This window comes from Dactylosporangium sp. NPDC000521 (assembly GCF_042898305.1).
In the GTDB taxonomy this organism is placed as follows: domain Bacteria; phylum Actinomycetota; class Actinomycetes; order Mycobacteriales; family Micromonosporaceae; genus Dactylosporangium.
On sequence record NZ_JBIAYW010000010.1, the window covers coordinates 413,612 to 465,683 of the forward strand.

Here is a 52,072-nt window from a genome sequence, read left to right on the forward strand (position 1 = left end):
CGGCCAGTTCGGCATCGGCCTGCTCTCCTGCTTCCTCGTCGCCGACGAGATCCGCGTCCTGACCAGGGCGGAAGGCAGCCCGACGGTGCTGTGGCGCGGCTTCGCCGACGGCCGTTACAGCGTCGCGCCCGCCGGCGAGGACCGGCTGCACGTCGGCACGACCGTGACGCTGGTGCCCCGGCGCGACGCCGACCAGTGGCTGCTGCGGCGGACCGTGACCGAGCTCGCCACCCTCTACGGGTCGCTGCTGCCGGTGACCGTCGAGGTCGGCGACGTCCAGGTCACCGGCGACGGCTTGCCGTGGCGGGCGGGCGGTGACAACCGGCGCGAGCGGCTCGTCGCGCACTGCCGTGAGGTCTTCGGGTTCACCCCGTTCGACGTCGTGGAGCTGTCGGTGGCCGAGGCGGGGCTGACCGGGGTCGCGTTCGTGCTGCCCACCCCGGCCAACCCGGCGGCCCGCGCCGGCCACCGCGTCTATCTCAAGCGGATGCTGCTCGCCGAGGGCGCCGAGGGCGTCCTGCCCGAGTGGGCGTTCTTCGCGCGGTGCGTGTTCGACGCCGGCGAGCTGCGCCCGACCGCGAGCCGCGAGGCGCTCTATGAGGACCAGCTGCTCGAGTCGACCCGCGAGGCGCTCGGTGACCAGCTGCGCGGCTGGCTGGTCCGGCTCGCCACCCGCGACCCGCGGCGGCTGACGGAGTTCCTGGAGATCCACCACCTCGGCGTCAAGGCGCTCGCCGTGCACGACGACGAGATGCTGCGCCTGGTCGAGCGCTGGTGGCCGATGGAGACCAACGCGGGCCGGATGACGCTCGCCGACTTCCGTGCCCAGCACGGCCTCGTGCGATACACGGTGCAGGTCGACGAGTTCCGCCAGATCGGGGCGGTCGCGGCGGCGCAGGGCATGCCGGTGGTCAACGCCGGCTATGTGTATGACGCGCAGCTCATCGAGCGGCTGCCGCTGATCGAGCCGGGCGCGCTGATCGAGCGGGTCGAGCCCAGCGACCTGACCACGCACTTCGACGCGCTGGAGCCGGGGCTGGAGCTGGCCCGGCGGCCGTTCGTGGCCCGCGCGCAGCGTGCCATGGACCGGCTCGGCTGCGAGGTCGTCCTGCGCGCGTTCGACCCGGCGGGCATGCCGGCCATGTATCTGGTGAACCGGTCGGCCGCGTTCGCCGCCGAGCTGCGGGCCACCCGGGAGCGGGTCGACGAGGTGTGGGCCGACGTGCTGGACGCCCTCGCCCGCACCGACGACCAGGACCGGCCCCAGCTGGTGCTGAACCATCGCAACCCGCTGGTCCGCCGGGTCAGCGAGCTCGCCGACGAGGACCTGGTGCGCCTCGCCGTCGAGGGGCTGTACGGTCAGGCGCTGCTGCTCGGCCACCATCCGCTGCGGCCGGCGGACGCCGCGCTGCTCAACAGCTCATTCCTGGGCCTGCTCAACAAGGCGGTCGCGCATGAAGACTGAAGACGAGCTCTGGGCCCTGCTGCGCGAGGCCGACCACATGCCCTACGGCAGTGGCCAGATCGCGCTGGTCGAGCAGATCGTGCAGCACGCCGACGCCGGCGGCTTCGACGAGCTGCGCTTCGCGGCGCGGATGCAGGCCACGACGGCGTATGTGCACGGCGGGGAGACGGCGAAGTCGTTCGTGACGTTCTCGTGGTGCCGCGCGGAGTACGACGCACACCCGGAGCGCTTCGACCGGCACGCCGAGAGCCTGCTGCTGTGGCAGTTCAAGTACATGGTGTCGGGCCTGCTGAAGTTTCCGGAGGTGCCGCTCGGCCGCACGCAGGACGTGCTCGACGACATGGAGCGCCGCTTCCGCGCCGGCGGGCACAGCCTGCAGGCCGTCTACTCCTACCGGCACGCCGTGGCCGCGCACGTCGGCGACCCGGCCGCCGACGAGTGGTATGAGCAGTGGTGCGCGACGCCCCGCGACGACAACTCCGACTGTGTCGGCTGCGACCCGACGTCGAAGGTGTATCACCTGGTGTCGGCCGGCGACGACGAGGCCGCGGTCGCGCTCGCCCAGCCGGTGCTCGCCGGCCACCTCACCTGCGCCGAGCAGCCGCAGTCGATCCTGACGTCGCTGCTGGTGCCGTATCTGCGCACGGGTCGGCTCACGGAGGCCGCCGACGCGCACCGCCGCGCCTACCGCAGCCTGCGGGGCAACCTGGCCGACCTGCAGCGCATCGGCGAGCACGTGGTGTTCTGCGCGCGGACCGGCAACGAGACCCGGGGCCTGGAGATCGTCGAGCGGCACCTGAGCTGGCTCGACAAGGCCCCGCACCCGCAGGCCGACATGTGGTTCTCCGCCGCGGCGGCGCTGCTGCTCAGCCGCCTCGACGCCACGGTCGTGATCACCGAGGTGCCGGCGTCGGAGCGGGCCGCCGGAGGCGCGCCGGCAGGCGGAGGCGCCGGGGCCGCGGCGTCCAGGGAAGGCGACGAGGGCCTGCCGGTCTCGGGGCGCGCCGCCGGGGGCTTGCCGGCGCCGGTGCTCGCCGAGCGGCTCGCCGCGCGGGCACGGGCCCTGGCGGCGCGCTTCGACGCCCGCAACGGCACGTCCAACATCGGCGACCTCATCGAGGCCCGGCTGCACGCCGAGCCGCTCGTGGACCACCTGCCGCTCAGCGCCGTGGCCCGCACGCTGCGGACCGCCGCCGTGCCCGCCCCCGCGAGCGCTTCCAGCCCGCCGCGCCCGCTGCCGACCGACCCGGCGGGGCTGCTCGACCGGGCGGAGGAGCTGTTCGAGGAGTACCGCTTCACCGAGGCACGGGCCGCGTGGCAGCGCTTCGACGAACTCGCCGACGACCCGGAGCCCGCGCTGGCGGTCCGGCGGGTGGAGGGCCGTGGGCGGATGGCGGGCGTCGACGAGGAGCCGGAGGTGGCCGAGGCGGCATTCCTGGAGGCCGCCGCCGGCTACCGGAAGCTCGGCGACGAGCGGAGCGCGCTGATCGCCGAGGCCCGCGCGCTGCTCGCCCCCGACGCCGAGGACCGGCAGGAGGAGGTCCTGGCCCGGCTGACCGAGGTCACCGAGCGGATCGTCGCGATCGGCGACGCCGACACCCGGGCCGAGGCGCGGCTGCGACTCGAGTATCCGCTGCTGGCGCTCGACCGGCTCGACGACGCTCTCGCCGCGGTCGAGGCCGCGGTCGCCGAGGGGCCGGCCCGCCCGGCGCTGCGGGCCGAGCTGGCCGGGCGGCGCGCCAGGTGCCTGCTGGTGCTGGAGCGCTTCGAGGAGGCGGTGACGGCCGCCGCCGACTGCCGGGAGCAGTATGGCCGGCTCGGCGATCCGCCGCCGGTCGCGCTCGCGGCGCTGATCCAGGGGCACGCGCTGGCCAACCTCGAGCGGTTCGACGACGCGGTGGCGGCGTTCGAGGCCGCGCTCGCCGCCGCGGTCGAGCGCGACCCGCGGCTGTCGGCGCTGGTCGGCCGGGGGCGGGCCAGGCTGGCCGGCGGGCACCCGGCCGAGGCGGTCGACGATCTCGTCGAGGCGATCGCCGACCACGTCGCGCACGGCGAGGACGGGCCCGCCGCGATCCTGCGCTTCGACCTGGCCAACGCCTACGACCAGGCCGGGCAGCCGCTCGACGCGGCCGAGGCGGCGGAGAGCGCGATCGACGTGCTCGACCGGATCGGCGCCCAGGAGTACGCCGACCGCACCCGCTACCTGCTGTCGCGCATCTACCGGGAGCTCGACGAGCCCGACCAGGCGCTCGCGCTGCTGGAGACGCTTGCCGGCAACCTCGACGGGTTCGACAATCTGCAGTCCCGGGGCCGGATGCTGCAGGAGGCGGCCCAGCTGCTCTACCGGGCCGACCGCGACGCGCAGGCCGCCGAGCGGTTCGGCGCGGCCGCGGACGCGTTCGGGGCGGCCGGAGTGGTCCAGGCCGAGCTGTACAACCGCCGGATGCGGGCCCTCGCGCTGCGCTGGGCCGGCAGCGGCGAGGAGTCACTTGCCGCGCTCGCCGAGGCCGATGCGCTCGCCGGCTCGTTGAGCCAGACGGTCGATCCGTCCGAGCCGTGGCTGGTCTGGCAGCGGGCGATGCTGGACTGCGACGCCGCGCGGGTGCTGCTCGGCGCCGGCCAGGGCGACGAGGCCCTGACCCGGGTCCGCGGCGCCGCGGACGTGCTGCGCGGCATCGGCGCGCTCGGCGAGGCCCTCGAGGCCGACCTGCTGCACGCCGAGCTGCTGCTGCGCTCCGGCGACCCGGCACCCGCCGAACCGCTGCTGCGCTCGGTGCTCGGCACGGCCCCCGCGGGCTCGCAGGCCGGGCAGAACGCGGCCTGGATGCTGGCCGAGGCGCTGGAGGCGATGGATCGCTCGGAGGAGGCCGCCGAGATCCGCCAGCTCCACCTCGGGCAGTGACAAACTTAACGACCGTTCAGCAATTGTCTTCACACGAGGTTAGGCTTTCCCCATGACGCTGGAGCAATCGGCTCCCATGACGCCGGAGCGATCAGCTCCCGTGACACCGGAGCACTCGGCTCCCATGACGCTGGAGCAATCGGCCGTGCGCCCACCTGCACAGACCCGCGGTGCCGGGCCTGCCGGACAACGCCGCCGTTCACGGCGGGAGGAGATCCTCGAGATCGCCGTCGGGCTCTTCGCGACCCGCGGCTATCACGGCGTGTCGATGGACGACATCGGCGCGGCGGCCGGCGTGACCGGCCCGGCCCTCTACCACCACTTCGCCGGCAAGGAGGCGATGCTGGCGGCCGCGCTCATCCCGGTCAGCGAGCAGCTGCTCGACGGCGGGCAGAAGCGCATCACCGAGGCGTCCGACGACCCGGCCGCCGCGCTCGCCGCGCTGGTCGACTTCCACGTCGAGTTCGCCCTCGCCAACCCGGCGGTCATCGCCCTGCACCTGCACGAGCTCGACCGGCTGCCCGAGGAGCCCCGCCGGCAGATCCGGCGCCTGCAGCGGCTCTATGTCGAGGAGTGGGTCAGCACGCTCACCGCGCTGCGCGGCGAGCTCAACGCCGGTGAGGCCCGCGTCCTCGCCCACGCCGCCTTCGGTCTGATGAACTCCACGCCGTTCCTCGGCGGCGAGGTCGACCGGGCGCGCCGCGCCGAGCTGCTGCGCGCCGCGACACTCTCCGCGCTGCAAGGGTGACCCTCTGAGGGTTATCCACAGGCCAGTCACGTGTTAACCCACAGAGTTATCCACAGGAGACGGTTCGGATGCTGAGTTCGCTGCTCGTCGCCAACCGCGGAGAGATCGCCCGCAGGATCATCCGCACCGCGCGCAGGCTGCGGATCCACACCGTCGCCGTGCACTCTGAGGCCGACGCCGGGCTGCCCTTCGTCAGCGAGGCCGACGAGGCGGTGCTGATCGGCCCGGCCAACCCGGCCCAGTCGTACCGCAACACCGAAGCGATCCTGGCCGCGGCGAAGTCGACCGGCGTGGAGGCGATCCACCCCGGCTACGGCTTCCTGTCGGAGAACGCGGCCTTCGCCGCCACCGTCACCGAGCACGGCCTGATCTGGGTCGGCCCCGGGCCCGACGCGATCGCCGCCATGGGCGACAAGATCAACGCCAGGAACCTGATGGCCGCCGCCGGCGTGCCGGTCGCGCCGGGCAGCACCGACCCCGCCGCCACCGTCGAGGACGCCGTCGCCGCCGCGGCCTCGATCGGCTTCCCCGTGATGGTGAAGGCCGCCGCGGGTGGCGGTGGCATGGGCATGGCGGTCGCCGCCGACGAGGCCGCCCTGGTCGTGGAGTACGAGAAGGTCCGCGGCTTCGCCGAGCGCATGTTCGGCGACGGCTCGGTGCTCATCGAGCGCTACTTCCCCCGCGTCCGCCACGTCGAGGTGCAGATCCTCGGCCTCGCCGACGGCCGGGTCGTCGCGCTCGGCGAGCGCGAGTGCTCGGTGCAGCGGCGCAACCAGAAGCTCGTCGAGGAGACGCCGTCGCCGGCCCTCGACCCGCGGCAGCGCGCCGACCTGCTCGCCGCCGCCGTCCGGGCGGGAGAGGCGGTCGGCTACCGCAACGCCGGCACCGTCGAGTGCCTGTTCGACCCGACCTCCGGGCAGTTCTTCTTCCTGGAGATGAACACGCGCCTGCAGGTCGAGCACCCGGTCACCGAGGCCGTGTTCGGCGTCGACCTGGTCGAGGAGCAGCTGCGGGTCGCGTCCGGCCTCGCGCCGACCTTCGACCCCGCGGCGCTGCGCGTCACCGGCCACGCCGTCGAGGTCAGGGTCAACGCCGAGGACCCGAAGCGCTTCCTGCCCGGCCCCGGCGCGATCACGACCTGGGTCGAGCCGACCGGCGACGGGGTGCGCGTGGACGCCGGGTACGGGCCGGGCAACGTCGTCACGCCCAACTACGACTCGCTGATGGCGAAGCTCGTCGTGCACGGCACCGACCGCGCCGACGCGCTGGCGAAGCTGCGGGCCGCCGTCGCCGGGTTCGAGGTCGTGGGGCCGAAGGTCAACCTGCCGTTCTTCGCCGAGCTGCTCGACAACGCCGAGTTCCTCTCCGGCGACTACGACACCGGCATCGTGAGCCGGATGCGCCCAGGAGGTGCGCGGTGAGCTTCATCTCCATCCGTGAGGTCGGGCCCCGCGACGGCCTGCAGAACGAGGAGCCCGTTCCCGCCGCCGCCAAGGTACGGCTGCTCGACGCGCTGTCCGCGACCGGTGTCGGCCGGATCGAGGCGGTGTCGTTCGTCCACCCGAGGGCGATCCCGCAGATGGCCGACGCCGACGAGGTGTGGGCCGCCGCGGTCAAGAACCCCGCGGTGCACTACTCGGCGCTCGTGCCCAACTCGCGGGGCGCCGAGCGGGCGCTCAAGGCCGGCTTCGGCGAGATCGAGGTCGTCGTGTCGGCGTCCGAGACGCACAACCAGCGCAATGTGAACCGGTCGACGGGCGAGTCGCTGGACGACATCGCCGCGCTGATCGCGCTGCTGCACGGCGCCGGCGCCACCGCCGAGGTGATCATCTCCACCAGCTTCGGCTGCCCGTTCGAGGGCGACATCGACCCGGCGCGGGTGGCCGGCATCGTCGACCGGGTGGTCGCCGACGGCGCGGACCGGGTCGCGTTCGGCGACACGACCGGCATGGCCACCCCGCGCCGCGTGCAGGAGGTCGTCGGCCTCGTCCGCGACCGCCACCCCGACCTGCCGCTGCTGCTGCACTTCCACAACACCCGCGGCGCCGCCCTCGCCAACATCCTCACCGCGATGCAGCTGGGGATCACCGAGTTCGACGCGAGCGTCGGCGGGCTCGGCGGCTGCCCATACGCGCCGGGAGCCACCGGCAACGTCGCGACCGAGGAGGTCGTGCACCTGCTGCACGACATGGGCCACGACACCGGCATCGACCTCAAGGCGATGATCGAGGCGGCGGCGATGGCGCAGGAGATCGTCGGGCGGGAGCTGCCATCGGGCGTGCTCAAGGCCGGTCCGCGAATCCCTTTCTGACGCCCACTGTCCCACTTGTGCCCGATTCGCCGGGATAGTGGCGTGTCCCCGGCCGGGACGATTCGTTGCTCAGTACGGAAACAGTCAGATGTCGGGCGACCCGCCCGGCAATGAGCCCGTACTGAGAGGCAGCCATGGCCCGGTCGAGGAGCGAGCGCAACCCGCGCACGGCCCCCTGTGCCCGGTCTGCTGCCCGTCTCGCCGTCAAGGGTCTGGTCGTCGCCGGTTTCGCCGGCGTGGCCTGGCTGCTGTCGGCGTCGGCGGCGCACGCCTCGGAGTCGTCGGGCTCGGACGGTTTCGCGTCCGGGGCCTCTCTGATCGCGCCGGTGACCAACCTGGTCACCGGGGGCGGCGGGACAGGACTCGACCTGCTCGACCTCCGCGCCGGCGGCAGCCGTCACGGCGCTGGTGGTCACGCCCCTGCCGGTGAGCGCACCTTCGGTCACATCGGGTCCACCGGTGTGGTTTCCGGGGTGTCACCGCACGAGTCGAGGGGTGACCTGCTCACCGGGACGGTGCTGACCGTCCTGCGACCGGTGACGGGCACCGTCCTGGCCGCGACCGACGGGGTCACGGACACGGCGGCCGGCAAAGCCGCCACTCCGGTCTCCACCAAGATGCCCCGCTTGACGACGGTGAACGCGTCGAGCGCCACGAACTCACGCACCAAGAGGCCGGCAAAGGCCGGCATCACGATCACCCGCAAGACGCAGACGCAGGAGCCGGCCGTCCAGGCCGAGCCGGTCGGCGTCGGGTCACCCGGCGACGTCGTAGCCGCGGCGACCGGCACCTCCCGTGCCGGCGTCGACTCGACACGCGTCGTCGTCTCCCGTGCCATGGGTCAGCTCGACCGGCTCGACGCCGGCGACGCCACGCACGAGAATCCGGTCGCGGACCGGACCGAAGCGCAGGGTACGCACCACGTGCCGCTGCTGCCCCGCCCGGCGCCCGTTCCGGCACCGGCGGTCGGCATCACCTCGGGAGCCCCGGGCACCGGCTCGGGCCTCAACCACGACGGTGGCGCCGCCGCCACGCTGCCCGCCGCTCCGGCCGGCACGAAGGTGGTCACCTTCAGGCTGGATGCGGTCGACGACGCCGAGCTGCGGCTGCTCGCAGCCGAGGAGCCGACAGTCTCACCCGACTGAGGCCGGCCGGCCAGCCGACGCGAAGCGAAGCGGGCCGAGCCGGAGCCAGCCGGGGTCCGTAGACCCGCATCGACCACATCGCGGCATCTCGCAACACCGAACACGCACCATCCGGGCGCACGTCGACAGGGCGGAGCCGGGCAGAGCCTGCCCGCACGCAGCTTTGCGGCTCCGATCCGCGCCCACGCAAGCAGCACTGAACAGAAACACCTACCGAAGGGTCTCACTTTCACCATGAAGACGTGGGTTCGTAAGTCGCTCAACGTGGGCGTGCTTTCCGCGGGCTTCCTGCTCATCTCGGGCGGGGCCGCGCACGCCGACTGGACGACTGGCTACAACGCCGGCCTGCTCAACGGCAATCAGTTCGACACCACCCTCCAGCTGCCGGTCAACGTCTGCGGCAACTCGATCGCGGTGCTCGGCTTCGCCGACGCGTCCTGCGGCGGCGGCGCCGCGGCGGTCGACACCGAGAGCGCCACCACCGAGGACTGGACGACCGGCTACAACGCGGGCGTCGCCAACGGCAACCAGCTCGACACCACCCTGCAGGTGCCGGTCAACGTCAGCGGCAACGCCGTCAGCGTCCTGGGCTTCTCGAGCGCGTCGAGCCAGGGTGGCGCGTACGCCGTCAAGGGCGGCGTGGCCTCCGACAAGGGCCGGGGCAACGGGCACGGCCACGGCCACGGCCGGGGTCACGGGCACGGCGGCAACGGCGGCAACAACGGTGGCTACGCCGGGAACAACAACGGTGGCTACGCCGCCGACGACGACTACACCGAGAGCGTCGGCAACCGCACCGAGGACTGGACCTCGGGCTACAACGCGGGTCTGCTCAACGGCAACCAGTTCGACACCACGCTGCAGCTGCCGGTCAACCTGAGCGGCAACGCGATCAGCGTGTTCGGCTTCTCCAGCGCGCAGAGCGCCGGCGGTGCCTGGGCGGTCAAGGGTGAGAGCGCCTCCACCGAGAGCGCGACCACCGAGGACTGGACCACGGGCTACAACGCGGGCCTGCTCAACGGCAACCAGTTCGACACCACGGTCCAGGCGCCGATCAACGTCTGCGGCAACGCGATCGCGGTGCTCGGCTTCTCCAGCGCCTCCTGCGGCGGCGGCGCGGTCGCCGTCGACGGCGACGGTGCCGGCTGGGGCGGCGGCAACGGGCACGGTCACGGCCACCACGGCAACGGCGGCGGCAACGGCGGCTACGGTGACGACGACTGGGACGACAACGGCAACGGTGGCGGCAACGGCGGCTACGGTGACGACGACGCCGACGGTGGCTACGGCAACAGCAACCACCAGGGCAACCCGGGCGCGTACAACAACGCCTCGGGCAACGCCAGCAACATGGGCGCGCACGGCGCCTCCGCGTCGCACGGCAAGGTGAAGACCAAGAAGGTCTCCTCCGAGCACAGCCGTGGCAACGGCGCCGGCACCGGCACCGCGAACGACGGCGGCTACGGCAACGGCGGCGGCAACAACAACGGTGGCTACGGCAACGGCAACAACAACGGCGGCTACGGCAACGGCAACGGCAGCGACAACGGCGGCTACGGCAACGGCGCCGGCAACGGTGGCCACGGCCGTGGCCACGGCCACCACGGGCGCGGCAACGGCGGCGGCTCGAGCAACGGCGGCGGCGCCGTCGCCGTCAAGGGCTCCTGCAGCGACTGGACCACGGGCTACAACGCCGGTCTGCTGAACGGGAACCAGTTCGACACCACGCTGCAGGTCCCGATCAACATCAGCGGCAACGCGATCAGCCTGTTCGGCTTCTCGCAGGCCTCCAGCCAGGGCGGCGCGGTCGCGTACTCCTGCTGACACCGGTGCCGGGGTCCCTCTGATCCGCAGGGGGACCCGGGGCCACGCCGGGCGCACACCGACCCGTGCCCGACGAGCCATTGGTACTTGACCTCCGCTTCGGCTAACCTGAACGATCGTTAGGCATAACGATCGTTCAGGTTGCTGACGCGGAGGTCGCGCCATGGTGGAGGGTCTTCGGAAACGCGTCGAGGCCGGCGGTGCCGAGAAGTACCACGCGGCCAACGCCGCCCGGGGCAAGCTCTTCGCCCGTGAGCGGGTTGCCCTGCTCGTCGACGAAGGAACCTTCGTCGAGGACGGGATTTTCGCCAACGTGCTGGCCGAAGGCCTCCCGGCCGACGGCGTCATCACCGGCACCGCGACCGTCGACGGCCGGCCCGTCTGCCTGATGGCCAACGACTCCACGGTCAAGGCCGGCTCCTGGGGGGCCCGCACCGTCGAGAAGATCATCCGGATCATCGAGAAGGCCTACGACACCGGCGTCCCCATGGTGTACCTGGTGGACTCCGCCGGCGCCCGCATCACCGACCAGGTCGAGCTCTTCCCCGGCCGGCGGGGCGCCGGGCGCATCTTCCACACGCAGGTCCGCGCCAGCGGCAGCATCCCGCAGGCCTGCGCCCTGTTCGGCCCGTCGGCCGCCGGCGGCGCCTACATCCCCGCCTTCTGCGACGTCGTCGCGATGGTCGAGGGCAACGCGTCGATGTACCTGGGCTCCGACCGGATGGTCGAGATGGTCACCGGCGAGAAGACCACCCTCGAGGCGATGGGCGGCGCACGGGTGCACTGCGCGGAGTCCGGCGTCGGGCACTTCCTGTGCAAGACCGAGGCCGAGGCGATCGGGACGGTCCGGCGCTACCTGTCCTACCTGCCGTCCAACTGGACGCAGCCCGCGCCGGTCGCCGAGGCGGCCGACGCCACCGGCCTGCCCGAGATCCCCGCCAGCGAGCGCCAGGCCTTCGACATGCGCCGGTTCGTGAAGGGCCTGGTCGACGAGGGCTCGTTCTTCGAGATCCAGGCGCTGTGGGCGCGGGAGCTCACCGTCGGCTTCGCCCGCATCGACGGCAGGCCCGTCGGTGTCGTCGCCAACAACTCGATGTTCAAGGGTGGCGTGCTCTTCGTCGACTCCGCCGACAAGGCGACCCGATTCGTGCAGCTCTGCGACGCGTTCAACGTGCCGCTGCTCTTCCTGGCCGACGTCCCCGGCTTCATGGTCGGCTCGGCCGTGGAGAAGCAGGGCATCATCCGGCACGGCGCCAAGATGATCACCGCGATCTCCGAGGCGACCGTGCCCAAGCTCTGCGTCGTGGTCCGCAAGGCGTATGGGGCCGGCCTCTACGCCATGGCCGGCCCGGGGTTCGAGCCCGACGCCACCATCGCCCTGCCCACCGCCAAGATCGCCGTGATGGGCGCGGAGGCGGCCGTCAACGCGGTCTACGCCAACAAGATCGCCGCGCTGCCCGACGACGAGGCGCGCGCCGCGTTCGTCGCCACGGCCCGGGCCGAGTACGAGCGCGACATCGACATCATGCGCCTGGCCAGCGAGCTGGTCGTCGACACGGTCGTCGAGCCGGACGCGCTGCGCGACGAGGTGGCCCGCCGGTTCGCCGCCGCCACCGGGAAAGACCGCCAATTCTCCCGCCGACGTCACGGCGTCACGCCTGTCTGAGAGGCAATTGTCATGGTCGACTTCACCCTCGGCGAGGAGCTCGAGGCCCTCCGCCACAGCGTCCGCGAGTTCGCCAACGACGTCGTGGCACCGGTCATCGGCGACTACTACGAGCGGCACGCGTTCCCGTACGACATCGTGCGCCAGATGGGCAAGATGGGCCTCTTCGGCCTGCCCTTCCCGGAGGAGCACGGCGGCATGGGCGGCGACTACTTCGCCCTCTGTGTCGCCCTGGAGGAGCTGGCCCGCGTCGACTCCTCCGTCGCGGTCACCCTTGAGGCCGGCATCTCCCTCGGCGCTATGCCGATCTACCGCTTCGGCACCGACGAGCAGCGGGCCCATTGGCTGCCGCGGCTCGTCACCGGCGAGGCGCTGGCCGCCTTCGGCCTCACCGAGCCGGGTGCCGGCTCCGACGCGGGCGGCACCCAGACCCGCGCGGTGCTGGACGAGGCCACCGGCGAGTGGGTGATCAACGGCTCGAAGGCATTCATCACCAACTCCGGCACCGACATCACCGCCCTGGTCACCGTCACGGCCGTCACCGGGGTCAACCCGGACGGCTCGAAGGAGCTCTCCTCGATCATCGTGCCGAGCGGCACGCCCGGCTTCACGGTGCAGCCCGGCTACTCCAAGGTCGGCTGGTGCGCCTCCGACACGCACGAGCTGAGCTTCTCCGACTGCCGGGTGCCGGCCGCCAACCTACTCGGGCAGCGTGGCCGCGGGTATGCGCAGTTCCTGCAGATCCTCGACGAGGGGCGGGTCGCGTTCGCGGCGCTCGGCGTCGGGCTCGCCCAGGGCTGCGTCGACGAGTCGGTGGCCTACGCCAAGCAGCGCCGGGCGTTCGGCAAGGCGATCGGTGAGTACCAGGCGATCCAGTTCAAGCTCGCCGACATGGAGGCCCGCGCGCACACCGCCCGGCTGGCCTACTACGACGCGGCGTCCCGGCTGGTGAACGGCCGGGAGTTCAAGCGCCAGGCCGCCATCGCGAAGCTGCAGGCCAGCGACGCCGCGGTCACCAACGCCCGCGAGGCGACCCAGGTGCACGGCGGCTACGGCTTCATGAACGAGACGCCCGTGGCCCGCATGTGGCGCGACGCGAAGATCCTGGAGATCGGTGAGGGCACGTCCGAGGTACAGCGGATGATCATCTCCCGGTCGTTGGGTCTCTGACCGCCCTCCCGTGATCCGGTAAACCTGTCGCCGCCATGGCGGCAAAAAAGTCTTCCGGATCACGGGAGCGGTGGCGGGACGGGGGATTTCGTCGAGTTGCGCGGGCGTGCTTGCATACTGCGATGTTCGCGAAACTGGGCACGCTCATGGACCGCTACCGGTGGCCTGTCATCGGGGTGTGGCTGGCTGTGACCGTGGCCGGTGCGGTCTTCGGTGGCGCGCTGTTCGACCGGCTCGCCACCACGACCACCAACCGGGCCGACAGCGAATCGGCGATCGCGCAGCACCGCATCGACGAGCTGGCGCCCGAAGGGTCGATGGTCATCGCCGTCATCGAGGGCAAGGACGTCTACGACCCGGGGCTCAACGCGAGCGTCACCAAGGCCAGCCAGGAGATCAAGGCGATGGCCGGGGTGAAGGAGGTCAAGGACCTCTACAACGGCCCCGGCGGGCAGATCGGCGCCGACAACATGAGCTCGACGGTGCGGGTCGAGCTCGACCCGAAGCTCGGTGAGGCGGCCCGCGAGCAGCTCGAGGACAAGGTCAAGGCGCGCCTGAAGCTGATCGAGGCGCCGAAGGTGACGGTCGGCGGGACGAAGATCGCGGAGCGGGCGTTCGGCGAGCAGTCGGTGCGGGACCTCGCGATCGGGGAGAGCATCGCGCTGGTCGCGCTGCTCGTCGTGCTGGTGCTGATCTTCGGCGGGGTGGTCGCCGCGGGGCTGCCGCTCGCGGTCGCGGTCGTCGGGGTCACGGGGTCGCTGCTGCTGCTGTTGGTGCTCAGCTTCGCGACGAAGGTGAGCGAGTACTCCCTGAACGTCGTGACGCTGCTCGGGATCGGGCTCGCCGTCGACTACTCGCTGCTCATCGTCGCCCGCTTCCGGGAGGAGCGGCTCACGCACGAGCCGGCCGAGGCGATCGTCGAGGCGGTCGCCCGCTCGGGCCGGGCGGTCGCGATCTCCGGCATCGCGGTCGCGGCGACCCTCGCGGGGCTGACCGTGTTCGCCGAGCCGCTGCTCGCCGCGGTCGCGCTCGGCGGGGCCGCCGTCGTCGTGCTGGCGACGGTCGCGGCGCTCACGCTGGTGCCGGCGCTGCTCTCACTCGCGAAGGACAAGATCCCCGCGGCGGGCGAGGGCCGGTTCACCTTCAAGACCGACCTGCTCGCGAAGCTGGCCACCAAGGCGCAGCAGTCGCCGGCGACGGTCGCGCTCGCTGTGACGGCGGGCCTGCTGGTGCTGGCGGCGCCGCTGCTCGGGGCGAACTTCGCCAACTCCGACGCGCGGGCGCTGCCGCACAGCAACGAGGCGCGGCAGGCCTACGACGCGCTGCAGAAGAAGTTCAACGACGAGCATCCGGAAGACGTGGTCGTGCTGCTGGAGGCCGGCCCCGAGCGCGCCGACGTCCGCTTGTTCATGAACCAGGTCAACAAGGACCTCACCCGCCAGGTGTTCCGCCAGGAGGTGCGGCCCGACGTGCCCAAGGGCTGGACGGTCCTCGACCTGACCCCGAAGGGTGAGGTCGGCGGGCAGGAGGGCCTTGACCTGGTGCGCAAGGTGCGGGCCATGCCCACGCCGTTTCCGAAGTGGGTCACCGGCCCGAGCGCCGAGGTCGTCGACTACCAGGACTCCCTCGCGCGCCGGCTGCCGATCGCGGCGCTCATCGTGCTGGTCGTGACCGTCGTGGTGCTGTTCATGCTCACCGGCTCGGTCGTCATCCCGCTCAAGGCCGTCCTGATGAACCTGCTGACCCTGATCGCCACGCTCGGCGTCCTGGTTGTGGTGTTCCAGTGGGGCTGGGGGCAGATCCCGCTCTTCTTCGACTCCTGGGGCGGCATCGACCTGACGACGCCGGTGCTGCTGTTCGTGTTCATCTTCGGCCTGTCGATGGACTACGAGGTCTTCCTCCTGGCGCGGATCAAGGAGGAGTACGACCAGCGCCCGGACACCAACCGGGCGGTCCTGCGCGGCATCACGAAGTCCGGCCCGGTCGTGACGGCGGCCGCGATCTGCATCGTCATCGTGTTCCTCGGCTTCGCCGTCGGCGGCCTGGTCGCGGTGAAGGAGATCGGCGTCGGCATGACGGTCGCCGTGGTCATCGACGTCACGGTGGTGCGCGGGCTGCTGCTGCCGGCGCTCATGACGATGCTCGACAGCTGGAACTGGTGGGCGCCGAGGTTCCTCGGACCGCTGGGCGCGAACCCGCTGGGCGCGGGCGGGCGGCCGGGGGCCAGGGCCACGAAGCCGGTGGGCACGGGCGGGCGGCGGAGGGCGAAGGCCACGAAGCCGGCAGCACCGGACCGCACGTCTGGGGGCACGGCCGCGGCAGCACGGACAGAAGCAGAGCCGATCAATGTGCCGGGGCATGGTCGTACAACAGCGGCAAACGCCGATGCGGGATCGGACGACCTCACGGTCGAGATGCCCTCGCTCACGGACGGCCCAACGCATAGACAATCGTCGTAGTTCCGACGCCTGGCTACTTCCAGGCGGCTCCGATTAGTACCCTTCCACAACATGTCTCCAGTTGCGGATCATGATCCGCGGGGCGCCGGGGCAGGGTTCGCCGCCGCGTTGCGGACCCGCCGCCTGGCCCGGGGACTGACCCAGGAGGAGCTGGCCGGACGGGCCGGCCTCGGCGTGCGCACTTTGCGTGAGCTGGAGCGGGGCCGGGTCGCGCGGCCGCAGCGGGGCACCCTCGCGCTGCTCGCCGATGCCCTCGACCTCGTCGGCGCCGACCGCGAGGACTTCCTCACCGGCACCGTCACCGCCGTCCCGGCGACCCTGCCGCTGCCGACCGCGCCCGCGCTGATCGGCCGCGACGCCGACGTCGCCGAGCTGATCGACCTGCTGGCGCACGCCGACCTGGTCGCGCTCGTCGGCCTCGCGGGCGTCGGCAAGACCGGCCTCGCCCACGCCGTCGCGCACGCGACCAGCGGCACCGCGGTCTCCGTGACGATCACCGACGTGTCCCAGCCGACCGACGTGTTCGCCGCGGTCGCCGCCGTCTTCGGGGTCGCCCGCGCCGAGGAGCTGCCCGACCGGCCGGCGCTGCTGGTCCTCGACGGGATCGACCGCTCGCACCGCAGCGCGGTCAAGGCGATCGGCTGGCTGCGGGCCCGCGTGCCGTCGGTGAAGATCCTCGCGACCAGCCGGCGCCCGCTCGCGGGCGTGGTCCCCGGCGCCGTCGACTGGCGGGTCGAGCCGCTGGAGCTGCCGTCGCCCGCCTCAGGCACCTCGGCCTCCTCGGCCGAAGTGCGCCGCGTGCCGGCGGTCGCGCTGTTCCTCGACCGGCTCCGGCAGGTGCGGCGCGAGCCGGTGACCGACGCGGAGATCCCGGCGGTCGCCGAGCTGGTCCGGCGCCTCGACGGGCTGCCGCTCGCGATCGAGCTCGCCGCCGCCCGCGGGCGGGTCCTCGAGCTGCCGGAGCTGCTGTCCCGGTACGGCAACCGCGTCCTCGACCTCGCCGCCACCGACCCCGCCGGGCAGCGGCTCCGCGACGCCGTCGCCGCGAGCTACCACCTGCTGGACGAGCCGGAGCAGGCCGCGCTCCGCCGGTTGGCGATGTTCCGCGGGCGGTGGTCGCTGGAGCTGGCCGAGGCGCTGCTCGGGTTCGACGCCGAGGCGGTGCTCGACCGGCTCGTCGGGCTCGGCCTCGTGAGCGTCCGCGGCCCCGGCGACCTGCGCTTCCGCCTTCTCGACGTGGTCCGCGACTTCGCCACCGAGCGCAGCGTCGAGCACCTTGAGCTGCGCGCCCTGCGGATCCGGCACGCCGAGGTCATCACCCGGCTCGCCGTCCGGCTGGCGACCGACCTCGTCGGGCCGGCCAGCGGCGCCGCCGTGTCGCGCCTGGACTATCTCAACAGCGACATCCGGACGGCGCTGCGGTACGCCGCCGTCCGCGAACCCGTGATCGCGCTGCGCCTCGCTGGGGCGATCCCGCGCTGGTGCCGGCTGCGGGGCCGGGACGTCGAGGGGCACAAGCTGCTGCGGCGGCTGCTCGACGACCCGCGCACCGCCGGATGCGACCCGTTGATCCGGGCGACCGCGCAGGTCGCGGCGGGGATGCTCGCGATGGCGCACGGGCGGGGGTTCGCCGAGCTCTGGCCGACCGAGTCGGCGCTCGAGGTGCTTGTCGGGCACGGGGACGTCGCGGGGGAGCTCACCGCGCGCGCGGTCCTCTCCGGGATCTGGCAGGCGGTCGGCGGCGCCGACGATTCCCGCCGGCACGCCGAGGCGATGCTCGGGCTGGCGATCCGGACCGGCCGGATCCGCGAGATCGCCGTCTCGCAGAACAACCTGGCTTGGCACGACATCCGCGCCGGCGACCTGGCCACCGCGGCCCGCCGGCTGGCCGGCGCCGGGCGTCGCGCCGCCGAGGCCGGTGACGCCCGCGTTCAGGCCCTCACGCAGGCGAACCTGGCGGAGGTCGCGCGCCTGGACCGCCGCTTCGACGAGGCCGTCGAGCTTGCCCGCCGGGCGGCGTTCGCGTCCGCGGAGGTCGGCGACCCCACCCACCACGTCCGGGCGCTCGGCACGCTCGGGCAGGCGCTCGCCGAGTCGGGGCATCCGCAGGAGGCGGCCGACGTCCTGGCCGAGCTGGCCGAGCTGCCGGGGAGCGCCGGGTTCACGGCGATGATCAGCGGCTATCTCGCACTGGCGCGAGAAGACCGGCCGGCGGCGGCGGTCGCGTTCGAATCCGCGGCGAACCTGCTCGCCGGTCGCGATGACATCCGCGATGTACTGGAGGCGCTCGCCGCACTGGCCGCCTGTGCCCCGCCGGACGACCGGAAGCGGGTGCTGGGCGAGCTGGCCGGGATCTGCGCGCGGGGCGGGCTGGTGCTGCTGCCGCGGGAGCGCGCGCTGCTGGGGCCGTCCGAGCTCTGAGGTCTGAGGTCTTGGGCGCTTCGGGGTTTGGGCGCTTCGAAGGCTTGGGTGTTTCGAGGGCTTCGGCTTTGAGGCACGGACGAAGACCCCCCGGGCGCGTGTTGCCTTCCCACCTGCTTCGTCCGTGCCGGTCCCCTGTGGGGCCTCCCCGAGGCGGACACTAACGAAGTCGAAGGCCCGGAATGCGGCTTTGCGGGGGTTTCACGACCTCGGACCGGCAGAAGCTGCCGGTGATCCTGCCGGTCGCTTTCGCTCCGTTCACGCGGCGTGGTGCGCCTCGGCCGCGCGGGTCGGGTCCGCCACGCCGGAGGTGGCGCCGGGGCGGACGGCGTCGCGGATCGTGCGGAGCCCATCCAGTAGCGTCGCCAGGTGCTCCGGCGACAGCCGGCCGGTGAACCACGTGTCGATCAGCGCGAGGTGATCCGGCAGGACCTCGTGCATCTTGGCCACGCCGGCGGGCGTCACGACGGTGAACGAGCCGCGCCGGTCGGTCGGGCAGGCGCGGCGGGTCGCCAGGCCGTCGCGCTCCAGGCGGTCGACGACCCGGGTCACGCCGCTGGTCGACAGGCCGGTCTGCGCCGCGAGGTCGGTCATCCGCAGCTCGCCACCCGGCGACCGGGCCAGCCTGACCAGCACCTCGAAGTCGACGTTGCCGAGGCCGTGCTCGGCCAGCTGGACGTTGAGACGCGCGGTCACACCGGTGAAGGCCTCGACGAACAGGCCCATGGCGGTGATTCGCGGATCTTCGAGCATCTCATCGGTCACAGTGGCAGTCTATAACAGAAGAGCTTGACAAACGAGACTCTGCCGTGAGTATATTTGCTTCAGCAAACTTCTCCGCCACAGCTCATCTGGAGGGCATCATGACCGCACCGGTCGGCACCCGCGAGTACAACGGCGTCGCGATCCCGACGCCGGGCAAGTTCGACATCGACCCGGCGCACACGCGGGTCAGCTTCGTCGCGAAGCACCTCATGGTGAGCAAGGTCCGCGGCGGCTTCACCAGGGCGACCGGCACCATCGTCATCGCCGAGGACCCGCTGCAGTCGCACGTCGAGGTCGAGATCGACGCCGCCAGCATCGACACCGGCGTGGCCGACCGCGACGGTCACCTGCGCAGTGCCGACTTCCTCGACGCCGAGAAGTGGCCGGCGCTGACCTTCAAGAGCACCCGCGTGACCGGCTTCTCCGGCGGCGAGTTCAAGCTGGTCGGAGACCTGACCATCCGCGACGTCACGCGCGAGGTCGAGCTCGACGTCGAGTTCGAGGGTCACGCGAAGAGCCCGTGGGGCCAGGAGGTCATCGGGTTCAGCGCGACCGCCGAGATCGACCGCGAGGACTTCGGCATCACCTGGAACCAGGCGCTGGAGACCGGCGGCGTGCTCGTCGGCAAGAAGGTCAAGATCGAGATCGGTGCCGAGGCCGTGCGCCAGGCCTGAGCCTGAATTGCGGTTTTGCTCCTTACGCCGGAGTTTGACCATGGTGCGGAGGGTGGGCAAAATCTCCCACCCTCCGCAAGGTTTTGATCACCCTAGGCTGAGGTTGTGCCCGTTTTGTCCCTAGCGGTACATCCCGACCACTCCTAACGTGGAGGGTCCACGGGGCCGGCCGGGGATTTGGGGAACGAATGGGGCAAGACGTCATACGGGGTGCGTTCACGCGGGAAGACCGTGCCCGATATCGGTATAAGGTCCGCCGATGTCTTGATGTCTTCGCACTCATGCTCAACGACTTCCGGTTCGATTCAGACCGGCCGATGACAGGGCTCGAGATCGAGCTCAACCTCATCGATCCCGAGGCGCAGCCCGCCATGCGCAACGCCGAGGTGCTCGCCGACCTGGCGGATCCGTCGTTCCAGACGGAGCTCGGCCAGTTCAACCTCGAGATCAACGTGGCGCCCAGGGTCATCGAGGGCGACGGCCTCGACGTGTACGAGCGGGAGGTCCTCGCCAGCCTCGTCCACGCCGACGAGCGTGCCCGCAAGTCGGACGCCCAGCTGGTGCTCATCGGGATCCTGCCGACCCTGCGCCCCGAGCACACGGTGCTGGCCAACCTGTCCAACAACCCGCGCTACCAGCTGCTCAACGAGCAGATCATCAACGCGCGCGGCGAGGACATCGCCCTGGACATCCGCGGGCAGGAGCGGCTGGAGGCGGAGTCGGACTCGATCGCCGCCGAGTCCGCGTGCACCAGCGTCCAGTTTCACCTGCAGGTCGCCCCCGAAGACTTCGCCATGCACTGGAACGCGTCCCAGGCGATCGCCGGCATTCAGGTCGCGGTCGGCGCCAACTCGCCGTACCTCTTCGGCAAGCGCCTCTGGGCGGAGACCCGTATCGCGCTGTTCGAGCAGGCCACCGACACCCGTCCAGAAGAGCTGAAGGCCCAGGGCGTGCGGCCGCGGGTCTGGTTCGGCGAGCGCTGGATCACGTCGATCTTCGACCTGTTCGAGGAGAACGTCCGCTACTTCCCGCCGCTGCTGCCCATCACCGACGACGAGGACCCCGTCGCCGTCCTCGAGGCCGGCGGCGTGCCTCACCTGGGCGAGCTGCGCCTGCACAACGGCACGATCTACCGCTGGAACCGGCCGGTCTACGACGTCATGAACGGCCGCCCGCACCTGCGCGTCGAGAACCGCGTCCTGCCCGCCGGCCCCACCGTCGTCGACCAGGTCGCCAACGCCGCGTTCTACTTCGGACTGGTCGGCGAGCTCGTCCAGCAGGACCGCCCGATCTGGACCCAGATGACGTTCTCTGCCGCCGAGGAGAACTTCCACACCGCCGCCCGCGAAGGCCTCGACGCCCGTCTCTGGTGGCCCGACCGCGGCGAGGTGCAGGTCGCCGAGCTGGTCCTGGACGAGCTGCTGCCGCTGGCCTCGGCGGGCCTGGACCGCTTCGGCGTCCGCCCGGCCACCCGCGACCGCCTGCTCGGCGTGATCGAGGGCCGCTGCCGCACCGGCCGCAACGGCGCCGCCTGGCAGACCGAGACCGTCAACGACCTGCAGTCCAGGCACCACCTCGACCGCTATGCCGCGCTTCGCGCCATGCTCCAGCGCTACAGCGTCGGCCTGCACGCCAACGAGCCCGTCCACACCTGGCCCATCTGACCCACCCCGCCGTTTCGCACGCTCCGCTCAGGGGCGCTGAGCGGAGGCCGAGGCGGCGGTGGGGCCGGACCGTTGCGGCTACTCGGCGGACTTGCCGCGGCCGCGGCCTCGGGGGCGGCCCGGGGCGGGCTTGGCGGGCTCCGGGGTCGAGGGTGCGGTGTCGGTCGGCCACAAGGGTTCGACGGAGCCGCGCGCCGGGGCCGGCTTCTTCGGCGCGGGGTCGGGGTCGTCGCTGACGGTGTCCTCGGCGTACGCGCGGTTGGCGGACTCGGAGGCATAGGTACGGCCCGAGGACTCGCCGCCGTAGGCGCGGGACGGGGCGTAGGCGTCGGACTCGAGGTCCTTGGCCGAGTCCAGATCGGCGGCCTTGGTGGCCGTGGACTTGGTGACGGCGGCGTTGCCCGTGGACGCCGGGGGCTTGGCGGCGGCCGGAGACTTGCCGGTCGCGCCGATCGTGACCGGCTCGGGGGTGCGGTCAGGGGCGGCGGACCAGGGGTCGTCGGCGTCCTGGGGCTCGCCCTTGTCGGCGCGGCGGCGAACTTCCGCGGCGTCGGCGTCGGCCAGGGCCTGGGTCCAGTCGGCGATGTCGGAGGCGGCTCGGGCCTCGCGCTCCGCGGCGGCGGCCTGGCGGGCGGCGCGGGCCTGGGCACGGGAGCCGCGGGGGCCGATGGCCGAGACGATGACGGAGCCCGCGAGGCCGGCGAGGACCGCATACGGGGCGATGACGAACGCCGACAGCTGCGGGTCGCGCTCGCCGACGGCGGGAGCGGCGAGGAAGTAGGCGAGAGCGATCAGGAGCGGGCCGGCCGCGCCGGAGACCGCGACGCCCACGCGGTTGTCGCCGCGGCGGCTGGCGGGCCACGCGGCGAGGGCGCCGATGACCAGCGCGATGAAGAGCATGAGGAGCGCGCCCGGCAGGTTCACCATGTTGTGGATCCAGGTGACGTCGGTGAACTGCCAGGTGCCGAGCTGGGCGGCGGTGGCGAGGTTGCCGTCGGCGCGGACCACGTCGACGACCGCGACGACCGCGAGGATCCACACCCAGGCCGAGGAGGCGATGACGTTGGCCGCGATCGCGCGGGCGGCCAGGGCACCGACCGCGATCAGCAGGCCGACGATGATGCCGGCGATCGCATAGCCGCCGGCGGTGAAGTAGGGCGCGACGTTGTCGGGGCGGGGCGTGCGCGACGGCACGGCGACCAGCGGCACGACGATGAGGGCGCCGACCGCGGCGGACAGCGCGATCACGATCCGCCAGGCGGCGGTCAGAGCGTGTGCCCCGGGGGTCGAGGCGTTGCCCGCGACCGGGGTGTCGGCGGGGCTGAGCCGGTCGGCGCACAGCGCGCCGATGACCGTCGAGGACGCCGCGAGCCAGGCCACCCAGGCCAGGCTGCTGACCCAGATGGTCGCGCTGTTGCCGGTCGGCTGCCAGGAGATGATGCCCAGGCCGTAGCCAAGACCGAGCTGCGCGGCACCGGCGCCCGCCGCGACACCGATCGCGGTGAATATTGAGGTTGCCCAGCTACGTGCGGCCATGCCGCGCAGCGTACGCCCAGCCGTCCACCCGGGCGAGTCGATGTCAACGGAACGTCAGGCCGTGCAGGCGGCCGTCGCGCAGGGTGGACCTGAGGTGGGCAACCTGTCCACTGACAGGCGATTTGTCGGACAAGGTGGTGAACTGATACCCATGCCAGACGAGCCGGACGACACCGCCCCGTTCGATCGACCGCCACGGCCAGGACCGGACCCGACGCGGCCCGAAGCGGCGGACCCCGACGCGACCAGGATCGGCCCGGCCGGCCAGGACCCCGACGCGACCAGGATCGGGGACGGCACGTCGCCGCTGCGGCCCGACGACAGCGGCGCCACCAGGATCGGCGGCCCACTCGGCGGCGACGAGCCACCGCGGTGGTCTGGCCGCGCCAACGTCCCCCAGCCGGGTGACCCGTCGCTCCGCCCGGCAGCCGCGCCGGAGGAGTGGATCGAGGAGGACCCGTACCAGGGACGCTCCTGGTTCACCCCGGTGATCATCGGCGTCGTCGCGCTGGTCCTCGTCGGCGCGTTGAGCTACGGCCTGTACCTCATCTATCAGGCCACCGCGGACGGCGAGAACGCACCCTCCGGCCAGCTGCCGGTGCCGACAGAGGCCGGCAGTACAGTCGTGCCGTCGCCGACACCGCAGCCGGCGACCGCCGCCCCGACGTCGGCGGCGCCCACCGGGACCACCGCGGCCCAGCCGACCAGCGTCACGATCCCGACGCTGAAGGGCAACAGCCTCGCCCAGGCGACGATCAAGCTGCAGCAGCTCGGGCTCGAGGTGAAGGTCGTCCGCCGTGCCGACGCCTCAGTGGAGCCCGGCGAGGTCGCGGGGACGGACCCGGGCGCGGGCGAGATCGTCGCGCCGGGCGAGACCATCACCCTCTACGTGGCGACCGAGCCGTCGAAGGCGCCGTCGAGCGGGTCCCCGTCAGCTGCGCCCAGTTAGGAGCCAGCTCTTCGCGATCGCCTGCTACGCGGATGCGGACACTGGCACCCGGCTCGCGGTCCGGGCGGCAGGACGGGTGACGAAGCCCGGCTGCAGGCCTTGGAGCTGCACGAAGATGGACCGGCGCTCGACGGCGTCCCCGGTGCCGTTGAGCTGGTAGCCGTCCAGCCACGCCCACCCGTCATAGGTCTGCCAGTCGTGCACCCGGATCACCCGGAACAGCATCGGCTGCACGAACTGCACGCTTGCGGCCTTGGTCACGCGCAGCACGTCACCGGTCTTCGGTAACACAGGTAGGGCTCCTGTCATCCGTCGGCAGGGGGAGATCGGTCACGGGCATCCCGTAACCGCCGATGGGGTCGATCGTTTGTCGCTGCGTCCGCAGTGGTGCCGTGGTCGTCTTGTGTCTCGTTGGCGCGAAGATGAACAGACCGTGACCGCCGCCACACCCACAGATTGCACCAGGGCGATGATCAATGCAACTTGCAGTGAGAAATTTCCATCTCACGCATGAGGGTGCCGCTCCCGAGTGGCGGGACCCCCGCGAGGTGACGAAAATGTCGTGCCGGACCGGGTTGCGGACCTTCGTGAGGTTGCGCTGATCTGTAGGCATCGGAAATTCCGTGGTCCGGCGCGGAGGTACAAGCGTGGCAAGTCGACGAGGCAGCCCGACGCTGCGACGCAGGCAACTCGGCATGGAGTTGCGCCGTCTCCGTGAGGCGGCACACGTCACCATTGATCATGTCGCCGAGAGGCTGGAATGTTCCGGGTCCAAGATCTCGCGGATCGAAACGGGACAGACCGGTGTCACCCCGCGCGACGTAAGGGACATGCTGGACATCTATGGTGTCGAGCCGCAATACGCCGAGCAGTTGCTGAAGATCGCCAGGGAGGCACGGCAGAAGGGTTGGTGGCAGCTCTACGGTGACGTGCTCACCGGAGCTTACGTAGGCCTCGAGGCGGCCGCCGACCACATTCGTTCATATGAGGCGCTCGTCGTCCCCGGCCTGCTGCAGACCGAGGAATACGCACAGGCCATGATCCACGCGGCCCGTCCGGACATCAGTGTCACGGAGATCGAGAAACGCGTGCGTGTCCGAATGAGCCGCCAATCGTTGGTCACCCAGGATGACCCGATAGATCTCTGGGTGGTGCTGGACGAGGCCGTGCTGCGCCGCCCGGTCGGCGGAAGAGCGGTCATGCGCCGTCAGCTCGAGCACCTGAGCACGGCGGCGGGATGGCCGAACGTGACCCTCCAGGTCCTGCCCTTCTCCGCCGGTGCCCATGCCGGGATGGACGGGACATTCACGATGTTGCTGTACGACGAGTCCGCTGGGCAAAACTTCGTGTTCGCCTCGAACGCGGCCGGCGGCCTCTTTCTCGAGAAGGACGACGAGCTGCAGCGCTACGGATTCATCTTTGACTACTTGCGCGCGAACGCACTCCGTCCGGACGAGTCGATGTCAATGATCGTGAAGCTGGCAAAGGAGTTGTAGTGGAGATTGAGGCCAAGGGCTTCAGCGTGAACCTTCAAGGTGCCAGCTGGCGCAAGAGCACTCGCAGCGGTCCGTACTCGGACAACTGCGTCGAGGTGGCGTTCGTCGGCGGGGCCGTCGCGCTGCGGGACTCGAAGGACAAGGCCGGCGCGGTGCTGCTGTTCACCCCTGAGGAGTGGCTGGCCTTCGTCGGGGGGACGAAGGACGGCGAATTCGATCTCGCGTAGGTGAAACGCCAGGTCAAAATCGACCGGCCCGGCCCGCGACGGTGGTATCGCCGTTGCGGACCGGGCCGGTCATCGTTGTATTCGATGAGCGCTCAGGAACTTCACGCCAGCTCCGAACACCCGAGTCAGATAAGGCTTGTATCCGATGAACAATGGCCCCGACAACTTCGGCAACGGATCGGCGAAGACCGACGACCGTTTCTCCGGGCAGCTCGGTAGCTACCGCCCGGGCGGCCGCCGGGACGTCATCGGCGACGGGCCGATCGACGAACTGTCGCCGCGCAACGGCTCGCCGCTGGACCGTGGCTCGTCGCCGCTGGACCGTGCCTCATCGCCGTTGGATCGTGCGTCACTGCCGCTGGACAACTCACCGATCGCCGCGTCGCTGACGCCGCCGAAGCTGCCCGAGTCGTCCCTGGTGGCGGACCTCAGCCCGCTGACCGAGCCGATGTTCGGCCGCGGCGGCGTGCTGCAGGACTCCTGGCTGGACGGCCCCAGCCAGTCGATGGCCGACCACCCGCTGCTGCGGGGGCTCCTGCTGGAGCTGCCGCCGAAGGGCACGATGCCGCAGCAGGAGTGGCTGGACCGCTGGTTCGAGGCGGCCCGCTCGATCCTGGAGCTCATCTACTCGCAAGAGGCCCGTGGCTTGAAGTGATTCGCCGTGCTCGCCGGTCGACAGGTCGAATCCCATGCCGTAGAAAGCAGGGGAGGCTCGACCTGGGGAGGTCGGACGGGCTCCGGTGCGCGCGAGCGCGCCGGGCCCGTCGATAAGTTGAACCCATGAGCTATCCCAAGATCGAGCTGCACGTGCACCTCGAAGGGGCGATCCCGCCCGCGACGCTGCTGGAGATCGCCCGGCGCAACGACCTGCCGCTGCCGGTCGACACCGTCGAGGGCGTGCTGGGGCTCTACGAGTTCACCGACTTCAAGAAGTTCGTCGAGGTCTGGATCCTCACCACGAACTGCCTGCGCACCGCGGACGACTTCCGCCAGATCGTGGTCGACTACGCCGGCGTGGCGGCGTCACACGGTGCGGTGTACCTGGAGGCGATCTTCTCTCCGGGGGAGCGGGCCCAGCGCGGTGTGGCCTGGGAGGACCTGTACGAGGGGTACACCGACGGCATCGTCGAGGCGCAGGAGCGGCACGGCGTGATCGTCCGGCTGACCCCGGACCTCTACCGCGGCATGCCGGTCGACGTGGCGGAGGACGTCGCCCGGTGGAGTGTGCGCTACGCGGACCGGGGCATCGTCGGCCTCGGGCTCGGCGGCAACGAGCAGGCGGGTCCCGCGGCGCCCTATGCGAAGGCGTTCGAGCTGGCCCGCGACGGCGGACTGGCGGTCGTGCCGCACGCCGGCGAGTCGGCCGGCGCGGAGTCGGTCCGCGAGATCCTGACCCTCGCACCCGACCGGCTGCGGCACGGCATCCGTGCCGTCGAGGATGCCGGTGTACTGGCTGAGATCGTCGATCGAGGTCTGGTGCTGGACGTCTGCCCGACCTCGAACGTGCGTACCCGGTCGGTGCCGTCGCTCGCGGCGCACCCGCTGCCGGCACTCCTGGCGGCAGGAGTGCCCTGCACGGTCAACACCGACGACCCGGCGATGTTCAACACCGATCTGGCTCAAGAGCACCGCGTCGCTGCCGATCTCGGTCTCAGTGCGAGGGACGCCTTCCTGGCCGGCGTCGCGGGCGCCGCCTGCGACGACGACACTCGCACACTGCTGAAGAGCAAGATCAGTGATATCGGCTGAATGTCCGATTGGCGGGCTACGTTCGTCCTGGGGCGGTGTCGCAAAGTTGATGGTCGATCTTGAAATGTCCGCTTAGCTTTGGGCGGGTTCGCTGGTGGGAACGGGGGAGGCAAGGGTGAGTGACGTGTCTGATCTGATGTTCGCATTGATGAGTGGCGGCGGCCTCCTGGCCCTCAGCATCGGTGCATTCGGCGTGCTGGACGCCTACCACAAGCGCGGGATCGGCGAGAAGCGCGTCGACTGGCTGATCGGCCTCTACGCGTTCGGCGTCGTCATGAACATCGTCGCCTACGTGCTGCTCGACCGCTGGTACATCGCGGCGCCGCTGGCGCTCATGCTGGTGCCGGCCGAGCGCGCGCTGGAGAAGCGCGGCACGTTCAAGCGCCGGGCCGTCAAGGTCGACGCGATCACCGGTCGCTGAGCACAGACGACACTGACGCCGGTCCCGCGGGGACCGGCGTCACGCTGTGCTTCCAGCCGTGCTTCAGACCGGACTTCCGGCCGTGCGTCAGGCGTCGCGCGCGGCGGGCGTCAGGCGTCGCGCGCGGCGGGCGTCAGGCCAAGCCTTCGGCTGAGCTTCCGGCCGGGCTCAGACCGCGAACGTGTTCAGCGGCTCCGTGGCAGGCGCCGGCGGCGTGGCCCGCCACAGGCGGGTCTTCTGCGCGCCGAGCCGGGCCAGGTAGGCCGGGTTGAGCAGCACGTAGCGGCGCCAGAGCCGCTTGGGCTCCAGGCCGAGCCGCCACAGCCACTCCAGGGCGTACTTCTGCATCCACGCGGGCGGGTTCTTCAGCCCACCGGCGTGATAGTCGAACGCCGCGCCCACCGCCAGCATCGGCGCGTCCACCAGGTGGCGCATGCCGTAGACGAAGATCTCCTGGCGGGGGCAGCCGAGGCCGACCATCACCACGCGTGCGCCGGACGCCTTGATCCGCGCCGCGATCTGCTCGGGCTCACCCGGCTGCGCCGAGCGGAACTTCGACGCCTCCATGCCGGCGATCCTGAGCGCCGGGAACCGCTCGTGCAGCTTGCTGACCAGCAGTTCGAGCGTCTGCTCGGTCGAGCCGTACAGGTACACCGGCAGGCCCTGCTCCGCGCTGGCCCGCAGGACCCGCAGCGTGAGCTCCGGGCCGTAGACCCGGTCGGCGAGCCGCGCCCGGTGCAGCAGGTTGAGCGCCCAGCGCACCGGCTGCCCGTCGGGCGTCACGAGGTCGAACGCGTTGAGCCTGGCACCGTGCGCCTTGTCCTGCACGCCGGTCATCACGCCGTGCACGGCGAGCGCCGTCACCGCGAGCGGCCGGCCCTCCCGGGCGGCGCTCATGACCTTCTCGACGGCGCTGTCGTAGTCGACGGCGCTGACCTGCACGCCGAGAACGTTTCGCTTGCCCTGGTCGATCAAGTCAGGCCGCCGGGGTCCACTTGCCGACGTTGGCCTCGTAGATCTCCTGGCAGATCATCGGCACGTCGTACACCTGCTTCCAGTCCGGGTAGTCCAGCTGGAAGCGCTCGTTGGACCCGATCCACCACTGGTGGTCGCCGACCCGGTTGGCGTCGTGGTATTCGGTGACCATCTCGTTGCCGGTGATCCGCTGCGCGAGCGCGAACACCTCCAGGTGCGAGGTGTTGGAGTGCCGCCCGCCACCGAGGTTGTAGACCGCGGCGCTGCGCGGCGCCCGGAAGAAGGCCTCGAACGCGGCGACCACGTCGTGCGAGTGGATCGCGTCGCGGACCATCTTGCCCTTGTACCCGAAGATCTTGTACGTGCGGCGCTCCATCGCGCACCGCATCACATACCCGAGGAAGCCGTGCAGCTCGGTCGCCGAGTGCGCCGGCCCGGTCAGCGTCCCACCCCGGAAGCACGCGGTCTTCATGTCGAAGTAGCGCCCGTACTCCTGCACCATCACGTCGGCGGCGACCTTGGAGGCCCCGAAGACGGAATGCAGACAGGCGTCGATCGACATGTCCTCCTTGATGCCGTTCGCGTACGGGTGGCCCGCCTCGATCTCCCAGCGCGTCTCCTGCTCGACCAGCGGCAGGCTGTTGGGCCGGTCCCCATACACCTTGTTGGTCGAACAGTGGATGAACGGCGCCTCGATGCAGTGCTCCCGCACGTTCTGCAGCATGTTCAGCGTCCCGCCGGCGTTCACGTCGAAGTCCGTGAACGGGTCCCGCACCGCCCAGTCATGGCTCGGCTGCGCCGCCGTGTGCACCACCAGCGCCACGTCCTTGCCGTAGCGCTTGAAGATCCGAGCGAGCGCGTCCCGGTCCCGGATGTCCACGTCGTGGTGCGTGTAGGAGTCCCCGAGGTCGCTCGTCAGCTGGACGACATTCCACGCGGTGGAGGCCTCGGCCCCGAAGAACTGCTTCCGCATGTCGTTGTCGATGCCCACGACATCCAGCCCCAACGAGGCGAAGTGCCGGACAGCCTCGGACCCGATCAACCCGGCCGAACCGGTGACGATGACGACGCTCACGAGCAGAACTCCTTGCCACTCCAGCAGGACCGGCCGAGCATACCCCCTACCCAGAGTCACAAATTTGACCAGTACATCAGCCAAAGCGCAGACGTAGAGCGCGACGACCAGACCGACCACCGACGCCCGAACAGCAACCACCGACGCTTCTGAGGGGGCGTGGGTGGAGCGAAGCTCCCCCAATGGGGAGCGAGGCGACAGCCTCGCGCGAGGAATGACGAGACGAAAAATGAGCGCACTCCGCGAGTGGAGTGCGCTCATCGTCTCGTGGGGAAGGGGGGAGTTGAACCCCCACGCCCTTTCGGGCACACGGACCTGAACCGTGCGCGTCTGCCATTCCGCCACTTCCCCTGGCGTGCCCCCAGCGTAGCGTGTGCCAACTCGGCGATTTCACCGGGTTAGTACTAGGCTGCCCTGGGCGCCACGGAAGAGTAGCACGGGCTAGCCGGTGAGGATGCAACCGGGCGTGCGACGTCCGGATACCATCATGACCTCGGAACCCGAGGAGGAACCGGTGAGTGTGCTGCAGCGCTTCGAGAAGCGCCTAGAGGGCCTGGTCGAGGGGGCCTTCGCAAAGGTCTTCAAGGGGGTCGTCCACCCCGTGGAGATCCTCAACGCCATGCAACGGGAGGCGGAAGCCCACAAGGCGATTCTGGCTGGCGGGCGCACGCTCGTGCCGAATCGCTATGTGATCGATCTGTCGCCCTATGACCACAGCCGGCTGGCGCCGTACGCCGCCGCGCTCGCCCAGGAGCTCGCCCAGTCGCAGGCGGAGTTCATCGGCGAGCAGGGGTGGACGGTCTACGGCGACGTCATCGTCGAGATCGAGCGGGGTGACGGCCTCGACACCGGCATGTTCCGGGTGACGGCCGAGGTCTACACCGGCGGCGAGGTCGCGCCGCAGGCCGCGCCCGACCCGTATGGCGGTTACAACCAGGGCGGTGGCTATGGTCCCGGCCCCGGTGGGCCGGCCCGCAACGTACGACTGGTGTCCGGCGACGGGCGAAGCTACCCTCTGTCGATCGGCTCGACCGTGATCGGCCGGGGCGATCAGGCCAACATGCGGCTGCCAGATGTCGGCATCTCGCGTCGTCACGCGCGACTCGACTTCGACGGTGCGCAGGTGGTGCTCACCGATCTCGGCTCGACGAACGGCACGATGGTCAACGGTCAACGCGTCTCCGCGGTCGCGTTGAATCCCGGTGACATGATCCAGCTCGGCACGACCACGCTCACCTACCGCGTGGATGGCTGAAGTTCCTGCACCACGTGGTCGACGTTAGGCGGATCTGCATGAGTGCACCTGCTCGACCGGGCCTCCGAGCCCCTGATAGGTCGTAGATGGAATTTGTCATTACGGTCGCCCGCTACGGGTTGCTCGTGCTGCTGTGGATCTTCGTGTTCACGGTGGTGGGAGTGATCCGGCGCGACCTGTTCGCGGGCTCTCGAACGAGCCGGATCGTCGCCGCACCCCGGGGGGTTGGTGCGGCGACGGCTCCTGGCCGTCCGGCGAAGGTGAAGCGCGGCAAGACCGCCCACCAGCTCTTCGTCACCGCCGGTTCGCTGGCGGGCACCCGGATCACACTCGGTGAGGCACCGATCACAATCGGCCGCGCCGAGGATTCGACGCTGGTGATCACCGATGACTACGCCTCGGCGAAGCACGCCCGCCTCGTGCCCCGCGCCGGCCAGTGGTACCTCGAGGATCTCGGCTCGACCAACGGCACCTACCTCGACAAGACCAAGGTCGGCGCTCCTACCCCCGTCCCCCTCGGCGTGCCGATTCGCATCGGCCGCACTTCTCTCGAGTTACGGCCATGACCCTCACCTTGCGCTACGCGGCCCGCAGTGACCGCGGTCTGATTCGGAGTGGGAACCAGGACTCCGTCTACGCCGGACCGCGGCTGCTCGCCGTTGCCGACGGAATGGGCGGCATGGCCGCCGGTGACGTCGCCAGCAACATCGTCATCGCCACCATGGCGCCGCTCGACGAGGATGTGCCCGGCAACGCCATGATCGACACGCTTCGCGGCGCCGTCGACCTGGCCAACCAGCAGATCCGCGACGCCGTCGAGGAAAACCCGGCCATGGAAGGCATGGGCACCACCCTCACCGCCATGCTGTTCTCCGGCAGCAAGATGGGCATGGTCCACATCGGCGACTCCCGCGCGTACATCGTGCGTGACGGGGAGTTCGCCCAGGTGACCAAGGACGACACGTACGTCCAGATGCTCGTCGACGAGGGCCGGATCAGCCTGGAGGAGGCCAACAGCCATCCCCAGCGCTCGCTGCTGACGCGCGCCCTCGACGGGCGCGACGCCGACCCCGAGTACTCGGTGCGCCAGGTCAAGACGGGCGACCGCTACCTGCTGTGCAGCGACGGGCTCTCCGGCGTGGTCAGCGCCGAGACGATCGAGTCGACGCTGCGCGAATACGTCGACCCCAACCAGTGCGCCGGCCGGCTCATCGAGCTCGCGCTGCGCGGTGGCGGCCCCGACAACATCACCGTGATCGTCGCCGACGTCACCGACGAGGACATCGTCGAGGAGCGGCCGATCGTCGGGGGTGCGGCCGCCCAGGACCGCGGCATGGCCACGTCCGCCGACCAGTCGATGTCCTCGGCCCGGGGCGCCGCGCTCGCCGCGCCGCGCCCGCCGGTGCCGGAATCCGACGAGGAGGCGCGGGCCCGCGCCGCGGCGACCGCCCGTGACGACGCCGGCCGCCCGAAGCGCCATCCGGTGCGCACCGTCGTCCTGCTGGTGGTGCTGCTGGGCCTGCTCGGCGGCGGTCTCTGGTACGGATGGAGCGTCACCCAGTCGCGCTACTACGTGGGCGCGACCGACGACGGCACCGTCGCGATCTTCAAGGGCGTCCCGGGCAAGATCGCTTGGATCGACCTGTCCGAGGTCTATGAGCAGAGCGACCTCAAGCTCGACGACCTGACGCCGGCCGCCCAGGGCACTGTCAAGCAGGGCATCCAGGTCGACAACCTGGACCAGGCCAAGGATAAGCTCGCGGCGCTGACCGACCCCGAGAACCCGTCGCGGAAGCAGCCGTGCCCGAGCGGCGAGCCGACCACCGACGCGTCCGCCAGTGCGACCGGCGCGGTCGTGCCCGGCGTGACCGCCAGCGTCTCGGCCGGCACGGGTGCCGCGTCGCCGGCGCCGACCACGGCAGTGGCGACCACCGAGCCGCCGATGGCGTCCGAGACCCCGATCCCGTCCGCCAGCTGCTGATCCGACGATGACCCTGACCGCGAGGCCAAGAGGAATTCTGCTGTGACCGCAACAGCCATCCCTTCTCCGCCACCCTCGGACCCGGGTGGCGGGGCCGGTGCGCCACGGCCGCGCACCCGACGCAACGTCGAGCTGGGGTTGCTGCTGTTCGTCGCCGCGATCCTGGTCATCTACGCGGCGGTCGTCGAGGGCAACGCGATCGGCGAGGTCACCCCGGACTTCTGGGTGCAGACCGCGATCCTCGCGATCATCTTCGCGGTCGCCCACGTGGCGATCCGCTTCCTGGCGCCGTACGCCGACCCGGTGATCCTGCCGGCGGTCGCGTTGATCAACGGCCTCGGCGTCGCCTTCCTGCGCCGGCTCGACCTGGCCCTCACCAAGGCCCCCGAGCGGGCCGACCTGAGCGTCTTCGGCGGGGACGGCTTCCGCCAGCTCGGGTGGACCGCCGCGGCCGTGGTCGGCGCGGTCGTCCTGATGGTGATCGTGCGGGACCACAGGTCGCTGTCGCGCTACGCGTACACGCTGGGGCTCACCGGCATCGTGCTGGTGCTGATCCCGGCCGTGCTGCCGGCGCGGTTCTCCTCGATCAACGGCGCCAAGCTGTGGATCAAGTTCCCGGGCTTCTCGATCCAGCCCGGTGAGTTCGCCAAGATCTTCCTGCTGGTCTTCTTCGCCTACTACCTGGTGCGCAAGCGCGAGGTGCTGTCGATGGCGAGCAAGCGCATCCTCGGCATCGACTTCCCCCGCGGTCGCGACCTGGGCCCGGTCGTGCTGGTCTGGCTGCTGTCGCTGATGGTCCTCATCTTCGAGAAGGACCTCGGCACCTCGCTCATGTACTTCGGCATGTTCGTCGTGACGCTCTACATCGCGACGGTCCGGGTCAGCTGGCTCATCATCGGCCTGGGCTTCTTCCTGGGCGGCGCATTCCTCGCGTACTTCCTCGGCAAGACCGTCGGCGGGCCGTTCCTCAACTTCTCCGAGCGCGCGACCACCTGGCTCGACCCGTTCGCCGACGCGGACAGGAAGGGCTACCAGCTGGTCCAGTCGCTGCTCGGCCTCGGCACCGGCGGCCTGACCGGGGCCGGCCCCGGCGCGGGCCAGCCGCTCAAGGTGCCCGAGGTGCGCACCGACTTCATCTTCTCCGGCATGGGCGAGGAGATCGGGCTCTTCGGCCTGACCGCCCTGCTCGTGGTCTACCTGCTGCTGGTCGAGCGGGGCCTGCGCGCCGCGATCAACGTGCGGGACTCCTTCGGCAAGCTGTTCGCCGGTGGCCTCGCGTTCACGCTGGGGTTGCAGGTGTTCGTCATTGTGGGTGGCATCAGCCAGCTCATCCCGCTGACGGGCCAGACCACGCCGTTCCTCTCGGCGGGTGGCTCATCGCTGGTGGCCAACTGGCTGCTGATCGGTCTGCTGCTGCGCATCTCTGACGCGTCGCGACGCCCGGCCGGCGGTGCGCCGTCGATCGGGCTGGGCGGGGTGTCCACCGGTGGTGGAGGCGGCGCGCCGGTCCAGATCCAAGAGCTTCCCACGGAGGTCGTGCGATGAACGCCCCACTTCGCCGGGTCGGCGTCGTGGCGCTGGTGCTGTTCGCGATGCTGTTCGTGAATCTGAACTACCGCCAGGTGGTCAAGGCCGACGACTACCGGACGCACCCGCGCAACGGACGGGTCCAGGCCAGCGAGTACGAGCGCGCCCGCGGCAAGATCATCAACGCGCAGGGCATCGCGATCGCCGACTCGCAGCAGACCGGCGACACGCTGAAGTTCCTCCGCACGTATCCGCTCAAGGACAAGTACGCGCACGTCGTCGGCTTCAAGCCGGTCAACCTCGGCGCGACCAACCTGGAGAAGCTCAACAACGACTTCCTGGTCGGCACCTCCGACAAGCAGGCCGCCGACCGGTTCGCCGCGCTGTTCACGGGCAAGGACCCGGCCGGCGGCAACGTGCTGCTGACGCTGTCGCAGGCGACGCAGGAGGCCGCGTACACCCAGCTCGGCAACAACAAGAAGGGCGTGAAGAGCGGCGCGGTCGTGGCGATGGACCCGACCACCGGCGCGATCCTCGCCGAGGTGTCGCTGCCCAGCTACGACCCCAACCTGCTGAGCACCCACGACATCAACGCCGCCAGCGCCAACTACAAGAAGCTGGACACCGACCCGACCAAGCCGATGCTCAACCGGGCGGTGCAGGAGATCTACCCGCCCGGGTCGACCTTCAAGATCATCACTTCGGCGGCGGCGCTGTCCGCGGACTCGTCGCTGACGCCCGACTCGGTCGTGCCGGGCGGCGAGTTCTACCAGCCGCCGCAGACGTCGACGTTCCGCATCAAGAACGCCCACGAGGGCATCTGCCCCGACCAGATCACGCTGAAGCAGGCGCTGACCGTGTCGTGCAACACGGTCTTCGCCCGCATGGGCGTCGAGCGGCTCGGCGCGGAGAGGCTCAAGGCGATGGCGCAGGCGTTCGGCTTCGAGACCCAGCCGCGCTTCATCGAGGACCAGGACAAGAACTACTGCAACGTCGCGGCCAGCCACACCGGCCCGATGACCGCAGGCGACGACAACCGCGTCGACCCGCCGGCCGTGGCTCAGTCGAGCATCGGACAGCGGGAAGTGAAGATGTCTCCGCTGCAAGGCGCCATGATTGCGTCGACGGTCGCCAACGGGGGTCGCGAGATGCGGCCCTACATCGTCGACCGTCTGCAGAACGCCGACCTGTCCAACGCCGACCGGACCGACCCGAAGGAGCTGGGCCGCCCGATCAGCGGCGACGTGGCAGCTTCGCTGCAGCAGATGATGTTCAGTGTCGTCACCTCCCGTGACGGCACGGGCCGCAACGCCAACATCCCCGGCTTGCAGGTCGGCGGTAAGACCGGAACGGCGGAGGACGGTGACGATGCCGGTGACCACGGCTGGTTCATCGGCTTCGCAATGAAGGACGGCAAGCCGATCATCTCGGTCGCGGTCTTCCTCGAGAACGCTGGCAAGGGCGGCAGCGCGGAGGCGGCTCGCATCGCCGGCCTGGTCATGAAGGCATACGCGGACGAAAAGGGCATCAAATAATGAGGTGCGCGACATGTTGAGCGCCGGCACCACGCTGGGTGGGCGCTACCGCCTGGACGAGCGCATCGCCGGCGGTGGGATGGGTGACGTGTGGCGTGGCACCGACGAGGTGCTCGGCCGCACGGTCGCCATCAAGGTGCTGCTGCCCGCGCTGCTGGAGGAGGCCGGCTTCGCCGAGCGCTTCCGCGGCGAGGCGCGCACGATGGCCACCATCAACCACCCCGGCGTGGTGGACATCTACGACTACGGCAGCGAAGGCGGCACCGCCTTCCTGATCATGGAGTACGTGGAGGGCGACGCCCTCTCCCGCACGCTGTCCCGTGTCGGCCGGCTCACCCCGGCCCGCGCCATGGCGCTCGTCGCCCAGGCCGCCGACGCGCTGCACGCCGCGCACGAGAAGGGCATCGTCCACCGTGACGTGAAGCCCGGCAACCTGCTCGTGCGGCCCAACGGCACGCTGGTCCTGACCGACTTCGGCATCGCCCGCTCCGCCGCCGTCGCGCAGCTCACCGCCGCCGGCTCGGTGCTCGGCACCGCCTCCTACATCTCGCCGGAGCAGGCCTCGGGCGCGCAGGCCACCCCGCTGTCGGACGTGTACGCCCTCGGCGTGGTCGCCTACCAGTGCCTGTCCGGGCAGCGCCCCTTCGAGGGCGACAACCCGCTGCAGATCGCGATGCGGCACGTCCGGGACATGCCGCCGCCGTTGCCCGCCGACATCCCGCCGCCGATCGCGCAGCTCGTCGAGCGCGCGATGGCCAAGGACCCGTCGGCCCGCTGGCCCAGCGCCGCCGCGCTCGCGCAGGCCGCCCGCCGGGTCTCCGGCGCCGGTGGCGGCACCTCCGCGGGCCCCGGCATCCCGATGGCGGCGCCGCTCGGCCCGCCCGGGTCGCCGGTCGGACCGCCCGGGTCGCCCGTCGCGTACACCCCCGTCTCCGGCCCTCCGGTCTCCGGCGGCCCGATGTCGGGTGCGTTCGGCACGCCAGTCTCCGGTGGCGCGCCCACGTCCGGTGCCGGCGGCACGCGGATCATGCCCGGTGCCGCGGTCCCGCCGCCGCCGGGTCTCGCCGCGGTGGCCGGTGGGCATGCCGCCCGCGGTGCGGCGGGCGTCCCGCCGCCGCCCAGCAACGAGACCGCCTACTTCCCCGGCGACGCCGGCAACTACCCGCCCACCGGCGGTTACCAGCCGACCCCGCCGTCCAACAACCGGCCGGGCGGCAACCGCAACACGATGGTGCTGCTCGGTGTGGCCGCCGCGGTGCTGGTGCTGCTGCTGGGCGCCGGTGGCATCTGGTACGCGATGAGCGGCAACGACACGAAGGAAGAGCCCGGCGCCCAGGGCACCACGGCGGCGGCCACGCCGGCGCCGACCAGCGCGAAGCCGACCGGCAAGACGGTAAAGATCCCGTGCGACTGGAACAGGTTGCAGTCGCGGCAGACTGTGGTCCGGCAGCTACGGCAGCAGGGCTTCAAGGTCAAGGAGACCCCGATGGACGGCAAGAAGCCGGTCCCGGGCCAGGTCCTGAAGGTCGAGCCGTGCGGCGACGCCGTGCCCGTGGGCGACATCGAGGTGTTCTACCAGGAGGGCGGCGGCAAGCTGCCGACCGCTGAGCCGTCGGACGACAACGATGGTGCGGACGAGTCGCCGAGCGCCGGCAACTCCTCGCAGCCGGCTGGCGGCAACAAGCCGTCCTGCCCGCCCGGCGAGACAAACGTCGGCGGCCTGTGCGTCAAGACAGGGTGATCCGTCCCGCCGGACGGGTGCGTCCCGGCGGGCCGGAGCGTCCCGACGGGCTGGATCGGAATGGGTTCTCGTCGCAAGACGTGGCAAGGTAAGAGTCGATGACCGAAGGACGACACGACATGACCGCCCAGCCTCGCCTCCTCGGCGGCCGATACCAGGTCGGGGAGCTGCTTGGCTATGGCGGCATGGCCGAGGTCCATCGCGGCCGTGACCTGCGTCTTGGCCGCGATGTCGCGATCAAGACCCTGCGCACCGACCTGGCCCGCGACGCGACCTTCCAACTGAGGTTCCGCCGTGAGGCGCAGAATGCGGCCTCGCTCAACCACCCCGCGATCGTCGCCGTGTATGACACCGGCGAGGAGCGGGGACCGGCGGGCGAGGAGCTGCCCTACATCGTCATGGAGTTCGTCAACGGCCGCACCCTCAAAGAGGTGCTCGCGGCCGAGGGGCGGCTCATGCCGAGGCGGGCCCTGGAGATCACGGCCGACATCTGCGCGGCGCTGGAGTTCAGCCACCGGCACGGCATCATCCACCGGGACATCAAGCCCGGCAACGTGATGCTCACCCAGACCGGCCAGGTCAAGGTGATGGACTTCGGCATCGCGCGGGCACTGGCCAGCGGCGCCACGACGATGACGCAGACCTCCGCGGTCATCGGCACCGCGCAGTACCTGTCGCCGGAGCAGGCCCGCGGCGAGCCCGTCGACGCCCGCAGCGACGTCTATGCGTCTGGCTGCGTGCTCTTCGAGCTGCTGTGCGGTCATCCGCCGTTCGTCGGGGACAACCCGGTGTCGGTGGCGTATCAGCACGTCCGGGAAGACCCGCGGCCGCCGAGCAGCAGCAACCGTGACGTGACCCCCGAGATCGACGCGGTCGTGCTCAAGGCCCTGGCCAAGAACCCGCTCAACCGCTACCAGAGCGCCGGCGAGATGCGCGCCGACGTCATGCGCGCGGCCGCCGGCCGGCCCGTGTCGGCGCCGCCGGTGATGACCGAGGACGAGATGCAGACCGTGATGGCGGCGCAGACCGCCTACCGGCCCTCGCCGCCCGCCTCGCGCCAGCCCGCCCGCGCCGCGCAGCGGCAGAAGCGGAAGAACTCCACCGGCATCGCGGTCGCGCTCACGGTGCTGAGCCTGCTCGCGGTCGCCGCGCTGTCGATCGGGCTCTACCTGGCCAACCAGGAGCCGACGGTGACGGTGCCCGACATCGTCGGCAAGAGCGAGCAGGAGGCGCGCGACGCGCTGCGCCAGGCGAAGCTGGAGGGCGACGGGCGCACCGGCCCCAACGAGAACTGTAAGCAAAACACCGTCATCCAGCAGAACCCGGCGAAGGACCAGCAGGTCAAGGTCGGCGCCCAGATCGACTACGTCCTCTGTGGCGCGCCCTCGATGGCCATCATCCCGACGCTGATCCGGTCCACCCAGAAGGACGCCGAGCAGCAGCTGACCAACCTCAACCTGAAGTCCAATGTGGTCCTGAAGGACGGTTACCAGCCGAAGGATGAGGTCATCGGGTCCGACCCGCCGGCCGGCTCATCGGTGAAGGTCGGCTCCACGGTCACGATCTACGTCTCGAAGAACAACCAGGCGGTCATGCCCGACGTCGCGAACAAGACCCTCGCGCAGGCGCAGGCGCTGCTCGAGACGGCCGGCTTCTCGGCGGATCCGAAGACGTCGGAGACGCAGGTGATCGACCCGACGAAGGACGGCCTGGTCGTCAGCGCGTCACAGCCGGCCGGCAGGGTGCTGATGAAGACAGAGGTGATCACCCTGAAGATCGGGGTGCTGGCGGGCGGCAACCAGTCCAGCTCACCGAAGCCGAGCGTCACCGCCTCACCCGGCAATTAGGCCCGGTTCACCCGGTTTTTCACCCATCACCGTACGTACCCTGTGGATAACACGGCAGTTATCCACAGGGTTATGCACAGCTTCGGCGCTGGCTTTGCCCCCTCGGCGCGGGATGTGCGCCTACGCGAACGCGGCGATCCGGCGGGCTTCCACCTCGGCGACGAGCTCGGGGGCCCGCTCCAGCGCGGCGGGGAGGCCGCAGGCGGCCAGCCAGTTCGCCAGCATCTGGTGGCCGCCCTGGGTGAGCACCGACTCGGGGTGGAACTGCACGCCCTCGATCGGCAGCTCGCGGTGGCGCATCGCCATGACCACGCCCGACTCCGTGCGGCCGGTCACCTCGATCTCCGGCGGCAGCGTCGACTCCACCACGGCGAGCGAGTGGTAGCGGGTCGCGATGAACGGGTCCGGCAGCCCCTTGAGGACGCCCTGGCCGCCGTGGGTGACCAGAGAGGTCTTCCCGTGCAGCAGTTCGGGCGCGCGGGTCACGGTGGCGCCGAAGGCCGCGCCGAACGCCTGGTGCCCGAGGCAGACGCCGAAGATCGGGATCTTGCCCGCGTATTCATGGATGACCGACATGCAGATCCCGGCCCGCTCCGGCGTGCCCGGCCCGGGGGAGAGCAGGATGCCGGCCGGTCTCGCCGCGCCGATCTCCTCCACCGAGATCTCGTCGTTGCGGCGCACGTCGCACTCGACGCCGAGCTGGCCCAGGTACTGGACCAGGTTGAACACGAACGAGTCGTAGTTGTCGACGACCAGGATGCGCAAGCGGCTCACCTAGCTCGGTAGGACCTGCGGGGCTGACGGCGTCTTCGTGGGCAGCTTCGACGGCTGCTTGGAAGGCTGCGTCGACGACTGTGTCGACGGCCGGGTCGACGGCTCCGTGCCCGGCTCCTGCAATTGTCCGCCGGCCGGGTCGGTGGTCTCGACCTGGACGTCGTCGAACGGCAGGATCGGCTCGACCGCCGGGAAGACCTTGTACCACAGCAGCGCCCCGAGCGCACCGATCAGGATCACCGAGACCAGCGACTTGAGCTGCCATTGCTTGAAGGGAATGTGCCGCCAGATCCATCCGTACACGCGGCTATCCCTTCAGCTCGGCCGGGTCGCCGGTGGAGACGGGCTGGGACCGGTCGAGCTTCGCGTGCACGACGAGCCGCTGGTAGTTGTTGAACTTCGGGTTGCACGTCGTCATCGTCAGCAGCGCCTCGGTCGGCGCCACCCCGGGCTTGTTCGGCACCGGCGCGACGACCTGGACCGCCGTCGGCAGCACGATCTCGTGGCCGGACACGCGGTAGACATACCAGGTCTCCGCGGTCTTGATGACCACCGGATCGCCGGGCTTGAGCTGGTCGAGGTCCCACCAGATCGCCGGCGTGCGGTGCCCGGCCATCGAGAAGTTGCCGATCTGGCCCGGCAGCGCCGTGTCCGGGTAGTGCCCCGGCGCGTAGCGGATGTCGGCGGCGGTCACGCCCTGCACGACGGCCCACTTCTTCTTCAGCCGCGGGATGTGGACGGAGGCGATCACCGCCCCGTTGGCGGGCTTGGCGACCGGTGCGGGCGGCCCGGACGGCGACACGGTCGGGTCGGGCTCCGGGTGCGCCCACTGCTGCTCCAGCTGGCGGTTGAGCTCGTCCTGGTGCGCCTCGACGATGGCCGACTTGCCCCAGACCTCGTAGCCGGCGAAGAGCAGCACGATGAGGCCGAACGTGATCAGCAGCTCGCCGGTGCCGCGGCTGACCGCCCGCACGACCGTGCCGAAGGTGGTCCTGGTGTATTCGGAGTACACGCTGCGATAACCCTCCTGGGTGCGGACCGGCCGCAACGGCACGACCTTGACACCCTTTTCGGTGTCAGGCTCGGAAGTCGCGTCCGGTTCATCCTGGGGGGTGGCTTTCGGGGTTGTTTCTGGCACCGAGGGGAGCTTCGGCAGCACCGTGGTGGCGTCGGCCCCTCCTGGCGCCGCGCCGTGCTCGGTGAACTTCGGGATGTAGGCCGTGGCGTCCGCCGGTCCCGCCGTGGCGGCCTCGGGCGTCTCGGGGCTCTGCAAGGGCGGGCGGTCGTCCCGGATGCGGGGGATCATCCGGGTCGCGATGTCGTCCTGATCCAGGGCGCGGTGTCGGGGTCGGTGCGAGTCGTTCATGCCGCCGCTCCCGGTGCCGGCCGGAGCCGAACTGTGTTCATCGTTCGCGGCTCCTTGCTCCGCTGCGCCCGCTCATGGTCAGGACCCGGTCGTCGCCGACCGCAGCGCGGTGGAGCCGTCGTAGGCCTTCGCCTGCACGTCTGCCTCCATCCGCACCTGGTAGCCCAGGCCGAAGTTGTCCGCGGCGTTCCTGAACAGCGCAACTCCCTCCGTGTCGTCGAGCGAGCGCTGGAGGCGCACCTGGTCACCGATCGCGGCGATCTCGAACGGTGGTGAATACACCTGACCATCGAGCAGCAGCGTGTTGCCCACGCAGCGTACCGCGCTCGTGGAGATGACCCGGACTCCCATGAGCGTCATCGCCTCGGCGCCACCGGCCCACAACGCGTTGACCACGGCCTGTACGTCCTGCTGGTGGACCACGAGATCGTCCGGACGGGCACCAGCCGGGCGGCTGCCGTCGGGCCTTCTGGGCGCGTCGTCGAGCACGACCACGAGCCCGGGGCCGTGCAGCGCGGTCAGCCCGGCGCCGGCCAGCTCGCTCTCGCCGCGGCGGCGCTGCTCGCCGACGGCGCCGTCCGCGCCCTCCTGGCTCTGCTGCTGCGCCTCGATCTCGCCGCGCAGCCGGGCGGCCCGGGCGCGGGCCGTGGCGATTTCCTGTTTTCTTCCAGCGATCAGGTTGGTCAGCTCGGGGCGCCGGTCGTCGCGCAGATCCGTGCCGCCCGCGGTCGCCGCCGTCAACGAGAAGAGCAGCCCGGCCGCCGCGAACACCAGCGGGGTCGCCGCTGACCAGCCGAAACGCTGTCCCCCGCGGGGGTGCGGCAGCATAGCGCGACCGAGCCTGCGCAGGGCGCGAGCCCAGGAGGAATCGCCTGATGTGTACTCCACCACGACCCCTCCCCCCGCGCGCGTGCCGACTTGACTACGCTAGACGTAGAACATTATTCAGGCCGACGCTGGCGGAGGTGGCGGCGTCACGTGGATAGTGTTGGCCAGACGACCCCTCCAGGAGAGCGCCGTGCCGAAGTCGACAGTTCGTAAGAAGAAGGTGTACACGCCGCCGGCGGAGTTGCGCCCACAGGAGACGGTGGCCGCCAAGCGCCGTCCGAGTCCCGTCTGGGTGCCGATCCTCGCGGTGAGTCTCATCGTGATCGGCATCGGGTGGCTGGTGACCTACTACCTGACGCAGGGCTTCTTCGACGTGGAAGCGTTCTCCGCCGTGGCCAAGCTGCAGTACTGGAACCTGGCGATCGGGTTCGGGTTCCTCGTGGCCTCGCTCGGCGTCCTGTCCAAGTGGCGCTGATCTAACCGCTGCTCCGTCACAGCCCCCTCGATGCGTTCGCGTGCCGAGGGGGCATTTGGCGCTATTCCGTCACAACTTGCGGCGTCGCCTGTGGGCCTTCCGTCCCCGTGTCATACGTTTGCTGCGACAAACTTCACGTTACTCATGAGTAACCAGGGGGGCTAAGGTCTCCTGAAGGACCAGCGGCGTTGGAGGCATCGGCATGGGCCCAGTGCAGATCATCGCGACCAGTGTCGCGGCGGTGATCACCGTCGTGGCCATCGCACTCGTGGTGCGCACCGTACGCCGGATGCTCTCCGTGGTGCGACTGGGTCAACCCGACCCGTCCCGGAGCGGCCCGCGCGGCCTGCGCCTCAAGACGATGCTCACGGAGACGCTCGGGCACACCAGGATGCTGCGCTGGACCGTGGTCGGCGCCGCGCACTGGTTCGTCATGATCGCATTCCTGGCGCTGTCGTCGCTGGTACTGGAGGCCTACTTCGAGGTCGCCGTCCCGGACCATGGCCTGCCGGTGATCGGCGCCTGGAACGTCTACGGCCTGGTCACCGAGTGGATCGGCGTGCTCGGCTTCATCGGCATCCTGGTCCTGATGGGCATCCGCCTGCGCAACCTGCCGGGCAACCCCAACCGCCGCTCCCGCTTCACCGGCTCGACGATGTGGCAGGCGTACTACGTCGAGTACACGATCCTCGCCGTCCTGCTCTGCGGCTTCTTCATCCGTGGGTTCAAGGCCGCCAACGACACCCTCGAGTGGCCCGTGTGGGCCGCGCCGGTCAGCCACGCGCTCGGCGCGGTGCTGCCCGCCAGCGCCGCCGCCGTCAGCCTCATCGCCATGCTGAAGATCGTCGTCTCGATGACGTGGGTCATCGTGATCGCCAGCAACATCACGATGGGCGTCGCATGGCACCGCTTCCTGGCGTTCTTCAACATCTACTTCAAGCGCGACCCGGGCCGCGCCGGCTCCGGTCTCGGCGGCCTGCGGCCGATGATGAGCGAGGGCAAGCCGCTCGACTTCGAGGAGGCCGACCCGGAGAAGGACCAGTTCGGCGTCGCGCAGGTCGAGCAGTTCACGTGGAAGGGCATCCTCGACTTCTCCACCTGCACCGAGTGCGGGCGGTGCCAGTCGCAGTGCCCGGCCTGGAACACCGGCAAGCCGCTCTCGCCGAAGCTGCTGATCCTGAGCCTGCGCGACCACGCCTACGCGAAGGCGCCCTACCTGCTGGCGGGCGGCCCGTCGGCGGCCGAGGAGGCGCTGGCCAAGGTCGACGTCCTCGCCCTCGCGGAGAAGGACCGGCCGCTGATCGGCGGCGTCGACGAGAACGGCGTCATCGACCCCGACGTGCTGTGGTCGTGCACCACCTGCGGCGCCTGCGTCGAGCAGTGCCCGGTCGACATCGAGCACGTCGACCACATCGTGGACATGCGCCGCTACCAGGTGCTCATCGAGTCCAACTTCCCGACCGAGGCCGGCGTGATGCTGCGCAACCTCGAGAACAAGGGCAACCCGTGGGGCGCCGCCCAGTCGACCCGTGAGGACTGGACCAAGGGCCTGGACTTCACGGTGCCGAACGTGGCCGACGGCGGCGACTTCGAGTACCTGTTCTGGGTCGGCTGCGCCGGCGCCTTCGAGGACCGCGCGAAGAAGACGACCCGCGCCGTCGCCACCCTGCTCAACGAGGCGGGCGTGTCGTTCGCGATCCTCGGCCAGGGCGAGACCTGCACCGGCGACCCGGCCCGCCGCATCGGCAACGAGTTCGTCTTCCAGATGCTCGCGCAGCAGAACGTCGAGACGCTCAACGAGGCCGGCGTCAAGAAGATCGTCGCGACCTGCCCGCACTGCTTCAACACCCTCGCCAACGAGTACGGCCAGCTCGGCGGCCACTTCGAGGTCATACACCACACGCAGCTGCTCGCACAGCTGGTCTCGGCCGGCAAGCTCACCCCGGTGCAGCCGGTCGACGGCGCCATCACCTACCACGACCCGTGCTACCTGGGCCGGCACAACCGCGTCTTCGCCCCGCCGCGCGAGGTGCTCGGCGCGGTGGCGTCCTCCCAGGACGACGCGGGCCTGGTCGAGATGGACCGCTTCGCGGAGCGCTCGTTCTGCTGCGGCGCCGGTGGGGCGCGCATGTGGATGGAGGAGCGGATCGGCAAGCGCATCAACGTCGAGCGCGTCGAGGAGGCGCTGTCGACCGGTGCGAAGACGGTCGCCGTGTCCTGCCCGTTCTGCCTGACGATGCTCGGCGACGGCGTGACCGGCAAGAAGGCCGCGGGCGCCGCTCCGGACGACGTCGAGGTCGTGGACGTGGCGTCGGTGCTGCTCCGGTCGCTGTCGTCCAGCAATTCTTGACAAATCGGACTTTTCGCCTTACGTTGCTGGGGTCAGCGCTGCCCGATGACGTTCATCGCCATCGCCAGCGCTACCAGTACCGCCGCCGCTGTCGCAACCACGCGGAGGCCGCGCAGGCTCTCCGACCACGCGGCCTTGCGCGCGCCCGGGACCAGCGCCTTCGTGCGGGTGTAGTCCATCCGGGCCCGCTTCGCCTTGGTGTTGGCGCTGCCGGCGGCGAACCCGGCGACGACTGCTATGAAGACACCGATCAGTGCCGCTCCCATACCGCCCTCCTTGGGTCGTTTGCACAGCATCGATGCTGCTTCGGGGTGCGAGAAGCCCCCGAAAGAGGGAGGGTGATCTACGCCTCTCGATATGGGTGACATTCGGGCGGGCCACCCCCAGCGGAGCCTGGGTTCACGTGGAACAATCGGCTGTCACCTCGAAGGGATCGTCGCGCGCGCGTGTTCACCACCCTGTTGCCCCTGCTGGCCTTCGCGCTGCTCACCGCGGCGAACGCAGGCTTCGTCGCGGCCGAGTTCGCCCTGGTCACGGTCGACCGGGCGGAGATCGAGCAGCAGGCCACCGCCGGCGACCGCAAGGCGCGCACCGTCCGGGTGGCGCTGCGTGAGCTGTCGTTCCAGCTGTCCGGCGCGCAGCTCGGCATCACCATCACCGCCCTGCTCGCCGGCTATCTCGCCGAGCCGGCCCTGGCGCACATCTTCGAGCCGCTGTTGAAGCCGGTCTTCGGCTCCATGACCAAGGGCGCCACCCACGTCGCCGCGCTGGTCCTGGCGACCCTGCTGTCGATGCTCTTCGGCGAGCTCGTGCCGAAGAACGCCGCGCTCGCCAAGCCGATGCCGGTGGCCAGGGCGACCGCCGGCCCGCAGCGCATGTTCTCCAAGCTGTTCTCCTGGCTGATCAGCCTGCTCAACGGCTCCGCCAACTGGATCGTGCGCCGGTTCGGCGTCGAGCCGCAGGAGGAGCTCGCCAGCGCCCGCTCGCCGGAGGAGCTCGGCCTGCTCGCGGCGATCTCGGCCCGCGCCGGCGCCCTGCCGCGGGAGACCGCGGTGCTGCTGCAGCGCACGATCCGCTTCGGCGACAAGCGCGCCGCCGAGGCGATGACCCCGCGGGTCGACGTCATCTCGCTGCGCGCCGACGCCACGGTCGCCGACCTGCTCGCCACGTCGGTGCAGACCGGGTACAGCCGCTTCCCGATCTATGTGCAGACGCTGGACCAGGTCACCGGCATCGTGACGGTCACCGACGCGCTCGGCGTCCCCCCGGTGCGCAGGCCCACCACGAGGGTCGGCGCGGTCGCGCGGGAGCCGGTGTTCGTGCCGGAGAGCCTTGACCTCGACGGTGTGCTGCAGGCCCTGCGCCGCGGTGGCTCCGACTTCGCGATCGTCGTCGACGAATACGGCGGCACCGATGGCGTCGTCACCGTCGAGGACCTGGTCGAGGAGCTCGTCGGCGAGATCGTGGACGAGCACGACATCGAGGAGGAGCCGACCACCGCGCACGGCATGCCCGATCTGACCGCCCCCGGCGACGAGCGCACCTTGCTCGTCGACGGCGTGCTGCGCGAGGACGAGCTGGCCGAGGTGACCGGCTTCCGGATGCCCGAGGGCCCGTACGAGACGCTTGCCGGCTTCCTGATGGCCCGCCTGGGCCGGATCCCCTCCGTCGGGGAGACCTGGAAGGAGGACGGCTGGGAGTTCACCGTCGTGGAGGTCGAGCGGCACCGGATCGAGCAGGTGCGCGTCGTGCGCCCGGAGGCCTACGATGAGTGACCTGCTGATCACGGTCCTGTTGCTGCTGGGCAACGCCTTCTTCGTCGCGAGCGAGTTCGCGCTGATCGCCTCGCGGCGCACGGTGATCGAGCCGATGGCCGCGACGTCCCGCCGGGCGCGCACCGCGCTGCGGGCGATGGGCGAGATCCCGCTGATGATCGCGGGCGCCCAGCTCGGCGTCACGATCTGCTCGCTCGGCCTCGGCGCGCTGGCCGAGCCGGCGCTCGCCCACGGGCTGCAGGAGCCGTTCGAGGCGCTGCACGTGCCGGAGCAGCTGATTCATCCCGTGGCCTTCATCCTGGCGCTCGGCGTGGTCGTGTTCGCGCACACCGTCGTCGGCGAGATGGTCCCGAAGAACCTGACCCTGGCGTCGCCGGAGCGGGCGGTGCTGTGGCTCGGGCCGCCGATGCTGGCGTTCTGCATGGTGTTCAAGCCGGTCCTGGTCGCCATGAAGTGGGCGTCCCGGGTGATCCTGTCGCTGTGGCGGATCGAGACGACCGGCTCCGTCAAGACCGTCTTCACCGCCGAGGAGCTCGCCGGCCTGGCCGCGCAGGCCACCACGGAGGGCCTGCTGGCGCCGGAGGAGCACGCCCGCATCACCGGCGCGCTCGCGCTGAGCCAGCGCACGGCCCGCGACGCGCTGCGGCGCTGGTCGGAGATCACGACCGTGGCGGAGGACGTGTCGCCGGCGTCGCTGGAGGTCCTCGCGACCCGGACCAACCGGTCGCGGTTTCCGGTCGTGGAGCGGTCGTCGCGGCGGGTGCTGGGCTTCGTGCACGTCAAGGACGTGCTCGGGTTCGTCGGTCCGCAGCGGCGGGCACCGATCCCGCTCGACCTGATCCGCCCGCTCGGCATCGTGCCGCCGACCAGGACCCTCGCCGAGCTGCTGCTGGCGATGCGCCGGGAGCGGCAACACATCGTGCTGGTGAGCGACGGCCGGGTGCCGATCGGCGTGGTCACGCTCGACGACGTGCTCACCGCGGTCGTCGGGCAATCTGTCCCCTGATCGTGTTTTACCGGGAATTCACCTTCCGGATTTCGGCATAATGTCCGGTTATGCGTACGTGGCTCCTCCTCCTGGCTGCGCTCGTGCCTGTCGCCGGCTGCGCTTCCCCCTCGCGGCAACCTGAAGAATCCGTGGCTTCGGCTCGGCCCTCACCCCGCCACGCCACGGTTTCCGGTGCCCCTTCCTCCCCGGCCGCGCCCTCGTTCGTCGCCGCCGCACCCTCGGCCGACGTCCTCCGGTACACCTTCGACAGCGGGATCACGGGGCCGGTGCTGGACAGCGCGGGCCGGCTCCCGCTGCGGATCCGCAGGGCCGGCGGCCAGCTGTCGGCCGTGCCGCACGCCGGCGGACTCGCGGTGCGATTTCCCCAGCCGTGTGAGCACTACGGTGCGGAGAGTTGCGCACGCGCCATCTTGCAGAGCGGCCCCGCGGAATTCCTCAATCCGGGCCGGGAGGAGTTCTCGTATGGTGCGAGTGTGCTCCTCGCGCCCAATGAGACTTCTAAAGGCGCCAATGTTCTGCAAAAAGGGTTCTCGGTCGGTGACAGTCAGTTCAAGTTGCAGGTGGACGGTGCGGAAGGGCGCCCCAGTTGTGTGATTGTCGGCGTGGGCGAACCTACCATTTACGTAGCCCTCGCATCGCTGAGCGTGGCTGACGGCCGGTGGCACCGGATCGAGTGCGCACGCAGTGACGCCCTGCTCACGGTGGCCGTGGACGGCAAGACCAGGGGCCGGTCGGCCATTCCTCCGTCACTGTCCATCGTGAACACGGATCCGCTCTGTATTGGCGGTAAGGGAACCAGTGCGAACAACGACCAGTTCGCCGGTGCAATTGATGACGTGTTCATCACTCGGGCGCCCTGACTTTTCGGTTAATTCGGACACTGGCTTGCCCCTCTGGGTCACTCGCCATACCGTAAATTCCGGCCGGATGGATGTCCGCACCCACCACGGGTGCGCCAGACGGCACCGCCGAGTCGATTTTTGAACCGGGGACCCACTGCGTCATCGGGGTGAATCCGCGATCTGCGGTAGGACGACCTTCCCGTCCGAACCCGTCAGCTAACCCGGTAGGCGGCTGGAAGAAGGAGTAACCCCTCGATGCGGCCCAACCGTCTGGTTCGGCTCCTCGTTGCCACGCTCGGCGGTCTCTCACTCGCCGTCGGGATCACCGGCCTCGCTCACGCGGACCCGACGCCCGCCGAGCTCGAAGCGCAGATCGACAAGAAGTGGAATGAAGTCGAGCCCATCATCGAGCAGCACAACCAGCTCAAGGGCGAGCTGAAGGCCAACCTGACGAAGCAGGCGCAGCTGAAGAGCCAGATCGACCCGCTACAGGCGCAGGTCGACGCCGCGCTGCTGCGGGTGAGTGCGTTCTCGGTCATGCAGTACAAGACCGGGCGGATCTCCAGCTTCAACGCGCTGATGACGACCGGCTCGCCCGACACGTTCGCCCAGCAGCTCGTCATGCTGAACATGCTGGCCAAGGACGAGGCCGAGGGCATCAAGGACGTTCTGGACAGCAAAAAGGTCCTCGACGACCAGAAGAAGCCGCTCGATGACCTGATCGCCAAGCAGAAGGCCGCCGAGGCGGAGATGGCGACGAAAGAGACCACGATCAACGCCGAGATCAAGACGCTCAACGACATGCGCACCAAGGCGTATGGCTCCAGCGGCGCGACCGGCGAGCTGCGCCCCGTCGCCTGCCCCGTTGAGTACTCCGGCGGCGACGCCGCGAAGGCCGCGCAGGTCGCCTGCCAGCAGATCGGCAAGAAGTACGTGTGGGCGGCCGAGGGCCCCAACACCTTCGACTGCTCAGGCCTCACGCTCTACGCCTGGAAGCAGGCCGGCCACACGCTGCGGCACTACACCAAGTGGCAGTACTCGGACACCAAGCGCGTCACCCGCGCCGACCTGAAGGCCGGCGACCTGGTCTTCTTCTACAGCGACATGCACCACATGGGGATGTACGTCGGCGGCGGCTGGATGGTCCACGCCCCGACCACCGGCGACGTGGTCCGCATGAAGAAGATCGACACGGCACCGATCTCCGGGTACGGCAGAGTGGCTTAGAGCTTCGGGACCTGGCCGCCGGCCCTTACGTCGTCGGCCAGGTCCGCCAGTTCTGGTGGGAGCGGCTCGCCGTCGGGCCGCGCTGGCCCTGATACCGGGAGCCGTACACCGCGGACCCGTAGGGATGCTCCGACGGCGAGGACAGCCGGAAGATGCACAGCTGCCCGATCTTCATCCCCGGCCAGAGCATGATCGGCAGATTGGCCACGTTGGACAGCTCGAGCGTCACGTGCCCGGAGAACCCCGGGTCGATGAACCCCGCGGTCGAGTGCGTCAGCAGCCCGAGCCGCCCCAGGCTCGACTTGCCCTCCAGCCGGCCCGCGAGCTGATCGCCGAGGCTGATCACCTCCAGCGTCGAGGCGAGCACGAACTCCCCGGGGTGCAGCACGAACGGCTGCCCGTCGTCGACCTCCACCATCGCGGTGAGATCGTCCTGCTGGATCGCCGGGTCGATGTGGGTGTACAGGTGATTGTTGAACACCCTGAACCACCGGTCGAGCCGCACGTCGATACTCGACGGCTGGACCAGGTCCTTGTCGAACGGCTCGAGCCGCAACTGGCCGTCGGCGAGCTCTTTGGTCAGGTCACGGTCGGAGAGCAGCACGTCCTGACCCTATGTGGTTTCGTCTGCGGCGCTCGAGGTGGCCCCTCGTACGGCCTCGATGACCCTCTTCGTGACTTCCAGGTCCTGCTCGTCGAACTCCGCGAGCGCCTCCCGGATGTGCCGCCCCAGCGGCGCGAAGAACGCCTGGGCCAAGGCCTTCGCCGGTGGCTGCATCACGAGGTGTACGCGACGCCGGTCCTCCGTGTCGTGCCGCCGCTCGATGTGCCCGGCTTTCGCCAACCGGTCCAGCAGCGCGGTCGTGGCCGCCGGGCTCAGCCGCAGCGTCCTGGCCAGCTCCCCGGGCGTCAGCGGCTGTTGCTGCTCCGCCGCCCGCCAGATGTACGCCACGGCGTTCATGTCCGTGCGGTGCAGCCCGTGCTGCCGGGTGAACACCTCCAGGAACCGATCGGCCTCGAGGTTGAAGCTTCTCAGCAGGTCGATCAGCTCGCCGCTCGCGTCACCCACCGGGTCATTGTCCTTCATTCGTGGAATCACACACTTTTCGTACACGTGTACGAGTAAATTGAGGGCATGGCGACGTGGGCAGAATTCTCCACGGCCGAGCCCCTGCTGGCGACGGCCATCCGCACTCTGATCTGCCAGTACGGCCCCGGCATGGGCTACCTGGCCACCATCCGCCCCGACGGAGGCCCCCGCGTCCACCCCGTGATGCCCGTCATCACCGACGAAGGCCTCTACTGCTTCATCCTCCCCTCCCCGAAGCGCCACGACCTCGACCGCGACGGCCGCTACGCGCTGCACAGCTTCCCCGCCGAGGACACCTCCGACGAGGCGTACCTCTCCGGCCGCGCCGCGCCCGTCATGGATCCCCTGGTCGTGGCCTCCCTGGCCCTCCAGATGCGAGCCGCGCAACGCGTGGACTGGAAGCTCTACGCCCTCACCATCGAGGTAGCGATGATCGTCCAGCGCGACTCCCCCCTCACCTCCACCAAGACCCTCTGGCGCGACCGCTTACCCCGACTTCCCAGAGCCCGCCGGAATGGTCCGTGCACGACGCCCGCGGATTCGGTACAGTAGGCGTCGCTCGCGGGTGTAGTTCAATGGCAGAACATCAGCTTCCCAAGCTGACAGTGAGGGTTCGATTCCCTTCACCCGCTCCACGACGAAGGCCCTGGTCAGGACGTAAGTCCAGCCAGGGCCTCTTGCATGTGCGGTCACTCGGACCTCGCTGCGGGCCACTAGGCCGTGTCTCTTGGATCTTGAGTTGGGATGATCTGTAGCGTCGGGGTTGTTACCCAGACGCTATGACTGCCCGATTCGAACTCACCGATGC

45 protein-coding genes, 2 tRNA genes and 1 riboswitch (1 of these 48 only partly in view) are annotated in these 52,072 nt (G+C 70.4%); of the genes, 34 read left to right on the forward strand and 13 right to left on the reverse strand.

Features of this window, described 5'->3' with window-relative positions:
• From ACFY3L_RS32135 to ACFY3L_RS32185, 11 genes are all read left to right on the forward strand, one after another.
• On the forward strand, positions 1–1,465 hold the 3' portion of the coding sequence (locus ACFY3L_RS32135; RefSeq protein WP_389332400.1) for an HSP90 family protein. Its footprint begins 311 nt before the window's first position; 1,465 of the gene's 1,776 nt are visible here — the last part of the coding sequence; its start codon lies off the left edge, out of view; its stop codon occupies positions 1,463–1,465.
• Entirely contained in the window at positions 1,455–4,367 is a 2,913-nt protein-coding gene (locus ACFY3L_RS32140) for a hypothetical protein (protein ID WP_389332403.1), read from the forward strand. Before ACFY3L_RS32135 ends, ACFY3L_RS32140 begins: the two co-directional genes overlap by 11 nt.
• 124 nt (positions 4,368–4,491) lie before the next feature.
• Entirely contained in the window at positions 4,492–5,115 is a 624-nt protein-coding gene (locus tag ACFY3L_RS32145) for a TetR/AcrR family transcriptional regulator (RefSeq protein ID WP_389332406.1), read from the forward strand.
• Between the two features lie 68 nt (positions 5,116–5,183).
• Positions 5,184–6,536: an acetyl/propionyl/methylcrotonyl-CoA carboxylase subunit alpha gene (locus tag ACFY3L_RS32150; protein WP_389332409.1), complete on the forward strand. Its 1,353-nt coding sequence runs from the start codon at positions 5,184–5,186 to the stop codon at positions 6,534–6,536.
• Entirely contained in the window at positions 6,533–7,426 is an 894-nt protein-coding gene (locus tag ACFY3L_RS32155; protein ID WP_389332412.1) for a hydroxymethylglutaryl-CoA lyase, read from the forward strand. Before ACFY3L_RS32150 ends, ACFY3L_RS32155 begins: the two co-directional genes overlap by 4 nt.
• Positions 7,427–7,560: 134 nt before the next feature.
• Positions 7,561–8,571 carry a hypothetical protein gene (locus ACFY3L_RS32160; RefSeq protein WP_389332415.1) on the forward strand — a complete coding sequence of 337 codons (1,011 nt, stop codon included), beginning with the start codon at positions 7,561–7,563 and terminating at the stop codon, positions 8,569–8,571.
• Between the two features lie 234 nt (positions 8,572–8,805).
• Entirely contained in the window at positions 8,806–10,395 is a 1,590-nt protein-coding gene (locus tag ACFY3L_RS32165; RefSeq protein WP_389332418.1) for a chaplin family protein, read from the forward strand.
• Positions 10,396–10,558: 163 nt separating this feature from the next.
• Positions 10,559–12,061, forward strand: coding sequence for an acyl-CoA carboxylase subunit beta (locus ACFY3L_RS32170; protein ID WP_389332421.1), 1,503 nt, complete (start codon positions 10,559–10,561; stop codon positions 12,059–12,061).
• 12 nt (positions 12,062–12,073) lie between these two features.
• Positions 12,074–13,231: an acyl-CoA dehydrogenase family protein gene (locus ACFY3L_RS32175; RefSeq protein ID WP_389332424.1), complete on the forward strand. Its 1,158-nt coding sequence runs from the start codon at positions 12,074–12,076 to the stop codon at positions 13,229–13,231.
• A 122-nt stretch (positions 13,232–13,353) separates the two neighbouring features.
• Positions 13,354–15,690 (forward strand): MMPL family transporter, encoded by a 2,337-nt coding sequence (locus ACFY3L_RS32180; protein WP_389332427.1) that lies wholly within the window; start codon positions 13,354–13,356, stop codon positions 15,688–15,690.
• A 51-nt stretch (positions 15,691–15,741) separates the two neighbouring features.
• On the forward strand, positions 15,742–18,111 hold the full coding sequence (locus ACFY3L_RS32185; protein ID WP_389332430.1) for an ATP-binding protein: 2,370 nt from the start codon (positions 15,742–15,744) through the stop codon (positions 18,109–18,111).
• 258 nt (positions 18,112–18,369) lie between these two features.
• Here ACFY3L_RS32185 and ACFY3L_RS32190 read toward each other — a convergent pair whose 3' ends face one another.
• A complete protein-coding gene (locus ACFY3L_RS32190) occupies positions 18,370–18,876 on the reverse strand; it encodes a MarR family winged helix-turn-helix transcriptional regulator (protein WP_389332433.1) in 507 nt (168 codons plus the stop codon).
• 98 nt (positions 18,877–18,974) lie between these two features.
• Here ACFY3L_RS32190 and ACFY3L_RS32195 point away from each other — a divergent pair, with 98 nt between their 5' ends.
• Positions 18,975–19,550 carry a YceI family protein gene (locus ACFY3L_RS32195; protein ID WP_389332436.1) on the forward strand — a complete coding sequence of 192 codons (576 nt, stop codon included), beginning with the start codon at positions 18,975–18,977 and terminating at the stop codon, positions 19,548–19,550.
• A gap of 188 nt (positions 19,551–19,738) precedes the next feature.
• Positions 19,739–21,214 carry a glutamate--cysteine ligase gene (locus ACFY3L_RS32200; RefSeq protein WP_389332439.1) on the forward strand — a complete coding sequence of 492 codons (1,476 nt, stop codon included), beginning with the start codon at positions 19,739–19,741 and terminating at the stop codon, positions 21,212–21,214.
• A gap of 78 nt (positions 21,215–21,292) precedes the next feature.
• On the opposite strand, the gene ACFY3L_RS32205 is transcribed toward ACFY3L_RS32200, so the two are convergent.
• Entirely contained in the window at positions 21,293–22,750 is a 1,458-nt protein-coding gene (locus ACFY3L_RS32205; RefSeq protein ID WP_389332442.1) for a hypothetical protein, read from the reverse strand.
• A 151-nt stretch (positions 22,751–22,901) separates the two neighbouring features.
• On the opposite strand from ACFY3L_RS32205, the gene ACFY3L_RS32210 reads away from it, so the two are divergent.
• On the forward strand, positions 22,902–23,699 hold the full coding sequence (locus ACFY3L_RS32210; RefSeq protein ID WP_389332445.1) for a PASTA domain-containing protein: 798 nt from the start codon (positions 22,902–22,904) through the stop codon (positions 23,697–23,699).
• A gap of 24 nt (positions 23,700–23,723) precedes the next feature.
• On the opposite strand, the gene ACFY3L_RS32215 is transcribed toward ACFY3L_RS32210, so the two are convergent.
• The gene (locus ACFY3L_RS32215) at positions 23,724–23,990 is read right to left on the reverse strand and encodes a hypothetical protein (protein WP_389332448.1); all 267 of its coding nucleotides are present in this window, start codon (positions 23,988–23,990) and stop codon (positions 23,724–23,726) included.
• Between the two features lie 404 nt (positions 23,991–24,394).
• Here ACFY3L_RS32215 and ACFY3L_RS32220 point away from each other — a divergent pair, with 404 nt between their 5' ends.
• The 5 genes from ACFY3L_RS32220 (at position 24,395) to ACFY3L_RS32240 (ending at position 27,592) form a co-directional block, all read left to right on the forward strand.
• On the forward strand, positions 24,395–25,195 hold the full coding sequence (locus ACFY3L_RS32220) for a helix-turn-helix domain-containing protein (protein ID WP_389332451.1): 801 nt from the start codon (positions 24,395–24,397) through the stop codon (positions 25,193–25,195).
• Positions 25,195–25,422 (forward strand): DUF397 domain-containing protein, encoded by a 228-nt coding sequence (locus ACFY3L_RS32225; protein WP_389332454.1) that lies wholly within the window; start codon positions 25,195–25,197, stop codon positions 25,420–25,422. Before ACFY3L_RS32220 ends, ACFY3L_RS32225 begins: the two co-directional genes overlap by 1 nt.
• Before the next feature lie 145 nt (positions 25,423–25,567).
• On the forward strand, positions 25,568–26,077 hold the full coding sequence (locus ACFY3L_RS32230; protein WP_389332457.1) for a hypothetical protein: 510 nt from the start codon (positions 25,568–25,570) through the stop codon (positions 26,075–26,077).
• A gap of 125 nt (positions 26,078–26,202) precedes the next feature.
• Positions 26,203–27,171 (forward strand): adenosine deaminase, encoded by a 969-nt coding sequence (gene add / locus ACFY3L_RS32235; protein WP_389332460.1) that lies wholly within the window; start codon positions 26,203–26,205, stop codon positions 27,169–27,171.
• A gap of 124 nt (positions 27,172–27,295) precedes the next feature.
• Positions 27,296–27,592 carry a hypothetical protein gene (locus ACFY3L_RS32240; RefSeq protein ID WP_363393498.1) on the forward strand — a complete coding sequence of 99 codons (297 nt, stop codon included), beginning with the start codon at positions 27,296–27,298 and terminating at the stop codon, positions 27,590–27,592.
• A gap of 168 nt (positions 27,593–27,760) precedes the next feature.
• Here the strand turns inward: ACFY3L_RS32240 and ACFY3L_RS32245 are convergent, their stop codons facing one another.
• The 3 genes from ACFY3L_RS32245 to ACFY3L_RS32255 form a co-directional block, all read right to left on the reverse strand.
• Positions 27,761–28,567 (reverse strand): WecB/TagA/CpsF family glycosyltransferase, encoded by an 807-nt coding sequence (locus ACFY3L_RS32245; RefSeq protein ID WP_389332463.1) that lies wholly within the window; start codon positions 28,565–28,567, stop codon positions 27,761–27,763.
• A gap of 1 nt (position 28,568) precedes the next feature.
• Positions 28,569–29,642, reverse strand: a complete 1,074-nt coding sequence (locus ACFY3L_RS32250; protein WP_389332466.1) for an NAD-dependent epimerase/dehydratase family protein — start codon at positions 29,640–29,642, stop codon at positions 28,569–28,571.
• Between the two features lie 268 nt (positions 29,643–29,910).
• A tRNA-Leu gene (locus ACFY3L_RS32255) sits at positions 29,911–29,993 on the reverse strand.
• Positions 29,994–30,129: 136 nt separating this feature from the next.
• On the opposite strand from ACFY3L_RS32255, the gene ACFY3L_RS32260 reads away from it, so the two are divergent.
• From ACFY3L_RS32260 to pknB, 7 genes are all read left to right on the forward strand, one after another.
• The gene (locus tag ACFY3L_RS32260; protein ID WP_389332469.1) at positions 30,130–30,897 is read left to right on the forward strand and encodes an FhaA domain-containing protein; all 768 of its coding nucleotides are present in this window, start codon (positions 30,130–30,132) and stop codon (positions 30,895–30,897) included.
• Between the two features lie 86 nt (positions 30,898–30,983).
• Complete coding sequence (locus tag ACFY3L_RS32265; protein ID WP_327007183.1) at positions 30,984–31,463, forward strand: FHA domain-containing protein; 480 nt, start codon at positions 30,984–30,986, stop codon at positions 31,461–31,463.
• Positions 31,460–32,878: a BofC C-terminal domain-containing protein gene (locus ACFY3L_RS32270; RefSeq protein ID WP_389332472.1), complete on the forward strand. Its 1,419-nt coding sequence runs from the start codon at positions 31,460–31,462 to the stop codon at positions 32,876–32,878. The genes ACFY3L_RS32265 and ACFY3L_RS32270 overlap by 4 nt, the downstream gene beginning before the upstream one ends.
• Before the next feature lie 42 nt (positions 32,879–32,920).
• Positions 32,921–34,423, forward strand: a complete 1,503-nt coding sequence (locus ACFY3L_RS32275; RefSeq protein WP_389332475.1) for an FtsW/RodA/SpoVE family cell cycle protein — start codon at positions 32,921–32,923, stop codon at positions 34,421–34,423.
• Entirely contained in the window at positions 34,420–35,940 is a 1,521-nt protein-coding gene (locus ACFY3L_RS32280) for a peptidoglycan D,D-transpeptidase FtsI family protein (protein ID WP_389332478.1), read from the forward strand. The genes ACFY3L_RS32275 and ACFY3L_RS32280 overlap by 4 nt, the downstream gene beginning before the upstream one ends.
• Positions 35,941–35,953: 13 nt before the next feature.
• On the forward strand, positions 35,954–37,681 hold the full coding sequence (locus ACFY3L_RS32285) for a serine/threonine-protein kinase (RefSeq protein ID WP_389332570.1): 1,728 nt from the start codon (positions 35,954–35,956) through the stop codon (positions 37,679–37,681).
• A gap of 119 nt (positions 37,682–37,800) precedes the next feature.
• On the forward strand, positions 37,801–39,528 hold the full coding sequence (gene pknB / locus ACFY3L_RS32290) for a Stk1 family PASTA domain-containing Ser/Thr kinase (RefSeq protein ID WP_389332573.1): 1,728 nt from the start codon (positions 37,801–37,803) through the stop codon (positions 39,526–39,528).
• Positions 39,529–39,648: 120 nt separating this feature from the next.
• Here the strand turns inward: pknB and ACFY3L_RS32295 are convergent, their stop codons facing one another.
• The 4 genes from ACFY3L_RS32295 to ACFY3L_RS32310 form a co-directional block, all read right to left on the reverse strand.
• Positions 39,649–40,293 (reverse strand): aminodeoxychorismate/anthranilate synthase component II, encoded by a 645-nt coding sequence (locus ACFY3L_RS32295; protein WP_389332481.1) that lies wholly within the window; start codon positions 40,291–40,293, stop codon positions 39,649–39,651.
• Between the two features lie 9 nt (positions 40,294–40,302).
• The gene (locus ACFY3L_RS32300; protein ID WP_389332484.1) at positions 40,303–40,605 is read right to left on the reverse strand and encodes a hypothetical protein; all 303 of its coding nucleotides are present in this window, start codon (positions 40,603–40,605) and stop codon (positions 40,303–40,305) included.
• Positions 40,606–40,609: 4 nt separating this feature from the next.
• The gene (locus ACFY3L_RS32305; RefSeq protein WP_389332487.1) at positions 40,610–41,668 is read right to left on the reverse strand and encodes a class E sortase; all 1,059 of its coding nucleotides are present in this window, start codon (positions 41,666–41,668) and stop codon (positions 40,610–40,612) included.
• Positions 41,669–41,746: 78 nt separating this feature from the next.
• Positions 41,747–42,556 carry a DUF881 domain-containing protein gene (locus ACFY3L_RS32310; RefSeq protein ID WP_389332490.1) on the reverse strand — a complete coding sequence of 270 codons (810 nt, stop codon included), beginning with the start codon at positions 42,554–42,556 and terminating at the stop codon, positions 41,747–41,749.
• 130 nt (positions 42,557–42,686) lie between these two features.
• On the opposite strand from ACFY3L_RS32310, the gene ACFY3L_RS32315 reads away from it, so the two are divergent.
• Entirely contained in the window at positions 42,687–42,971 is a 285-nt protein-coding gene (locus tag ACFY3L_RS32315; protein WP_360568745.1) for a cell division protein CrgA, read from the forward strand.
• 202 nt (positions 42,972–43,173) lie between these two features.
• A complete protein-coding gene (locus tag ACFY3L_RS32320) occupies positions 43,174–45,321 on the forward strand; it encodes a (Fe-S)-binding protein (protein WP_389332493.1) in 2,148 nt (715 codons plus the stop codon).
• A 32-nt stretch (positions 45,322–45,353) separates the two neighbouring features.
• Here the strand turns inward: ACFY3L_RS32320 and ACFY3L_RS32325 are convergent, their stop codons facing one another.
• Positions 45,354–45,587: a hypothetical protein gene (locus tag ACFY3L_RS32325; RefSeq protein WP_389332496.1), complete on the reverse strand. Its 234-nt coding sequence runs from the start codon at positions 45,585–45,587 to the stop codon at positions 45,354–45,356.
• A 180-nt stretch (positions 45,588–45,767) separates the two neighbouring features.
• On the opposite strand from ACFY3L_RS32325, the gene ACFY3L_RS32330 reads away from it, so the two are divergent.
• The 4 genes from ACFY3L_RS32330 (at position 45,768) to ACFY3L_RS32345 (ending at position 50,174) form a co-directional block, all read left to right on the forward strand.
• Complete coding sequence (locus tag ACFY3L_RS32330) at positions 45,768–47,096, forward strand: hemolysin family protein (protein WP_389332499.1); 1,329 nt, start codon at positions 45,768–45,770, stop codon at positions 47,094–47,096.
• Positions 47,089–48,102 (forward strand): hemolysin family protein, encoded by a 1,014-nt coding sequence (locus ACFY3L_RS32335; RefSeq protein WP_389332502.1) that lies wholly within the window; start codon positions 47,089–47,091, stop codon positions 48,100–48,102. Before ACFY3L_RS32330 ends, ACFY3L_RS32335 begins: the two co-directional genes overlap by 8 nt.
• A 50-nt stretch (positions 48,103–48,152) precedes the next feature.
• On the forward strand, positions 48,153–48,965 hold the full coding sequence (locus ACFY3L_RS32340) for a LamG-like jellyroll fold domain-containing protein (RefSeq protein WP_389332505.1): 813 nt from the start codon (positions 48,153–48,155) through the stop codon (positions 48,963–48,965).
• A 96-nt stretch (positions 48,966–49,061) separates the two neighbouring features.
• A riboswitch (cyclic di-AMP (ydaO/yuaA leader) is annotated at positions 49,062–49,194 on the forward strand.
• 8 nt (positions 49,195–49,202) lie between these two features.
• On the forward strand, positions 49,203–50,174 hold the full coding sequence (locus tag ACFY3L_RS32345) for an NlpC/P60 family protein (RefSeq protein ID WP_389332508.1): 972 nt from the start codon (positions 49,203–49,205) through the stop codon (positions 50,172–50,174).
• Positions 50,175–50,199: 25 nt separating this feature from the next.
• On the opposite strand, the gene dcd is transcribed toward ACFY3L_RS32345, so the two are convergent.
• Both dcd and ACFY3L_RS32355 read right to left on the reverse strand, forming a co-directional pair.
• Positions 50,200–50,778: a dCTP deaminase gene (gene dcd, locus ACFY3L_RS32350; protein WP_344508373.1), complete on the reverse strand. Its 579-nt coding sequence runs from the start codon at positions 50,776–50,778 to the stop codon at positions 50,200–50,202.
• Between the two features lie 9 nt (positions 50,779–50,787).
• Positions 50,788–51,261 (reverse strand): MarR family winged helix-turn-helix transcriptional regulator, encoded by a 474-nt coding sequence (locus tag ACFY3L_RS32355; RefSeq protein ID WP_389332512.1) that lies wholly within the window; start codon positions 51,259–51,261, stop codon positions 50,788–50,790.
• Between the two features lie 48 nt (positions 51,262–51,309).
• On the opposite strand from ACFY3L_RS32355, the gene ACFY3L_RS32360 reads away from it, so the two are divergent.
• Entirely contained in the window at positions 51,310–51,816 is a 507-nt protein-coding gene (locus tag ACFY3L_RS32360) for a pyridoxamine 5'-phosphate oxidase (protein ID WP_389332515.1), read from the forward strand.
• Between the two features lie 9 nt (positions 51,817–51,825).
• Positions 51,826–51,899 (forward strand) — tRNA-Gly (locus tag ACFY3L_RS32365).
• The last annotated feature ends 173 nt before the right edge of the window (positions 51,900–52,072 follow it).

What these genes read in the sequence shown, in the direction of transcription:
- ACFY3L_RS32360 (WP_389332515.1), top strand. Translation starts at nt 51,310, where the DNA reads ATGGCGACGTGGGCAGAATTCTCCACGGCCGAGCCCCTGCTGGCGACG.
- add (WP_389332460.1), top strand. Translation starts at nt 26,203, where the DNA reads ATGAGCTATCCCAAGATCGAGCTGCACGTGCACCTCGAAGGGGCGATC.
- ACFY3L_RS32260 (WP_389332469.1), top strand. Translation starts at nt 30,130, where the DNA reads ATGACCTCGGAACCCGAGGAGGAACCGGTGAGTGTGCTGCAGCGCTTC.
- ACFY3L_RS32325 (WP_389332496.1), bottom strand. Translation starts at nt 45,587, where the DNA reads ATGGGAGCGGCACTGATCGGTGTCTTCATAGCAGTCGTCGCCGGGTTC.
- ACFY3L_RS32165 (WP_389332418.1), top strand. Translation starts at nt 8,806, where the DNA reads ATGAAGACGTGGGTTCGTAAGTCGCTCAACGTGGGCGTGCTTTCCGCG.
- ACFY3L_RS32320 (WP_389332493.1), top strand. Translation starts at nt 43,174, where the DNA reads ATGGGCCCAGTGCAGATCATCGCGACCAGTGTCGCGGCGGTGATCACC.
- ACFY3L_RS32340 (WP_389332505.1), top strand. Translation starts at nt 48,153, where the DNA reads ATGCGTACGTGGCTCCTCCTCCTGGCTGCGCTCGTGCCTGTCGCCGGC.
- ACFY3L_RS32280 (WP_389332478.1), top strand. Translation starts at nt 34,420, where the DNA reads ATGAACGCCCCACTTCGCCGGGTCGGCGTCGTGGCGCTGGTGCTGTTC.
- ACFY3L_RS32160 (WP_389332415.1), top strand. Translation starts at nt 7,561, where the DNA reads ATGGCCCGGTCGAGGAGCGAGCGCAACCCGCGCACGGCCCCCTGTGCC.
- ACFY3L_RS32205 (WP_389332442.1), bottom strand. Translation starts at nt 22,750, where the DNA reads ATGGCCGCACGTAGCTGGGCAACCTCAATATTCACCGCGATCGGTGTC.
- ACFY3L_RS32305 (WP_389332487.1), bottom strand. Translation starts at nt 41,668, where the DNA reads ATGAACGACTCGCACCGACCCCGACACCGCGCCCTGGATCAGGACGAC.
- ACFY3L_RS32210 (WP_389332445.1), top strand. Translation starts at nt 22,902, where the DNA reads ATGCCAGACGAGCCGGACGACACCGCCCCGTTCGATCGACCGCCACGG.
- ACFY3L_RS32170 (WP_389332421.1), top strand. Translation starts at nt 10,559, where the DNA reads ATGGTGGAGGGTCTTCGGAAACGCGTCGAGGCCGGCGGTGCCGAGAAG.
- ACFY3L_RS32345 (WP_389332508.1), top strand. Translation starts at nt 49,203, where the DNA reads ATGCGGCCCAACCGTCTGGTTCGGCTCCTCGTTGCCACGCTCGGCGGT.
- ACFY3L_RS32150 (WP_389332409.1), top strand. Translation starts at nt 5,184, where the DNA reads ATGCTGAGTTCGCTGCTCGTCGCCAACCGCGGAGAGATCGCCCGCAGG.
- ACFY3L_RS32185 (WP_389332430.1), top strand. Translation starts at nt 15,742, where the DNA reads ATGTCTCCAGTTGCGGATCATGATCCGCGGGGCGCCGGGGCAGGGTTC.
- pknB (WP_389332573.1), top strand. Translation starts at nt 37,801, where the DNA reads ATGACCGCCCAGCCTCGCCTCCTCGGCGGCCGATACCAGGTCGGGGAG.
- ACFY3L_RS32285 (WP_389332570.1), top strand. Translation starts at nt 35,954, where the DNA reads ATGTTGAGCGCCGGCACCACGCTGGGTGGGCGCTACCGCCTGGACGAG.
- ACFY3L_RS32270 (WP_389332472.1), top strand. Translation starts at nt 31,460, where the DNA reads ATGACCCTCACCTTGCGCTACGCGGCCCGCAGTGACCGCGGTCTGATT.
- ACFY3L_RS32355 (WP_389332512.1), bottom strand. Translation starts at nt 51,261, where the DNA reads ATGAAGGACAATGACCCGGTGGGTGACGCGAGCGGCGAGCTGATCGAC.
- ACFY3L_RS32200 (WP_389332439.1), top strand. Translation starts at nt 19,739, where the DNA reads ATGGGGCAAGACGTCATACGGGGTGCGTTCACGCGGGAAGACCGTGCC.
- ACFY3L_RS32180 (WP_389332427.1), top strand. Translation starts at nt 13,354, where the DNA reads ATGTTCGCGAAACTGGGCACGCTCATGGACCGCTACCGGTGGCCTGTC.
- ACFY3L_RS32230 (WP_389332457.1), top strand. Translation starts at nt 25,568, where the DNA reads ATGAACAATGGCCCCGACAACTTCGGCAACGGATCGGCGAAGACCGAC.
- ACFY3L_RS32195 (WP_389332436.1), top strand. Translation starts at nt 18,975, where the DNA reads ATGACCGCACCGGTCGGCACCCGCGAGTACAACGGCGTCGCGATCCCG.
- ACFY3L_RS32335 (WP_389332502.1), top strand. Translation starts at nt 47,089, where the DNA reads ATGAGTGACCTGCTGATCACGGTCCTGTTGCTGCTGGGCAACGCCTTC.
- ACFY3L_RS32220 (WP_389332451.1), top strand. Translation starts at nt 24,395, where the DNA reads ATGGAGTTGCGCCGTCTCCGTGAGGCGGCACACGTCACCATTGATCAT.
- ACFY3L_RS32175 (WP_389332424.1), top strand. Translation starts at nt 12,074, where the DNA reads ATGGTCGACTTCACCCTCGGCGAGGAGCTCGAGGCCCTCCGCCACAGC.
- ACFY3L_RS32265 (WP_327007183.1), top strand. Translation starts at nt 30,984, where the DNA reads ATGGAATTTGTCATTACGGTCGCCCGCTACGGGTTGCTCGTGCTGCTG.
- ACFY3L_RS32145 (WP_389332406.1), top strand. Translation starts at nt 4,492, where the DNA reads ATGACGCTGGAGCAATCGGCCGTGCGCCCACCTGCACAGACCCGCGGT.
- ACFY3L_RS32140 (WP_389332403.1), top strand. Translation starts at nt 1,455, where the DNA reads ATGAAGACTGAAGACGAGCTCTGGGCCCTGCTGCGCGAGGCCGACCAC.